At 68.5% G+C, this 57,671-nt stretch carries 53 protein-coding genes and 1 tRNA gene (1 of these 54 running past the window's edge); 33 read left to right on the top strand and 21 right to left on the bottom strand.

What is annotated here, in order from left to right; all coding sequences use genetic code 11:
- A protein-coding gene (locus ACIBHX_RS49750) for an inositol-3-phosphate synthase (RefSeq protein WP_397075715.1) crosses the window boundary here: on the top strand, positions 1–1,006 show its 3' portion. Its footprint begins 74 nt before the window's first position; 1,006 of the gene's 1,080 nt are visible here — the last part of the coding sequence; its start codon lies beyond the left edge, outside the window; the stop codon is at positions 1,004–1,006.
- 219 nt (positions 1,007–1,225) lie between these two features.
- On the opposite strand, the gene idi is transcribed toward ACIBHX_RS49750, so the two are convergent.
- Positions 1,226–1,810, bottom strand: coding sequence for an isopentenyl-diphosphate Delta-isomerase (gene idi / locus ACIBHX_RS49745; RefSeq protein ID WP_397075713.1), 585 nt, complete (start codon positions 1,808–1,810; stop codon positions 1,226–1,228).
- A 192-nt stretch (positions 1,811–2,002) separates the two neighbouring features.
- On the opposite strand from idi, the gene ACIBHX_RS49740 reads away from it, so the two are divergent.
- On the top strand, positions 2,003–3,205 hold the full coding sequence (locus ACIBHX_RS49740) for an MFS transporter (RefSeq protein ID WP_397075712.1): 1,203 nt from the start codon (positions 2,003–2,005) through the stop codon (positions 3,203–3,205).
- Here ACIBHX_RS49740 and ACIBHX_RS49735 read toward each other — a convergent pair.
- Complete coding sequence (locus ACIBHX_RS49735; RefSeq protein ID WP_397075762.1) at positions 3,150–4,556, bottom strand: CCA tRNA nucleotidyltransferase; 1,407 nt, start codon at positions 4,554–4,556, stop codon at positions 3,150–3,152. The two genes, ACIBHX_RS49740 and ACIBHX_RS49735, sit on opposite strands and share 56 nt — an antisense overlap.
- Before the next feature lie 231 nt (positions 4,557–4,787).
- Here ACIBHX_RS49735 and ACIBHX_RS49730 point away from each other — a divergent pair, with 231 nt between their 5' ends.
- The 8 genes from ACIBHX_RS49730 (at position 4,788) to trxA (ending at position 13,511) form a co-directional block, all read left to right on the top strand.
- The gene (locus ACIBHX_RS49730; protein WP_397075760.1) at positions 4,788–5,231 is read left to right on the top strand and encodes a YbaK/EbsC family protein; all 444 of its coding nucleotides are present in this window, start codon (positions 4,788–4,790) and stop codon (positions 5,229–5,231) included.
- Between the two features lie 47 nt (positions 5,232–5,278).
- A complete protein-coding gene (locus tag ACIBHX_RS49725; RefSeq protein ID WP_397075710.1) occupies positions 5,279–7,366 on the top strand; it encodes a DUF6049 family protein in 2,088 nt (695 codons plus the stop codon).
- Positions 7,363–8,979 carry a murein biosynthesis integral membrane protein MurJ gene (murJ, locus tag ACIBHX_RS49720; protein WP_397075708.1) on the top strand — a complete coding sequence of 539 codons (1,617 nt, stop codon included), beginning with the start codon at positions 7,363–7,365 and terminating at the stop codon, positions 8,977–8,979. The genes ACIBHX_RS49725 and murJ overlap by 4 nt, the downstream gene beginning before the upstream one ends.
- A 147-nt stretch (positions 8,980–9,126) precedes the next feature.
- Positions 9,127–10,617 (top strand): protein kinase family protein, encoded by a 1,491-nt coding sequence (locus ACIBHX_RS49715; RefSeq protein ID WP_397075706.1) that lies wholly within the window; start codon positions 9,127–9,129, stop codon positions 10,615–10,617.
- A 15-nt stretch (positions 10,618–10,632) separates the two neighbouring features.
- Entirely contained in the window at positions 10,633–11,268 is a 636-nt protein-coding gene (gene sigM / locus ACIBHX_RS49710; protein WP_397075704.1) for an RNA polymerase sigma factor SigM, read from the top strand.
- Entirely contained in the window at positions 11,258–12,124 is an 867-nt protein-coding gene (locus ACIBHX_RS49705; RefSeq protein WP_397075702.1) for an anti-sigma factor family protein, read from the top strand. Before sigM ends, ACIBHX_RS49705 begins: the two co-directional genes overlap by 11 nt.
- A 129-nt stretch (positions 12,125–12,253) precedes the next feature.
- Entirely contained in the window at positions 12,254–13,186 is a 933-nt protein-coding gene (gene trxB, locus ACIBHX_RS49700) for a thioredoxin-disulfide reductase (RefSeq protein ID WP_397075701.1), read from the top strand.
- A 10-nt stretch (positions 13,187–13,196) separates the two neighbouring features.
- Entirely contained in the window at positions 13,197–13,511 is a 315-nt protein-coding gene (gene trxA, locus ACIBHX_RS49695) for a thioredoxin (RefSeq protein WP_397075699.1), read from the top strand.
- A 613-nt stretch (positions 13,512–14,124) separates the two neighbouring features.
- Here the strand turns inward: trxA and ACIBHX_RS49690 are convergent.
- Positions 14,125–14,742: a GNAT family N-acetyltransferase gene (locus ACIBHX_RS49690; RefSeq protein WP_214319085.1), complete on the bottom strand. Its 618-nt coding sequence runs from the start codon at positions 14,740–14,742 to the stop codon at positions 14,125–14,127.
- A gap of 247 nt (positions 14,743–14,989) precedes the next feature.
- Between ACIBHX_RS49690 and ACIBHX_RS49685 the strand changes: the two genes are divergently transcribed.
- From ACIBHX_RS49685 to ACIBHX_RS49675, 3 genes are all read left to right on the top strand, one after another.
- Positions 14,990–16,222: a PLP-dependent aminotransferase family protein gene (locus tag ACIBHX_RS49685; protein WP_397075758.1), complete on the top strand. Its 1,233-nt coding sequence runs from the start codon at positions 14,990–14,992 to the stop codon at positions 16,220–16,222.
- A 587-nt stretch (positions 16,223–16,809) separates the two neighbouring features.
- Entirely contained in the window at positions 16,810–17,766 is a 957-nt protein-coding gene (locus ACIBHX_RS49680; RefSeq protein ID WP_397075697.1) for a D-alanine--D-alanine ligase, read from the top strand.
- Positions 17,767–18,571: 805 nt separating this feature from the next.
- The gene (locus ACIBHX_RS49675; protein ID WP_397075695.1) at positions 18,572–19,618 is read left to right on the top strand and encodes a threonine aldolase family protein; all 1,047 of its coding nucleotides are present in this window, start codon (positions 18,572–18,574) and stop codon (positions 19,616–19,618) included.
- A gap of 978 nt (positions 19,619–20,596) precedes the next feature.
- Here ACIBHX_RS49675 and ACIBHX_RS49670 read toward each other — a convergent pair.
- The 8 genes from ACIBHX_RS49670 to rpmH all read right to left on the bottom strand — a co-directional run bounded on the left by ACIBHX_RS49670 (position 20,597) and on the right by rpmH (position 27,559).
- Positions 20,597–21,556: a ParB/RepB/Spo0J family partition protein gene (locus ACIBHX_RS49670; protein ID WP_397075694.1), complete on the bottom strand. Its 960-nt coding sequence runs from the start codon at positions 21,554–21,556 to the stop codon at positions 20,597–20,599.
- 1,578 nt (positions 21,557–23,134) lie between these two features.
- On the bottom strand, positions 23,135–23,983 hold the full coding sequence (locus ACIBHX_RS49665) for a ParA family protein (RefSeq protein ID WP_397075756.1): 849 nt from the start codon (positions 23,981–23,983) through the stop codon (positions 23,135–23,137).
- 245 nt (positions 23,984–24,228) lie between these two features.
- Positions 24,229–24,900 carry a 16S rRNA (guanine(527)-N(7))-methyltransferase RsmG gene (gene rsmG, locus ACIBHX_RS49660; RefSeq protein WP_397075692.1) on the bottom strand — a complete coding sequence of 224 codons (672 nt, stop codon included), beginning with the start codon at positions 24,898–24,900 and terminating at the stop codon, positions 24,229–24,231.
- 378 nt (positions 24,901–25,278) lie between these two features.
- The gene (locus tag ACIBHX_RS49655) at positions 25,279–25,767 is read right to left on the bottom strand and encodes a protein jag (protein WP_397075690.1); all 489 of its coding nucleotides are present in this window, start codon (positions 25,765–25,767) and stop codon (positions 25,279–25,281) included.
- 20 nt (positions 25,768–25,787) lie between these two features.
- Complete coding sequence (yidC, locus tag ACIBHX_RS49650) at positions 25,788–26,711, bottom strand: membrane protein insertase YidC (protein ID WP_397075689.1); 924 nt, start codon at positions 26,709–26,711, stop codon at positions 25,788–25,790.
- Positions 26,712–26,715: 4 nt separating this feature from the next.
- Complete coding sequence (gene yidD, locus ACIBHX_RS49645) at positions 26,716–26,994, bottom strand: membrane protein insertion efficiency factor YidD (protein WP_214319103.1); 279 nt, start codon at positions 26,992–26,994, stop codon at positions 26,716–26,718.
- Positions 26,995–27,008: 14 nt separating this feature from the next.
- Entirely contained in the window at positions 27,009–27,353 is a 345-nt protein-coding gene (rnpA, locus tag ACIBHX_RS49640) for a ribonuclease P protein component (RefSeq protein ID WP_397075688.1), read from the bottom strand.
- A gap of 68 nt (positions 27,354–27,421) precedes the next feature.
- Positions 27,422–27,559, bottom strand: a complete 138-nt coding sequence (rpmH, locus tag ACIBHX_RS49635) for a 50S ribosomal protein L34 (protein WP_043614899.1) — start codon at positions 27,557–27,559, stop codon at positions 27,422–27,424.
- A 445-nt stretch (positions 27,560–28,004) separates the two neighbouring features.
- Between rpmH and dnaA the strand changes: the two genes are divergently transcribed.
- The 9 genes from dnaA (at position 28,005) to ACIBHX_RS49590 (ending at position 39,529) form a co-directional block, all read left to right on the top strand.
- Positions 28,005–29,561 (top strand): chromosomal replication initiator protein DnaA, encoded by a 1,557-nt coding sequence (dnaA, locus tag ACIBHX_RS49630; protein WP_397075686.1) that lies wholly within the window; start codon positions 28,005–28,007, stop codon positions 29,559–29,561.
- A gap of 522 nt (positions 29,562–30,083) precedes the next feature.
- Entirely contained in the window at positions 30,084–31,223 is a 1,140-nt protein-coding gene (gene dnaN / locus ACIBHX_RS49625) for a DNA polymerase III subunit beta (protein ID WP_397075753.1), read from the top strand.
- A gap of 58 nt (positions 31,224–31,281) precedes the next feature.
- Positions 31,282–32,205 (top strand): phosphogluconate dehydrogenase (NAD(+)-dependent, decarboxylating), encoded by a 924-nt coding sequence (gnd, locus tag ACIBHX_RS49620; RefSeq protein ID WP_397075684.1) that lies wholly within the window; start codon positions 31,282–31,284, stop codon positions 32,203–32,205.
- 20 nt (positions 32,206–32,225) lie between these two features.
- Entirely contained in the window at positions 32,226–33,458 is a 1,233-nt protein-coding gene (recF, locus tag ACIBHX_RS49615; protein WP_397075683.1) for a DNA replication/repair protein RecF, read from the top strand.
- Positions 33,448–33,948 (top strand): DUF721 domain-containing protein, encoded by a 501-nt coding sequence (locus ACIBHX_RS49610; RefSeq protein ID WP_397075681.1) that lies wholly within the window; start codon positions 33,448–33,450, stop codon positions 33,946–33,948. Before recF ends, ACIBHX_RS49610 begins: the two co-directional genes overlap by 11 nt.
- 303 nt (positions 33,949–34,251) lie before the next feature.
- Entirely contained in the window at positions 34,252–36,195 is a 1,944-nt protein-coding gene (gene gyrB, locus ACIBHX_RS49605) for a DNA topoisomerase (ATP-hydrolyzing) subunit B (RefSeq protein WP_397075679.1), read from the top strand.
- A 30-nt stretch (positions 36,196–36,225) separates the two neighbouring features.
- Positions 36,226–38,727, top strand: a complete 2,502-nt coding sequence (gene gyrA / locus ACIBHX_RS49600) for a DNA gyrase subunit A (RefSeq protein ID WP_397075677.1) — start codon at positions 36,226–36,228, stop codon at positions 38,725–38,727.
- A gap of 3 nt (positions 38,728–38,730) precedes the next feature.
- Complete coding sequence (locus ACIBHX_RS49595; protein ID WP_397075675.1) at positions 38,731–39,342, top strand: DUF3566 domain-containing protein; 612 nt, start codon at positions 38,731–38,733, stop codon at positions 39,340–39,342.
- Positions 39,343–39,455: 113 nt separating this feature from the next.
- Positions 39,456–39,529: transfer RNA gene (locus ACIBHX_RS49590), tRNA-Ile, on the top strand.
- A 352-nt stretch (positions 39,530–39,881) separates the two neighbouring features.
- Here ACIBHX_RS49590 and ACIBHX_RS49585 read toward each other — a convergent pair.
- A complete protein-coding gene (locus tag ACIBHX_RS49585) occupies positions 39,882–40,430 on the bottom strand; it encodes an NADPH-dependent F420 reductase (protein WP_397075673.1) in 549 nt (182 codons plus the stop codon).
- Positions 40,431–40,451: 21 nt separating this feature from the next.
- Between ACIBHX_RS49585 and ACIBHX_RS49580 the strand changes: the two genes are divergently transcribed.
- The 5 genes from ACIBHX_RS49580 (at position 40,452) to ACIBHX_RS49560 (ending at position 45,210) form a co-directional block, all read left to right on the top strand.
- A complete protein-coding gene (locus ACIBHX_RS49580; protein WP_397075672.1) occupies positions 40,452–40,913 on the top strand; it encodes a hypothetical protein in 462 nt (153 codons plus the stop codon).
- An 86-nt stretch (positions 40,914–40,999) separates the two neighbouring features.
- Positions 41,000–41,269: a hypothetical protein gene (locus ACIBHX_RS49575; RefSeq protein WP_397075670.1), complete on the top strand. Its 270-nt coding sequence runs from the start codon at positions 41,000–41,002 to the stop codon at positions 41,267–41,269.
- Between the two features lie 76 nt (positions 41,270–41,345).
- Entirely contained in the window at positions 41,346–43,538 is a 2,193-nt protein-coding gene (locus ACIBHX_RS49570) for an ATP-binding protein (protein WP_397075668.1), read from the top strand.
- A 103-nt stretch (positions 43,539–43,641) separates the two neighbouring features.
- Positions 43,642–44,319 (top strand): alpha/beta fold hydrolase, encoded by a 678-nt coding sequence (locus ACIBHX_RS49565; protein WP_397075667.1) that lies wholly within the window; start codon positions 43,642–43,644, stop codon positions 44,317–44,319.
- Between the two features lie 69 nt (positions 44,320–44,388).
- Positions 44,389–45,210: an alpha/beta fold hydrolase gene (locus tag ACIBHX_RS49560; RefSeq protein WP_397075665.1), complete on the top strand. Its 822-nt coding sequence runs from the start codon at positions 44,389–44,391 to the stop codon at positions 45,208–45,210.
- 270 nt (positions 45,211–45,480) lie between these two features.
- Here the strand turns inward: ACIBHX_RS49560 and ACIBHX_RS49555 are convergent, their stop codons facing one another.
- Positions 45,481–47,700, bottom strand: coding sequence for a helix-turn-helix domain-containing protein (locus ACIBHX_RS49555; RefSeq protein WP_397075663.1), 2,220 nt, complete (start codon positions 47,698–47,700; stop codon positions 45,481–45,483).
- Between the two features lie 142 nt (positions 47,701–47,842).
- Complete coding sequence (locus ACIBHX_RS49550) at positions 47,843–48,469, bottom strand: alpha/beta fold hydrolase (RefSeq protein ID WP_397075662.1); 627 nt, start codon at positions 48,467–48,469, stop codon at positions 47,843–47,845.
- Positions 48,470–48,563: 94 nt separating this feature from the next.
- On the opposite strand from ACIBHX_RS49550, the gene ACIBHX_RS49545 reads away from it, so the two are divergent.
- Complete coding sequence (locus ACIBHX_RS49545) at positions 48,564–49,424, top strand: helix-turn-helix transcriptional regulator (protein ID WP_397075660.1); 861 nt, start codon at positions 48,564–48,566, stop codon at positions 49,422–49,424.
- A gap of 184 nt (positions 49,425–49,608) precedes the next feature.
- On the opposite strand, the gene ACIBHX_RS49540 is transcribed toward ACIBHX_RS49545, so the two are convergent.
- A complete protein-coding gene (locus tag ACIBHX_RS49540) occupies positions 49,609–49,992 on the bottom strand; it encodes a PPOX class F420-dependent oxidoreductase (protein WP_397075658.1) in 384 nt (127 codons plus the stop codon).
- Between the two features lie 59 nt (positions 49,993–50,051).
- Between ACIBHX_RS49540 and ACIBHX_RS49535 the strand changes: the two genes are divergently transcribed.
- Positions 50,052–50,504, top strand: coding sequence for a MarR family winged helix-turn-helix transcriptional regulator (locus ACIBHX_RS49535; RefSeq protein WP_397075656.1), 453 nt, complete (start codon positions 50,052–50,054; stop codon positions 50,502–50,504).
- Between the two features lie 236 nt (positions 50,505–50,740).
- Positions 50,741–51,193, top strand: a complete 453-nt coding sequence (locus ACIBHX_RS49530; protein WP_397075654.1) for an iron chaperone — start codon at positions 50,741–50,743, stop codon at positions 51,191–51,193.
- A 27-nt stretch (positions 51,194–51,220) separates the two neighbouring features.
- Here the strand turns inward: ACIBHX_RS49530 and ACIBHX_RS49525 are convergent, their stop codons facing one another.
- The gene (locus ACIBHX_RS49525) at positions 51,221–51,676 is read right to left on the bottom strand and encodes an Lrp/AsnC family transcriptional regulator (protein ID WP_397075653.1); all 456 of its coding nucleotides are present in this window, start codon (positions 51,674–51,676) and stop codon (positions 51,221–51,223) included.
- A 93-nt stretch (positions 51,677–51,769) separates the two neighbouring features.
- Here ACIBHX_RS49525 and ACIBHX_RS49520 point away from each other — a divergent pair, with 93 nt between their 5' ends.
- Together ACIBHX_RS49520 and ACIBHX_RS49515 are read left to right on the top strand one after the other, a co-directional pair.
- The gene (locus tag ACIBHX_RS49520; protein WP_397075652.1) at positions 51,770–52,624 is read left to right on the top strand and encodes an LLM class flavin-dependent oxidoreductase; all 855 of its coding nucleotides are present in this window, start codon (positions 51,770–51,772) and stop codon (positions 52,622–52,624) included.
- A complete protein-coding gene (locus tag ACIBHX_RS49515; RefSeq protein ID WP_397075650.1) occupies positions 52,621–53,046 on the top strand; it encodes a nucleoside deaminase in 426 nt (141 codons plus the stop codon). The genes ACIBHX_RS49520 and ACIBHX_RS49515 overlap by 4 nt, the downstream gene beginning before the upstream one ends.
- 93 nt (positions 53,047–53,139) lie before the next feature.
- On the opposite strand, the gene ACIBHX_RS49510 is transcribed toward ACIBHX_RS49515, so the two are convergent.
- The 5 genes from ACIBHX_RS49510 to ACIBHX_RS49490 form a co-directional block, all read right to left on the bottom strand.
- Positions 53,140–53,541 carry a DUF4240 domain-containing protein gene (locus ACIBHX_RS49510; RefSeq protein WP_397075751.1) on the bottom strand — a complete coding sequence of 134 codons (402 nt, stop codon included), beginning with the start codon at positions 53,539–53,541 and terminating at the stop codon, positions 53,140–53,142.
- A gap of 86 nt (positions 53,542–53,627) precedes the next feature.
- Positions 53,628–55,100 carry an MFS transporter gene (locus tag ACIBHX_RS49505; protein ID WP_397075648.1) on the bottom strand — a complete coding sequence of 491 codons (1,473 nt, stop codon included), beginning with the start codon at positions 55,098–55,100 and terminating at the stop codon, positions 53,628–53,630.
- A 215-nt stretch (positions 55,101–55,315) separates the two neighbouring features.
- On the bottom strand, positions 55,316–55,882 hold the full coding sequence (locus tag ACIBHX_RS49500) for a transposase (RefSeq protein ID WP_397075749.1): 567 nt from the start codon (positions 55,880–55,882) through the stop codon (positions 55,316–55,318).
- Between the two features lie 267 nt (positions 55,883–56,149).
- Positions 56,150–56,791 carry a zf-HC2 domain-containing protein gene (locus tag ACIBHX_RS49495; RefSeq protein ID WP_397075646.1) on the bottom strand — a complete coding sequence of 214 codons (642 nt, stop codon included), beginning with the start codon at positions 56,789–56,791 and terminating at the stop codon, positions 56,150–56,152.
- Positions 56,784–57,293 (bottom strand): sigma-70 family RNA polymerase sigma factor, encoded by a 510-nt coding sequence (locus tag ACIBHX_RS49490; RefSeq protein WP_397075644.1) that lies wholly within the window; start codon positions 57,291–57,293, stop codon positions 56,784–56,786. The genes ACIBHX_RS49495 and ACIBHX_RS49490 overlap by 8 nt, the downstream gene beginning before the upstream one ends.
- Positions 57,294–57,440: 147 nt before the next feature.
- Between ACIBHX_RS49490 and ACIBHX_RS49485 the strand changes: the two genes are divergently transcribed.
- On the top strand, positions 57,441–57,671 hold a 231-nt coding region (locus ACIBHX_RS49485), incomplete at its 3' end, for a hypothetical protein (protein ID WP_397075642.1).

Here is a 57,671-nt window from a genome sequence, read left to right as displayed (position 1 = left end):
CAAGGACGCCGATCCGGACACACGAGTGCCGGGCCTGATGCACGTGAAGTTCGGCGACTACCACGTCGGCGACGTCGAGATCGTCGCCGCCTTCGACGTCGACGCCAAGAAGGTCGGCCATGACGTCTCAGAGGCGATCTTCGCCAGCGAGAACAACACGATCAAGTTCGCCGACGTGCCGCCCACGGGCGTGATCGTGCACCGCGGCCACACCTTCGACGGCCTTGGCGAGTACTACAGGGAGATCGTCGAGGAGTCCGACGAGACCCCGGTCGACGTGGTCAAGGTGCTCAAGGACGCCCAGGTCGACGTGCTGGTCTCCTACCTGCCTGTCGGGTCCGAGGAGGCCGACCGCTTCTACGCGCAGTGCGCGATCGACGCCAAGGTCGCCTTCGTGAACGCGCTTCCGGTCTTCATCGCCTCCGACCCCGAGTGGGCCGAGAAGTTCACCGAGGCCGGTGTGCCGATCGTGGGTGACGACATCAAGTCCCAGGTCGGCGCCACCATCACGCACCGCGTGCTGGCCAAGCTGTTCGAGGACCGCGGGGTGGAGCTGCTGCGCACGTACCAGCTCAACTTCGGCGGCAACATGGACTTCATGAACATGCTGGAGCGCAAGCGCCTCCAGTCCAAGAAGATCTCCAAGACGCAGTCGGTCACCTCGCAGATCCCGCACGAGATGCGCAAGGCCGACGTGCACATCGGCCCGTCCGACCACGTGCCGTGGCTCGACGACCGCAAGTGGGCCTACATCCGCCTGGAGGGCCGCTCCTTCGGCGACACCCCGCTGAACCTGGAGTACAAGCTCGAGGTCTGGGACTCGCCCAACTCGGCCGGCATCATCATCGACGCCGTGCGCGCCGCCAAGATCGCCCTCGACCGCGGCATCGCCGGCCCGATCCTGAGCGCGTCCAGCTACTTCATGAAGTCCCCGCCCGTCCAGCACTCCGACGACGACGCGCGCGAGTACGTCGAGAAGTTCATCCGCGGAGAGGTCGAGCGTTAAGACCTCGAGGTCGTACGGCGAAGCCGCCGCCACGGCGCACGGGATCCGCCTCCCCCGGGAAGCGGATCCCGTTCGCGTTACGGCGGGTACGTGGCTCCGAGCCACGTGGATCCCGGGCGCCGTGGCGGCGGGCAACCGGCCCCGACTCGCCGGAAGCGCCGCTCGCGGGCCATCAGCCGAAGTGCGATGGGCGGCCGAGAGCGGCGGCCTCGCCGTACATCAGAGACGAGCAGCGGCGGGAAGCTCAGCCGAAGGGGCGGGCGTCCAGGAGGCCGGATCAGCGCCGAGGTCGTCCAGGTGCGGGACCTGTTCGCGGCACCAGGGAGAGATGGCCAGCAGGCCGTTCCTGACGCCCTCGGTGAACTCCTTCCACGGCATCCACACGACCTCGGCCACCTCGTCCGGATTGGGGATCGCGGGCCCGCTGACCTGGACGCGGTAGACCGGGCAGAGCTCGTGCTCGACGACGCCGTTGCCCATCACCGCGCGATAGGCGAAGTTCGGCAGCATCAGGTCGACGCGGGCCGCCTCCAGGCCCAGCTCGTAGGACAGGCGGCGGGCGACGGCATGGTCGAGGGGCTCGCCGGGCAGCGGGTGGCCGCAGCAGCTGTTGGTCCACACCCCCGGCCAGGTGATCTTGTGCTCCGCCCGCCTGGTCAGCAGCACCCTGCCGTCCTGGTCGAAGACATAGCTGGAAAACGCCAGGTGGCGCGGCGTATCTGCGCCGTGCACCGACGATTTGGGTGCGGTGCCGATCGCGTTTCCCTCGCCGTCGACGAGCACCACGTGCTCCTCTGTCGTCACGCTATGAAGCGTACCGTGATCATGTGCGCTATTCGGACTCGATTCCACTCTGCGGCACCAACCCGCCGGGGCTACTCTGACAGCGTGTCATTCGTCGCCGATCTAAGCGTTGTCCTGCGGGGTCGGGATTTCCGGCGGCTTTTCGGTACCCGCCTGGTATCCCAGTTCTCTGATGGGATCTTCCAGTTCGGCGTGACCGGATTCGCCTTCTTCAACCCCGAGACGCAGACCACAGCACTGCAGGTGGCCGCGGGCCTCGCGGTGCTCTTCCTGCCGTACAGCATCCTGGGGCCGTTCGTCGGCGTCTTCATCGACCGGTGGTCGCGGCGGCAGATCCTGGTGATCGCGCCGTTCGTCCGCGGCGTGCTGCTGCTGGGAGCCGCCGCCCTGGTAGCCACGGAAGCCCCCGACGCCGCCTTCTACGCGGCCGCGCTGGGCGTGCTCGCGGTCAACCGGTTCTTCCTGGCGGCGCTGGGCGCCTCGCTGCCGCACGTCGTGCCCGCCGACCGGCTGCTGGCCGCCAACGCGGTCACCCCCACCTCCGGCACTGTCGCCACCTTCCTCGGCGTGGGCGTGGGCTTCCTGCTGCGCGAGATCTTCGGCGCCGGCCCGGGCGGCGTGGCCCTGCTGCTGGTCACCTCGGGCGTGGTGTTCGGGCTGAGCGCGCTCATCGCCCGCACCATGGAGCGCTCCCTGCTCGGCCCCTCCTACGACTCCGAGCGCTCGCAGGCCCGCCAGGAGGTCCGCAACGTGCTCGTCGGCCTGATCGAAGGCGCCAGGCACCTGGCGCAGCACCGGGTCGCCGCCGCCACGATGGGCGCGATGGCCGCGCACAGGTTCCTGTACGGCATGGCCACGGCGCTGGGCATCATCCTGTACCGCTACTACTTCACCAACGGCGACGCGGAAGCGGCGCTGAAGGGGATCGGCGTGGTGGTGGCGACCTCCGGCGTCGGCTACTTCCTGGCCGTCTTCCTGACCCCGTGGGCCACGGCCCGCTTCACGCTCGAGCGGTGGGTGCCGATGGCCCTGGCCGCGGCGGGCGTGCTCGCCGGGGTGCTGGTCACGCCGTTCCAGGTGTGGGGGCTGCCGGTGGCCGGCTTCGTGCTGGGCATCGCCGGCCAGAGCGTGAAGATCTGCGCCGACACCACGGTCCAGCGCGACGTGGAGGACGTCTACCTGGGCCGCGCCTTCTCCATCTACGACATGCTGTTCAACGGCATGTACGTGCTGGCCGCGGGCCTGTCGGCGGCGATCCTGCCCGCCAACGGCAAGTCCTACCTGGCGGTGGCGATCATCGCGGTCGGCTACCTGGTCAGCGCGCTGATCTACCGGCTGGTCACTCGCCGTCTCGCGGTAGGTTCTCCTCCGCCCACTTCAGCAGCGCCTCGCTAGCCGCCTCCTCGCCGATCACGCCGCTGTCCAGGCGCAGCTCCAGCAGGAACTTGTAGGCCCTGCCGACGACCGGCCCCGGCCCCACGCCCAGGATGCGCTGGATCTGGTTGCCGTCGAGCTCAGGGCGGATCTTGGCCAGCTCCTCCTCCTCGGCCAGCCGCGCGATGCGCTCCTCCAGGTGGTCGTAGGTGCGCGAGAGCGCCTGCGCCTTGCGCTTGTTGCGCGTGGTGCAGTCGGCCCTGGTCAGCTTGTGCAGCCGGTCGAGCAGGTGGCCGGCGTCGCGCACGTAGCGGCGCACCGCGCTGTCGGTCCACTCCCCCGTGCCGTAGCCGTGGAAGCGCAGGTGCAGTTCCACCAGGTGGGACACGTCGTTGACCACGTCCTTGGGGAACCTGAGCTCGGTCATGCGCTTCTTGGTCAGCTGCGCGCCGACGACCTCGTGGTGGTGGAAGGACACCCGGCCGCCCTGCTCGTGGCGGCGCGTCTTGGGCTTGCCGATGTCGTGCAGGAGCGCGGCCCAGCGCAGGATCCGGTCGGGCTTGCCGTCCTCCTCCTGGGCGATGGCCTGGTCGAGGACGGTCAGCGTGTGCTCGTAGACGTCCTTGTGCCGGTGGTGCTCGTCGATCTCCAGGCGCAGCTTGGGCAGCTCGGGCAGGACGTGGGCGGCCAGACCGGTCTCGACCAGCAGGCGCAGTCCCTCCCGCGGATGGGCGCCGCAGATCAGCTTGTCCAGCTCCTCGCGGATGCGCTCGGCCGAGACGATCTCGATCCGCTCGGCCATCGCGGTCATCGCGCGCACCGTGGCCTCCTCGACCGTGAAGCCGAGCTGGGAGGCGAAGCGGGCGGCCCGGAGCATGCGCAGCGGGTCGTCGCCGAAGGACTGCTCGGGGGTGCCGGGAGTGCGCAGCAGCTTGGCCGCCAGGTCGGCCAGCCCGCCGAAGGGGTCGACGAACTCGTGGCCGGGCAGCCGCACCGCCATCGCGTTGACCGCGAAGTCGCGCCGTTCCAGGTCGGCCTCGAGAGTCTCGCCGTACATCACCTCGGGCTTGCGGGACTTCGGGTCGTAGGACTCGCTGCGGTAGGTGGTGATCTCGATCTGCCACCCGCCCTTGCGCAGCCCGACCGTGCCGAAGTCGATCCCGATCGTCCAGACCGAGTCGGCCCAAGGTCTGACGAGCTCCAGCACGCGCTCGGGGCGGGCGTCGGTGGTCAGGTCGAGGTCGTTGCCGCTGCGGCCGAGCAGGATGTCGCGCACGGGGCCGCCGACCAGGGCCAGCTCGTGCCCGTGCGTGGCGAAGAGGTGGCCGAGGTCATCGGCCACGGGAGCGATCTTGCGGAACAGGTCGCCCATGGCGCGCTGCTGGCTGTCGGTCAGATTTGAGGGTGACAAGCTGGGTAGGTCCTTCTCGCATTCCGGAACATATCCCCCGAGCCACATGGGGTCCGGGTTACCTTTCGGTCAAAGGACCGTCGGGGGCCATGGAACGAGGCAAGGAGCGTATACATGAAGGACGCCCTCGCGATCCACCGCTGGCTCCTTGCACACCAGGTCCATCATGAGATCGTACGCCTTCCGCGCCCCATGACATGCGTGGAAGAACTGCCCGAGGCGGTCTCCACGGCCCCCGAGCGCTGCGTGGCGGTCACGGTGTTCGAGGTCACCACCCGGTTGGGCCGCGAGGCGGTCGCCATCGTCTCCACCGTCGCGGCCCCGCCGAAGCCCGGCGTGGTCGGCGGGCTGCTCGGTGTCCGCAAGGTACGGCCCGCCGCCGCCTTCCTGGTCAACTCCGCCACCGACTACGCCGCCGGACTGGTATGCCCACTGCTGCTACCACGGTCGCTGCCCGTGCTGATCGACGACCGGCTGAGGCCCGACACAGAACCGATCTTCACCGCCACCGGTGAACGTCACACCGCCCTCACACTTCGCGCTCTTGACCTGCTGACTCTCCTGTCCGGAAAGCCGGTCGACCTACGCGTTCCGCACCCCAGAGGATCACGTCAGGCGGTCGCGTCGCGACACTGAGCCCGTACCATTGCGGGCGTGCGCCGTACTCCAGCAGGGGTGGACGCGTGATCCGTAAGGCCGCGCTGATCGCCTCCCTTTCCGCCGCGTTGCTCGCCCCCATGGTGGCGGCCGCGCCGAGTGCGGCTGCCGGGAAGCAGTCCGTCGAGCTGACCCTGGGCTCGGTGACGCCCGACTACACCACGGACCTGAACACCGAGATCAAGTTCTCGGGCACGGTGTCCAACACGACCTCCACCGCGCTTTCCGGGCTGACGATCCGGCTGCGTTACAACTCGCAGAGGTTCACCGATCGGGCCTTGATGCGGGCCTTCCTGGCGGGATCGACGACGCCGCAGTTGACCCCGTCGTCGACCTCCCAGCTGTCCAACCAGGCGGTGGCCGCCAACGGATCGCTTTCGTGGGAGATCACCCGGACCCCCGTCCAGCTCGGGCTGCGGCAGTACGGCGTCTATCCCGTGTCCGTCGAAGTGGTGCAGTTCGGATACCAGGTGATCGCCGAGCAGCGCTCGGTCATCACCTACACCCCCACCACGCCCGGACAGAAGCAGCAGAAGGCCAGGCTGGCCGTCGCGCTGCCGGTGATCGACCAGCCGCACCGCTCCGACGACGCCCACTTCGTCGACGACAAACTGGTCACCGCGCTCGGCCAGAAGGGCACGCTCACCAACCTCGCCAAGATCGCCAAGACGGCGCCCAAGAGCGTCACCTGGTTCGTCGATCCCGGCCTGCTCGACGATCTCAACCAGATGAGCTCCCCCTACACGGTCAGGATGACCAAGAAGGGCGACCAGTCCAAGCCCGCCAGCCAGGAAGCCAAGCTGTGGCTCGACACGATGCGCGCCGAGCTGGCCAAGTCGCCGATCGCGGCCCTGCCGTACGCGGATCCCGACGTGGCGGCGCTGGCCCACCAGGGGCTTGACACGCAGACGGGCAAGGCGCTCACGCTCGGCGGTCAGAAGGCCAGGCAGCTGTTCAAGCGCGACGACATCCAGACCGCGATGAACTGGCCGGTCGACGGCGCCCTCGACGCCGACGCGCTGGACCTGCTGTCGGTCGGCGGCGTCAAGAGCGTGCTGCTCAACTCCGCCAACGTGCCCACCCAGCAGCAGGTCACCTCCACCCCCGACGCCGCCGCCACGCTCGACACCGTCGGCGGGCCGGTCACCGCGCTGCTCGCCGATCCAGACCTGGGCCACACGTTCGAGTTCGAACCGGGCGGCCAGGCCTCCACCACGCTCAACAAGCTGCGCTTCATCGCCGAGACCGCGATGATCGCCGGCGAGCCCGGCCAGACCACGCCCCGTTCGATCGTCGTGGCGCCCTCGCGCCGCTGGAATCCGAACCCCACTCTGGTCAAAACCCTGCTCAAGACCGCGGACAAGCTGCCGTGGCTGCAGCTCACCCCGCTCGCCTCGATCAAGCCGGGCAAGACGCAGGTGCCGCGGGCCGGGCTGACCTACACCGAGCAGAACCGCAAGGACGAGCTCGGATCCAAGTACCTCACCCCGATCAAGGAACTTGCCGCCGACGCGGCACTCACCTCGCAGATCACCGTGACCAAGGGCGACTCGGCGTTCGACGCGGCGGTGCTGCGCGCCGCCTCCTCGGCCTGGCGCAACACCACCAGGGCGGGACGCGCCGTGACCAAGCAGGTCCAGGCCACGGTCACGGACACGCTGGGCCGCATCCAGATCACCGGCGCCGATCGGCCCCGCTCGCTGGCGGGCAGCGATGGCCAGGTGCCCATCAGCGTCCGTAACTCCGGCACCCAGAAGATCTCCCTCTTCATCGAGGTGAAGTCCAACGACCGCGACATGCTGGCCGTCGACTTCAAGCAGCTGGAGCCCCTGACGATCCTGCCGGGGCAGAGCGGCGGCGTGCAGGTGACGATGACGGCCAAGTCGAGCGGCGACGCCACGGTCATGGTCCAGCTGCGCACCTCCGACCACCAGCCGTACGGCAAGCCGGTCAAGCTGACCATCCGCACCACCGGCTACACCGGCATCGCGCTGGTCATCGTGGGCGCCGCGCTGGCGGTCATGCTGGCCGCCGTGGTGACACGGATCCTCCGGCGCAGGTCGCTCAAGAAGCCCCCGCGCGCCCCCCAGACGCGAGAGAGTGAGTCGGTATGAGTCGCCTGCTACGTGCCAGCGCCGTCATGGCCGCCGGCACGATGGTCTCCCGGGTCACCGGCTTCGTCAGGACGATGGTCCTGGCCGCCGCGATCGGCACCGCCACCATGGGCGACGCCTACAACGCCGCCTACGCCATCCCCTACAGCATCCTCGACCTGCTGCTGCTCGGCGTGCTGAGCAGCGTCGTGGTGCCGATGATCGTCAAGGCCCAGCAGCACGACCCCGACGGCGGGCGCGCCTACGAGCAACGCCTGATGACGCTGGCCACGGTGGCGCTCGCCATCGTCGCGGTCCTGGCCGTGCTCGCCGCTCCCGTGCTGATCGACCTCTACACCACCAACTGGAACGCCGACAGCCACAAGTTCCAGGTCGCGGTACGGCTGGCGCAGTTCATCCTGCCGCAGCTGGCCTTCTTCGGCATCGGCGCCGTGGCGGGCGCGATCCTCAACACCCGTGACCGCTTCGCCGCCCCCATGTGGGCGCCGGTGCTCAACAACATCGTGGTCATCGGTGTGCTGATGGTCTTCCTGCTGACCACGCCCGCCTCGTCCCGCACCGACGTCGACCAGATCTCCAACGGCGACCTGGCGCTGATCGGCCTGGGCACCACGGCGGGCATCGTGGCGCAGGCGATCATCCTGATCGTGGCGCTCAAGCGGGTCGGATTCTCCTTCATGCCGCGCTTCGACGTGCGCAACGCCCGGCTCGGCGAGATCGGCAAGGCCGGCGCCTGGACCATCGGCTACACGGTGATCACCCAGCTGGGCTTCATGCTGACCACGAACCTGTCCAGCGCCGCCGGCGACGCGGTGCCCGGGCACGGCATCTCGCCCTACACCTACGCCTTCCAACTGTTCCAGCTGCCCTACGGCGTCATCGGGGTGTCGGTGATCACGGCCATGCTGCCGCGGATGAGCCGGGCGGTGGGCGAGCTCCGCTACGACGACGTGCGGGCGGAGTTCGGCTCCAGCGTGCGGCTGATCAGCTCGGTCATGGTGCCCGTCTCCCTGATGATCATGGTGCTCGGTCCCGCCATCACGGTCCCGATCTACGCGCACGGGGCGACGCCGACCGCGGACGCCGTCTACATCGGCAATGTGCTGCAGGTCTACGGGCTCGCGCTGGTGCCGTTCGCGATCTTCCAGCTGCTACTGCGGGTGTTCTACAGCTTCGGCGACACCCGCACCCCGGTGTTCGTCGGCGCGGGCACGGTCGCGGTCAACGCCGTGCTCATGCTGGCCTTCAACGCCGTGCTCTCCCCGGAGTATGCCGTCATGGGACTCGCCCTCGCCTACGCGATCTCCTACGCCGTGGGCGCGTTGGGCGCCTGGATCCTGGCCTCCAGGCGCGTCCAGGGCCTGGGCGGTTGGCAGATCGGCGCGGCGATGACCAGGATGTACATGGCGGCGCTGCCCACGGCCGTCCTGGCGCTGGGTTCGGTCTGGCTGGTCCAGCAGATGTTCGGCGGGCTCAACTTCGTCAACTCGCTGATCATCCTGGCCGTCGGGGGCGGGGTCGGCGGGCTGGTCTACCTGGCGGTGGCACACAGGATGCGCATCCCGGAAGTCAGTTCGATCGTTGGGATGGTCGCTGGACGGGTAGGCCGGTAAAGAACGCGGACGCGATCGAAGCGCCACTACCATGGTGCCCGACACGCGCGAATGGAAGCAGGAGGGGCGTGGGCGGATCCACCCGGCATAGCGTGCCTACGTGGGACACCTCCACGCGGGCGGTACAGCCATGAGCGGAGTGAACCTGTGAGCACGTCTGCGGTGGAGCCCGGCACCCGCCTCGCCGAGCGCTTCCGGCTCGAGGACCGCGTGAGCGAGTCCGACGGGGCCACGTTGTGGAAGGCCATCGACGAGATCCTGGCGCGCCCGGTCGCCGTGCTCACCTTCGCCCCCGACTTCCCCCGCGTCCACGAGGTCGTCACCGCGGCCAGGGCCGCGAGCCGGCTCACCGATCCCCGGTTGACCCAGGTGTTCGACGCGGCCGAGGACGACGATTACTCCTACGTGGTCAGCGAGTGGGTCACCGGCGAGACCCTGTCCGACCTGCTGGCCGCCGGCCCGCTGGAGCCGGAGCGGGCGGCCGGGCTGGTGGCCGAGGCGGCCGAGGCCCTGACGCACGCCCACGAGGCCGACCTGTACCACCTGTGCCTGCGTCCCTCCCACCTGGTGTGGACGACGGGCAACACGGTCAAGGTGCTGGGCGTGGCGGTCGACGCCGCCCTGTCCGGGCTCACCACCGACCAGCCCGCGCTGGACGACGCCGAGGGCCTGGGCCGCCTGCTGTACGCCGGGCTGACCGGGCACTGGCCGGGTGACGAGGAGGAGGGCGGCCTGCCCGCCGCCCCCATGAACGACGGCCACTTCTGCACGCCGCGGCAGGTGACCGCGGGCGTGCCCAGCTACCTCGACATCGTCACGGTCAGGGCCGCCCTGCCCGAGTCGCGCAAGGGGCAGAGCGTGCTGGCAAGCCCGGCCGAGGTCGCCGAGTCGCTGGCCGGTGTGGCCAGGCCGATGCCGATCCCGATCTCCTACACCACGCCGCCGGCTGTCACCGCTGCCTCGCGCTCCGAGGGGCTGGAGACGCGTGAGCGTCCGGCGCGCGTCCCGCTGCCGCCCCCGCCGCGCCGCTCCTCCAGCGTCGTCAGCCGGGTGCTCATGACCATCGTGGTGCTGCTGGTCATCGCCGCCGTCGGCGTCGGCGCCTGGACCGTCGGCCGCAGCCTGGGCAGCCCGGGCACGCCCTCGGCCCAGCAGTCGCCGAGCACCTCCACCTCGGTCTCGGCGCCGCCGCAGGTCGTCAAACCGGCCAAGGCCAGCGGGTTCGACCCGCTCGGCGACGGCGACGAGAAGTCCGAGATCGCGGACCTGACGATCGACGGCAAGCCCAGCACGTTCTGGAAGACCGACGCCTACAACAGCGCCGAGCTCGGCAACCTCAAGCCGGGTGTCGGGCTGCTGCTCGACATGGGCAAGTCCGTGCAGGTCAGCGATGTCGTGGCGACGCTGGGCGGGGCGTCGGGCGGTGCGGTGGAGCTCAAGGTCGGCGACAGGCCGGAGCTCAACGCGCTCAAGACGGTCGCCACGAACAAGGACGCCTCAGGGAAGATCACCCTGACCCCGAGCCAACCCGCAAGCGGTCAGTACGTTTTGATCTGGTTTACGCGTCTTCCGGCGGATGCAGGCAAGTTTCATGGCACCATCTATGAAGTAGTGGTGCATTCTCCAGGATCGGCATAATCAGGAATCCCTCTTGTGAACTCCCCACCTGACACACCTTCCAGCGCGGATCGGCCGGCGGTCACCGACGCCGAGCTGCTGTCCGCGCACATCAACGGGGATCCACACGCGTTCAGCGAGATAGTCAAGAGGCACCGGGACCGCATGTGGGCGGTCGCCCTGCGGACGCTCGGCGACCCCGACGAGGCGGCAGATGCCGTACAGGATGCCTTCGTGTCCGCCTATCGGAAGGCGAGCACCTTCCGCGGTGAGGCCGCGGTCACCACCTGGCTCCACCGCATCGTCGTCAACGCGTGCCTCGACCGGATGCGCAGGAAATCCGTCCGGCCGGTGGCCGACGACGAGCTCATCGAAGCCGCCGAGCGCGACACCCCGATGCCAGATCAGACCGTCGAGCGCGAGGTCTCGATGGAGGTTTCGGCCGCACTGAAAATGCTGCCCGCGGACCAGCGAGCCGCGCTCGTCCTCGTCGACATGATGGGCTATTCCGTCGAAGACGCAGCTCAGGTGCTTGAAGTGCCCAGCGGCACCGTGAAGAGCCGGTGCGCACGAGGCCGCGCGAAACTTGCCCCAATTCTTTCGCATCTGCGGAACCGATCTGACCTCACTCGCGTCTCATCCGCGAAGGGAGCAGAACTTCGTGACGGGTGATACGCACTACGATCTGGAGATCCTGGCCGAGTTGGCCGAGGGGCTCCTGGACGCCGGTACGGCCCGCCAGGTCCGCGAGCATCTCGCGGTATGCGACCCCTGTGGGGAGCTCCTGGCAGACCTGGCGGCGGTTCGCGAGGTGCTCGCGGCGACTCCTACGCCGGCCATGCCGATGGGGGTGGCGCTGCGCATCGACAAGGCGCTGGCCGCCGAGGCAGGAGCCGCGCGCGGGGGGGTCGGCCTCGTAACAGCACCCGACTGGGACGATCTCATGCGCGACGCGCCATGGGAGAGCACTCCAGTCGAGGAGCCGGTACGGCTCGGGGTGGTCAACAACGACGGCACGGTGGTCCCGGCCAGAAGCCGGAGTTCGCGGCGACGCCGCTGGGCGATGCCCGCGGTGGCGGCAGCGGCCGCGGTGGCGGTGGTCGGCACGGCGGCGGTCTCGACCGGACTGCTCGCCTCAGGAGGCGGGAGCAACCCGGGCGGGCCACAGGTGGCTGCGCAGCCCGCGTCCCCGCCCAAGGACCACACCAAGGCCAAGCGGTTCACGCTGACCGACAGCGGCCACAACTACAGCGACAGCGAGCTGCGCCAGCCATTGGAGGGCTTCCTGGCACCGGCGCCCATCGTCGGAGGAGCCTCGGCCGACGCCGACAAGGTCGCCAAGTGCGTCAACCGGATCGACGACCGGAGCAACCTCAAGGCCTTCGCCGTCGACCAGGGCCAGTACAACGGCCAGGACGCGTTCGTCATCACCTCATGGAAGGACAAGGCGGCCAAGCGGGTCCGCGTCGACATCGTCGACCCGTACAACTGCAAGCCGCTGCGCAAGGCGCTCCTCGGACACTGGTAATCCACTCAAGCCACGCGCAAGAGCCCACTTCGGTGGGCTCTTCTGCGTTGTGGGTAGGGGGTGGGAATGCCGGCGGCCTAGGATCTGTTGAGGCCAGCAGCAACAGCAGACGAGGAAGGCGTGAGAGCGTTGAGCGACGTTCGTAACGTGATCATCATCGGGTCCGGCCCGGCTGGATACACCGCGGCCGTCTACTCCGCACGCGCCGAACTCAAGCCGCTGGTCTTCGAGGGCTCCGTCACCGCGGGCGGCGCGCTCATGAACACCACCGACGTGGAGAACTTCCCCGGGTTCCCCGACGGCATCATGGGCCCCGACCTGATGGACAACCTGCGCAAGCAGGCCGAGCGCTTCGGCGCCGAACTGGTCGCCGACGACGTGATCGAGGTGGACCTCGAGGCCAACCCCAAGGTGGTCAAGACCTACACCGACACCTACTACGCCAAGTCGGTCATCTTGTCCATGGGCTCCGGCTACCGCGAGCTCGGCCTGGAGAACGAGAAGCGCCTGTCCGGCCGCGGCGTGTCCTGGTGTGCCACCTGTGACGGTTTCTTCTTCCGCAACAAGGACATCGTGGTCGTCGGTGGTGGTGACACCGCGATGGAGGAGGCCACGTTCCTGACCCGCTTCGGCCGGATGGTCACCGTCGTCCACCGTCGCGGCGAGCTGCGCGCCAGCAAGATCATGCAGGACCGGGCGTTCGCCAACGACAAGATCCGCTTCGTCTGGGACACCGAGGTCGTCGACGTGCTCGGCGACACCAAGGTCGAGGCCGTGAAGCTGCGCAACGTCAAGACCGGCGAGGAGACCGAGCTGGCCACCGACGCGCTGTTCCTGGCCATCGGCCACGACCCGCGCACTGACCTGGTCAAGGGCCAGATCGACCTCGACGAGAACGGCTACATCAAGGTGGCCGCCCCCACGACCGAGACCAACATCGACGGCGTGTTCGCCGCCGGCGACGTGGTCGACCACATCTACCGCCAGGCCATCACCGCGGCCGGCACCGGCTGTTCGGCCTCGCTCGACTCCGAGCGCTGGCTGGCCACCAACGAGAAGTAGGGAGCGCACCGTGAAGGCAGTTACCGACGCCACCTTCGAGGCCGAGGTCCTCAAGAGCGACAAGCCCGTCCTGGTCGACTTCTGGGCGGAGTGGTGCGGGCCGTGCCGTCAGGTTTCGCCCATCCTGGAGGAGATCGCCAGGGAGCACGGTGACAAGCTGGAGATCGTCAAGCTGAACATCGACGAGAACCCGCAGGTGCCGCGCGACTACGGGGTGCTGCAGATCCCGACGATGAACGTCTACAAGGACGGCGAGGTCGTCAAGCAGATCATCGGCGCCAAGCCGAAGGCGCTCCTGCTCCGCGACCTCGAGGGGATCATCTAACTCTCTCTTCTCGCTCGTACGGCGAAGCCGCCGCCACCGACCGCCCTCCGCACTTCGGCTGAGGGCCCGCGAGCGGCGCTTCTGGCGAGTCGGGGACACCCACTCGCCATCACGGCGCAAGGGATCCACTTCCCCCGGGAAGCGGGTCCCTTGCCACGTTCCGACCAAGCTTTCCCCGGCGCGCCCCAGCAGGTCCTTCCCGGCGCGCCCCAGCAGGTTCTTCCCCGGCGCGCCGCGGCGGGCTTTTCCAGGCGCCGGGTCGGCGGGAAGGGGTACGGCGAAAGTCGGCGCCCTGTACGGCGGGAAGCGGGACCGAGGAACGTGGATCCCTGGCGCCGTGACGGTGGGTAAGCGGCACCGACTCGCCGGAAGCGCCGGTCGCGGGTCCTCAGCACACGGCGGTGGGCGGCCGGTAGCGGCGGCCTGCCGTACAAGAGCCCTAAAAGCGACCCGTCAGGCCCCAGGAAGCGCCCCGCACAGAGCCCTGGAAGCCACCCGCACAGAGCCCTGGAAGCGACCGGTCAGGCCCCTGAAGGCGACCCGCACAAGAACCCTGGAAGCCACCCGCACAAGAGCCTGGAAGCGATGCGACCCGAAAAGCCCCTGAAGTGGCTCAGACGGGGCGGAGGGCGCGTTCTGGGGTCATGGAGCCGAGGAGGCGTTCCAGGGCGACCTCGACGTCCTCGCGCCACGACACGGCCGTCTTGAGTTCCAGCCGGAGGCGCGGGAAGCGCAGATGCGGGCGTACCGTCTTGAAGCCCACCGAAAGCAGGTAGTCGGCGGGCACCACGCAGCTCGGCTCCTCCCACTTCAGATCGCCGAACGCCTCGATGGCCTTGACGCCGCGGCGGGTGAGATCTTTTGCGACGCCCTGGATGAGCATGCGCCCCAACCCACCGCCGGAGAATTCGGGCACGATGTGGGCCGTCATCAGCAGCACCGCGTCCGCGCTGACGGGCGAGGTCGGAAAGGCCACCGAGCGCGGGCTGTACAAAGGCGGGCTATAGAGGACGAAACCGGCAGGCACTCCATCGACATAGGCAATTTTGCCGCAACTACCCCACTCGAGAAGCGTGGCGGAGATCCACGCCTCCTTCTCCAGCGCAGGATCGCCGGACTCCACCGCGCGTTCGCCGCTGACCGGGTCGAGCTCCCAGAACACGCACCGCCGGCAGCGACGCGGCAGATCGTCCAGATTATCCAGGGTGATGTTGACCAGCCGACGCGACAACTACGGCCCCAATCTATGCACGGAAAAGCGCGCGAAAACCGCGTCCGATGCTGGCATCGTAGCCCAGTGACGGCGAGGGGAGCGGGTGCACGCCACCCGTGGCCCGTCACGTACTCTGGTTTCTCAGGTCAAATTGACACCTAGGAGGTGGACCGTGACAGAAGAGCAGGATCACGGTCGGACACCCGCGACCCAAGGGTCGCGCATCGATGCCTACGTCGATCGGTACGCCGCACGAGCTACCGGGATGGTCGCCTCCGAGATCCGAGCTCTTTTCGCCGTCGCATCGAGACCCGAGGTGGTCTCGCTCGCCGGCGGCATGCCGTACGTCACGGCCCTCCCCCTCGACATGGTCGGCGAACTGGTCTCCGACCTGGTCACCAGGCGTGGCCCCGTCGCCCTCCAGTACGGCTCCGGCCAGGGCGATCCGCACCTGCGCGAGCAGATCTGCGAGGTCATGCGGCTGGAGGGGATCGAGGCCGGAGCGGACGACGTGGTCGTCACCGTGGGCTCCCAACAGGCGCTCGACCTGATCACCCGGATCTTCATCGACCCGGGTGACGTGGTTCTGGCCGAGGGTCCCTCCTACGTGGGGGCCCTGGGGACATTTGCGGCATATCAGGCTCGCGTGGTGCATATCGCCATGGACGATCAGGGCATCGTCCCCGAATCGCTCGCCCAGACCATCCACGCGCTGCAGGTCACGGGCACGCGGATCAAGTTCCTCTACACGATTCCGACCTACCACAACCCCGGCGGCGTCACGATGAACGTCGCTCGGCGGCAGCAGGTGCTCGACATCTGCCACCGGGCCGGGATCCTGATCGTCGAGGACAACCCGTACGGCCTGCTCGGCTTCGACGGCGAGCCCATGCGGGCGCTGCGGGCCGACAACCCCGACGGAGTGGTGTACCTGGGGTCGTTCTCGAAGACGCTCGCCCCCGGGTTCCGCGTCGGGTGGGCCCTGGCGCCGCACGCCATCCGCGACAAGCTCGTGCTGGCCATGGAGTCGGCCGTGCTGTCGCACTCGTCGTTCACGCAGCTGGCCGTCGGGCAGTACCTGGCCACACAGCCGTGGCGGGAGCAGATCAAGACCTTCAGGGAGCTCTACCGGGAGCGGCGTGACGCGCTGCTCGACGCCCTGGGCGCGCTGATGCCTCCTGGCGTCACGTGGACCAAGCCGGCCGGCGGGTTCTTCGTCTGGGCCACGCTGCCGGAAGGCCTGGACTCCAAGGCTCTCCTGCCTCGCGCCGTCGCGGAGCGGGTCGCCTTCGTACCCGGCACCGGGTTCTTCTCGGACGGCAGCGGCTCACGGCAGATGCGCCTGTCGTTCTGCTATCCGCAGCCGGACCGCATCCGCGAAGGCGTCCGTCGGCTCGCCGGAGTCATCGAGCAGGAGCTCCGCCTCCGCGACACCTTCGGCACCAACCCCGCCCCCGGCCACCCCGGCGTCGACACCCCCGGCCCCGACCTGGCCTGACGCTCCTGTCTCCAGGGGTACGGCTCCCACCCCAACCAGCCGTACCCCTCCTCCCCCCAGCACGCTCCTTCCGGCGCATGCTCCTTCCGAGGCACGCTCCTTCCGGGGCGGGCTCCTTCCCCACCCGGTTTTCCCTGCACCTACCCGGTTCCAGGCAACTCCGCTCCCCAATCCCGCCGCCCGGCATCCGTCCCGTGCGCCCCCACGGTCCCTCTCAGGCGAGACCTGCTACCTTCCCGGGGCCGCGGGCTCCCAAGGGGCGCCTTGCTCGCCTTTCACGTGCGCGCAGGCTCTCCCAGGGGCGCCCTGCTCGCCGTTCACATGCGCGTCGGCTCGCTGACCACCCTCGGCGCCCGGCTTTCTCGGCCACCGTGCTTGCCGCCCCGTCCTCACCAATCGCGACTCACTCCGCACGGTGGATCCCCGCGTCGCCGTACACGCCGCCCGCGCCTGCCGCCCTCTACCTCGGGTCGCGGTGGTCTGGGAGGGGGTTGGGGGAATCGTGGAGTGTGCAGGGGGCCGGCCGTACATCATGGGGGTCTGACGCCGGTACCTTTGGACAGCGGGCGATCAGCGGAGGAGATGTGATGAGCGATCTGGGCCACGTGCTGGTGCTGGCCGGCGGTCTCTCCTACGAGCGGGAGGTGTCGCTGCGCTCCGGTCGCCGAGTCAGCGAGGTGCTGCGGGCGTCCGGCATCGACGTCGAGGCCCGCGACACGGACGCGTCGCTCGTGCCCTCGATCCTGGCCGACCCGCCGGACGCGGTGTTCGTCACGCTGCACGGCGGGGCGGGCGAGGACGGCGCGATCCGGTCGGTGCTCGAGCTTCTCAACGTGCCGTACGTGGGCGCCGACCCCGACGCCTGCCGCGTTGCGTTCGACAAGCCGACGGCCAAGGCGGTCATCCGGTCCGTGGGCCTGCGCACACCGGAGTCGATCACGCTGCCCAAGGAGACGTTCCACGATCTGGGGGCGTCGATGGTGCTGGCCAGGATCGTCGACCAGCTCGGCCTGCCACTCTTCGTCAAGCCTGCCCGCGGCGGTTCGGCGCTGGGCGCCTCGATCGTCCGCACCGCCGAGGAGCTCCCAGCCGCGATGGTGGGCTGCTTCGCCTATGGCGACACGGCCCTCATCGAGCGCTACATCGACGGCGTCGAGGTCGCCGTCTCCGTCGTCGATCTGGGCGAGGGTCCGATCGCTCTCCCGGCTGTGGAAATCGTCCCCGACGAAGGCGTCTACGACTACGCCGCCCGCTACACCGCCGGTCACACGGAGTTCTTCGCCCCCGCCCGCCTTTCCGACGAAGCCGCAGCCGCCTGCGCCGAGGCCGCAGTAACGGCCCACACGGCACTCGGCCTCCGCGACATCTCCCGCACGGACCTCATCGTCGACGCCGACGGCCAGCCCCACTTCCTGGAGGTCAACGTCGCCCCCGGCATGACGGAAACCTCCCTCCTCCCCATGGCCGTCGAAGCCGCCGGAAGAGATCTGGGCGACCTCTGCCGCACCCTCCTCCAATCCGCCGCCCACCGCGCCCGCCCCTAACCCGCTCCCACCCCTACGGCCGGCCGCGCCCCCTCACCACCGCCACACCCCGCACGCCACGCCGTTCGCCACCCACGAGGCGACGCCACCACGCCTCCTCACCCACGCGGACGCGTCTGATCCACGCGGATCTCCTCCCTCACCACCGTTCGCCTTTCAAACCCGCGCACCCATTCCCACACCACGCGCGCCCCCACGCAATCGCAACCCACACCCGAATCCTGCGCGCCACTCCTCCCGATCCACGCGCCATCACGCACTCGCCGTCGGCGCCACCTCTCGCCCCCGCCTACCCCACCACTCCCAGCGGACCACGGCTCCGCCCGGGCCCGCCCTAGGGCACACCGCATCCCCCGTGCGCCGTGACATGCGGCATCCCATCGCGCCGTGACACGCGCAACGCTCACTCACGGCACGCCCCCACGACACGCCACACCCGCTCGACTCGCGGCAGGCCCGCACACTCGTCCTACGGCACGGCCATCACTCGCCCCGCGGCACGTCTCGACTCTCGCTCATGAGTGACGTCCCCGCAGCATCTCGGGTGCGGCACTCAACCCGCGTCGGTAGAGGGGACTCGTCGATTGATGGATCAGGCGGTTCTTTCTTCGCTACCACCGCACCAAGGAGAGCGCGATCACGTCGAGCGCCAGCGATGGGGCGAGCCCTCAAGTCGCCCCCAGCGAGACGTGGCGCTGTGTCGGGCGAATGACCCACGACATCGAAGTACGGCCCGGCCGCGCGGGACCCGAGCGCGGGCGTAGCGCCCTTCTGGGGGCGGTGGGGGTGAAAGTAGCCTGGCTGTGTGCTGATCGATTCGACCTACCCCAAGAGCTTCGCCAGTGACAACCATGCCGGCGTCCACCCCACGATCCTCGAAGCCATGGCCGCCGCGAACGAAGGCGACGCGCCCGCGTACGGCGACGATCGCTGGACGGCCGCGTTCCAGGGACGAGTGAAGGACGTGTTCGGCTCCGGCGCTGAAGGCTTCCCGGTGCTGAATGGTGCCGGCGCCAACATGGTCGGGCTGGCCCTGATGCTCGGCCGCTACGACGGCATCATCTGCGCCGACAGCGCGCACATCGCCACGCACGAGGCGGGCGCCGCCGAGCGGCTGCTGGGCGTGAAGCTCATCACCGTCCCCACCGAGGACGGCAAGCTCCGCCCGGACGACATCACGAGCCGCCTCGGCGGCATCGGCAACCCCCACGAATCGCAGCCGACCGTCGTCTCCATCTCCCAGGTGACCGAGCTTGGCACCTGCTATTCCCCCGCCGAGATTGCCGCCCTCGCAGAGACGGCGCACGCATCGGGACTACGGCTCCACGTGGATGGCGCCCGGCTGGCCAACGCCGGCGCGTACCTCGACTGCGACCTGAGCGCCATCACCACGGACGCGGGCGTCGACGTCTTCAGCTTCGGCGGCACCAAGAACGGCGCCCTGGCCGCCGAGGCCGTCGTCGTCCTCGACGCGTCCCTCGCGCACGCGGTCCCGTTCCTGAGGCGCCAGTCGCTACAGCTCGCCTCCAAGATGCGCTTCATCTCGGCTCAGCTCTCGGCACTCCTCGCAGACGAGCTCTGGCGCCAGAACGCCGAACACGCCAACGCCATGGCCAAGCGTCTCGCGGACGGGCTCGCCGACGTCCCCGGCGTCTCGATTGCTTTCCCGGTCCAGTCGAACGCGGTCTTCGCCGCCATCCCCCACGACGCCGGCGCGGCCCTCCTGGAGCGCTACCTGTTCCACTACTGGGACGAGGCGACAGGCGTCGTCCGATGGATGACCGCCTTCGACACCACCGAGCAACACGTCGACGACTTCCTGGACGACATCCGCAAGGCGATCCCCGCATAGCGCGCACCAATCATGGATTCTCCGGCCCCTTCGAGGAGTCTCCGGTTTCACGTGAAACATGCCGCGTACTGGATCGCTCGTTGCCCAGCACCCGGCCTCTTGGCCCACCGCCGGAGTCCCATGACGGTTTCACGTGAAACCACGAGCAAGGAGTCGTCGCGGGTTTCACGTGAAACCTACGACGCCTCTTGCTGCCCCCTACGTGCCCCAAGCAATCAGAGACGGCCTGACGCACAGGGAGGCGGCGTTTCACGTGAAACCGCAAACCCGCAAGAGCAGCCGACCTCGGCCATGTTTCACGTGAAACGCCTTACTCCTGGGATCAAGAGCTCACTCCGCGCCCCGCAGGCCGAACGCCGGGAACCCCGTCGGGCGGGGAGCTCACCACGCGGCCGGCAGGACGGACCGCCAGGAATCGTGGGGTCGGGAGTTCACCATCGCGCCCCGCAGCACGGACCCCCAGGAATCGTGGGGTCGGGAGCTCGCCACGCGCCCCGCAGGACGGATCCCGGGAATCGTGGGATCGATCGCTCGGGCGCGAAGGGTTCGGAACCGCGTCCGAGGAGCTCTGCCTAGGTCGACGGAATCTATCGACCATTGCCCCCGCGACACGTAGTGGGACGCAATCCGGCCCCAGGGGCGCCTGCTCCCACGGCATCCCGGGGACTTGTGGTGATCCGGCGCCCGAGGATCAACGGGCGGACCACCGAGAGCGGAGCGGGACTACCACGAGGCAGCGAGGATGACCGCCCTCAGGGGTCGCGGCGACCCACCTCGAGGGGTCGCGGCGAACTGCCATTGGGGTGCGATGGGCCGGCACTCACACAGCTTGCAGCGGTCCGGTGTCCAGCGAGCTTGCGGCGGCCCAGTGTCCAGCGAGCTTGCGGTGATCCCGCGCGCAAGGGATCTGTGGTGATCCGATACCGAGGGGCCTGCGGCGATCTGGCGCCGATGGACGTGGACCTCGCGGAGGGGCGGCTACTCGTCGAGGTTGCGGAGGGCGCGGGCGGCTTCGGGGGCCATGGTGCCGATGATGCGCTCAAGGTCGTCGATCGTGGCGAACTCGACGACGATGCGGCCCTTCCGGCGGCCCAGGTCCACCTTCACCTTGGTCTCGAAGTGGTCCGAGAGGCGGTCGGCGAGGTGGGTGAGGCCGGGCGCGGTAGGCCGGTTGGCCTGGCGCTCGCGGGGCGCGTTCTTGGCGGCCTTGGCGCTGCCCATGGAGACGATCTCCTCCACGGCCCGAACCGAGAGGAGCTCCGCCACGATGCGCTTGGCGAGCTGGACCTGCTCTACCGGACTCTCCAGGCCGAGCAGGGCACGCGCGTGACCCGCGCTGATCGTGCCGGCGGCGACGCGGAGCTGGACCTCGGGCGGGAGGTTGAGGAGGCGGAGCGTGTTGGTGATGTGCGAGCGTGACCGTCCGACCTTCTGAGCCAGCTGCTCATGCGTGGCTTGGAAGTCGTCCAGCAACTGTTGGTAGGCGGCCGCCTCTTCCAGGGCGTTCAGCTGCTCGCGCTGGAGGTTCTCGATGAGGGCGTCCAGGAGAAGCGCGTCGTCCTGCGTGTTGCGGACGATCGCGGGGACCTGCTCGAGCCCCGCGAGCTGGCAGGCGCGCCACCGGCGCTCCCCCATGATCAGCTCGTACTGGCCCCCTCCCACCGGGCGCACCACGATCGGCTGGAGCAGCCCGACCTCTTTGATGGAGGCGGCCAGCTCCTGGAGACGCTCCTCGTCGAACACCTCACGCGGCTGGCGTGGGTTGGGGACGATGGCGGTGAGGCTGACTTCCTTGAAGTACGCCCCGGCGATCGGCTTCGGACCGCTGTCGGCCGCCGAACCGTTCGTGGGGGCGACAGTCCCGGTGCCGTCAACGATAGGACCGGTCGGGATGAGCGCCCCGAGACCCTTGCCCAATCCCCGCCGCTGCTGACTCACTGCGTCTCCTCATCCACCCGGCCGATTCCGGTCACTCTTGGAGAGGTTACCGTCGCCAGCCCAACCCGGTGCCCCCTCACCACACCCGGTTCCACCGGATTTACCCACCCGCCCTCCGGCTGTCCACAGAACCCACCCCTCCCGACCCCAGACTCCCCCTCCCCGATCCTCATCGTGCGCTCCCAAGCCCCGCCTCCCGATCCCCGGTGGTCACTCCGAAGCTCTCCGCCTCTCGGTCCCGGTGGGCACTCCACTTCATGCTCCTGTCAGGCGCTCCCGAAGCCCCGCCTCCGCGCTCCTGTCGAGCGCTCCCAAGCTCCGCCTCCCGATCCCCGTTGGGCACTCCACTTCATGCTCCTGTGAGGCGCTCATGGGGTCCCGCCTCCGCGCTCCTGTCGAGCGCTCCCGAAGCTCCCCCTCCCTGCTCCCATCGGGGCGCTCCCGGAGCCCCGCCTTCCGGCTCTCATCGTGCGCTCCGGAGCTCCACCGCCCCGCTCCCATCAGGCGCTCCCGAAGCTCTGCTCCCCGCTCCCGTCCGGGCGCTCCCGGAGCTCCACCGCTCCCGTCGGGCGCTCCGGAAACCCCGCGAACGTCTCCGAGAGAGCGACGCGACTCGCCGCGGTGATGGCCAAGAGCGATACTCGCTGGCCGCCGCCCATCTGCCGGGCCACGTGCCGTCTGCGGCCGACAAGGGCCACGCCTCCGTGCGTGTGCGCTCCGATGCGCTCCGGCCCGCTAGGCCGTACTGGCACGACGAGGTGACCTGGTCGCGATGAATGCGGTGAGGCGTGAAGCGGAAGGGAGGACCTCAGCGAGACGGAAAGAGAGCGTGTGGCAGATGGAGGCAGGAGGGAGAGGGCGGGGATGCAAGCGCGGATGACAGGAGGGTCGGACACGCACGGGACAGCACGCACGGTGCGAGACGCACCGGGCGACACGCACCGGGCGAGACTCACCGGCGACACGCAGGGGACGACACGCACGGCTCGGGACCCACGGCGCTGGACCCACGGCGCGGGGACGCACCCGGGCGGCTCGCGCCGGAGCGAGGCACGCCGGGGCGGCTCGCGCTGGGCAGCACGCACCTGTGGCGCTGGTGGCAGGTCGTAGTGCCGTCGGGGGGTGGGTTGGGCGACAGCACGCGATGAGATGTGGGCGTACTGAAGCGTGAGCGGGAGATAGCGCTGCGCTGAGAGGGCGCGGTGGAACGTAGACGGGAGTCAGGGGGTGAGCTGCAACTAGTCGGAGTGCGCTGAATGTGAGTGGGAGGAGCAGTGCTGAGGACTGGATGGGAAGCGGAGCGCGCTGAAGCGGAGCGCGCTGAAGCGGAGCGCGCTGAAGCGGGGATGGGGACACCGAGGGCTGAAACTTCGGACTGGGGTGTGTGGGGGCCGGGCCGCGCGTCGGGTTGGGGGGTGGGGCGGAGGGCAGCTAGGCGGGGGTGGCACGCACGACGCGACATGCACGGGGCGGCACGCACTAGGGCAGCACGTGTGGCGACGCGGTGGCAGGTCGTAGTGCTGTCCGGGATGGGTTGGGCGAGAGCACGCGCTGAGACGTGGTTGGGGGGGAGGGGAGTTAGGCGGGGGTGGAGCGGAAGGCGATTTCGCGGGCGGCGTCGAGGTAGGCCATGGCGCCGCTGGAGCCGGGGTCGTACGTCATGACCGACTGACCGTAGCTGGGCGCCTCCGAGAGGCGGACGCTGCGCGGGATCACCGTGTTGAGGACCGTGTCACCGAAGTGGGCCCGGACTTCGTCGGCGACCTGAGAGGCGAGCCGCGTCCGCCCGTCGTACATCGTCAGGACGATCGTCGACAGGCTCAGCGTCGGATTGAGGTGAGCCTTGATGAGGTCCACATTGCGCAGCAGCTGCCCGAGCCCCTCAAGCGCGTAGTACTCGCACTGGATGGGGATCATGACCTCGTCCGCCGCGACGAGCGCGTTGACCGTCAGCAGGCCGAGCGAGGGCGGGCAGTCAATGATGATGAAGTCCAGATCCACCGCGCCGTAGGCCGTGAGAGCACGACGCAGGCGCGCCTCCCTGGCCACCAGCGACACGAGCTCAATCTCGGCGCCGGCGAGGTCGATCGTGGCGGGCGCACAGTAGAGGCCCGGCATGTCCGGTACCTCCTTGACGATGTCCGCCATCGGAAGATCGTCCACGAGCACCTGGTACACATCTGGAATGTCACCGCGGTGCTCGGTCGCCAAGGCCGTCGAGGCATTCCCCTGCGGGTCCAGGTCCACCACGAGCACGCGCTGGCCGTTCATCGACAGGGCCGCGGCGATGTTGACCGACGTGGTGGTCTTGCCGACGCCCCCCTTCTGGTTGGCCACGGCGATCACACGGGTTCTACCCGGATGCGGCCAGGGTCCGCCGGAAGAACCCCCGGTCTGGACACCTGAGTCAATGGCCTCGCCAGGCATGGGGGCCGTCTGGGTCGCGGATGTTTCACGTGAAACCACTGAGCTAAGCGCCTCTCGTACCAACGGCGAATCACCGGGGTTCAGGGGGGTCTGGGTCACGATTGCCATCCTTTCAACCAGAGGCATGCTGGTGCCGGGAATTCGCTCTCGCGACACGCCCATTTCGGGCCATCCAACCCCGGTTGGACTCTCGGATGGAGGGCTGTCCGGCCAGCCGAGCCCGCACGATGCGACTGGCACGACCGTCACCTCCTTCGTCGCCGCCTCCCACGCTCCGGCGCGCGACCCGCCACCACCCGGACCAATGTCGCAGGCGGCTCGACCTTACCGCGCCCGACGGTCACAAGCTCAGCGGATCGGACTCCGCTGCTCTTCAACTGAGCCTCCGCCTCGGCAAGCTCGCCCGCCGCGCGCTCTCCCTTCATGGCAATGAGCTCGCCGCCTTCGCCCAGCAGCGGCATCGCCCACTTCAGCAGCCGGTCAAGCGGCGCGACCGCCCGGGCGCATGCGACGTCGAACTCGCGCTTGCCCACCAGCTCCTCCGCCCGCCCGCGCAGCACTTCCACGTTGTCGAGCTTGAGCGTGTCGACGCACTCCTGGAGGAACACCGTACGGCGGAGCAAGGGCTCGAGCAGCGTCACGGACAGATCGGGACGCACGATGGCCAGCACGAGGCCGGGCAGCCCGGCGCCGGAGCCGATGTCGACCAGGCGGACGCCCTCGGAGATCGCCTCCTCGACCACGGCGCAGTTGAGCAGGTGCCGGTCCCAGATGCGCGGCACCTCGCGAGGCCCCAGCAGTCCTCGCACGACGCCCGGACCCGCCAGCAGTTCGGCGAAAGCGTTGGCCCGTTCCCAGGCTTCGCCGACGAAGACCTCCCGCGCGATGTCCGGCGGCGGAAGTAGCTCATCGCTCACTGGTTGCTGGCCCTTTCTGAGGTCCGGTTCGGCGGCATTCGCCCTCTCGCAAGGGTATAGATGCTCGCCCCCGCCTGACACATCGACGGCACAGTCAAGGGCAGCCAGTACGGCGAGCCGAACGGAAACTACGGCTGGCGCGCGAGGGCGGAAGAACCAGGGACGCGGCCGTGGCGCACGCAGCGGACGTAGGACCCTGAATCGGCAGGGAGCAGAGGGCAGGGGCTGGGCGCGCCGTACCCTCGAAGCCAGGGCCTGCCGTACGCGACACATAGCGCGCGCCGGACGCAAAGCTCGCCGTACCGGGAGGAAGCCGGACAAACCAACGGCCGCCGGCCCAGGAACCCCTGGGCCGACGGCCGATCAGAAGCGAACGCGTCAGGCCGGAAGGATGACGACGTAACGGTTGGGCTCCTCGCCCTCGGACTCGCTACGGAGCCCGGCCGCCGCCACCGCATCGTGGACGATCTTGCGCTCGAACGGCGTCATCGGGTCGAGCGACTGCGGCTCCCCCTGCTCCTTCACCTGGGAGGCGATCTGCGTGCCGAGCTTGGTCAGATCCGCCCGCCGCCTCTCCCGGTAGCCGGAGACGTCGAGCATCAGCCGCGACCGCTCCCCCGTCTGCCGGTGCACAGCCAGCCGGGTGAGCTCCTGGAGTGCCTCGAGGATCTCGCCCTCGCGCCCCACCAGATCGGTGCCCTTGACGCCGACGACGGAGACGAGCGCGCGGTCGCCCTCGACGTCCATGTCGATGTCGCCGTCGATGTCGGCGATGTCCAGCAAGCCCTCGACGTAGTCGGCCGCGATCTCGCCCTCCTGCTCGAGCGCACCCAGGTCAGGAGCCTTCTCCTGCTCGGCCTCGGTCATGGCCGGCCTCTCCTTCGTGTTCAAGACTTCTTGCTGCCCGTGCGCTTGCTGCGCGTCTGGCGCTGAGGCTGCTGCCTGATGATCTTAGGCTCCGGCGAGGCCTCAGGTGCCGGCTCTTCGGGAGTGTTCTTGTGGATCTTGGCGATGAGGCTGGGCTTGGGCTCGACGGGAATGGCGTTGCCCTTGGCGTCGAACTGCGGCATCGGGTGCCGGCTGTAGAACCAGTGCTGCTGACCGAGCGTCCATAGGTTGGTGGTCACCCAGTACATGATCAGACCGAGAGGGAAGTTCAGGCTGAAGAAGGCGAACAGCGGAGAGATGTACATCAGGATCTTCTGCTGCTGCGCCATCGGGTTGTCGGGCATCTGCGCCATGGAACGCTGGACGCTCTGCCTGACCGTCAGGAACGTCGTCAGCGAGCTGACCGCGACGAAGAGGCCGATGACGATCTTCTGGGAGATCTCAGTGGCGCCCCAGAACGTCTCGGGCAGGTAGGCGCCGAAGATCGAGGCGTGCTTGGCGCTGTCGACCAGCTCCTGGGACATGCCGAACTTCGCCTGGTCCGCCGCGATCGCACGGAGCACGGTGAACATCGAGATGAAGATCGGGAACTGCGCGACGACGGGGAGGCAGCCACCCAGGGGGTTGGCGCCCGCACCCTGGTACAGCGCCATGACCTCCTGGTTCATGCGCTGCTTGTCGTTCTTGTGGCGCTTGCGGATCTCCTGGACCTTCGGCGCCAGCTCCTGCATCTTCCGCGATGAACGCATCTGCTTGAGGAACAGCGGGAAGATGAGGATCCTCATGCAGATGGTCAGCGTGACGATGGTCAGCGCCCACGTCAGCCCGCTGTTCGGATCCAGGACCGTGCTGTAGCCGGTATGGATCCAGGTGATGACTTGGGCGACGGCTGTATACAGCCAATTGAGCCAGGACAGCTCCACCGAGCTAGCTCCCTTGCGTTTCGTGGGACCGAACCGGGCGTGGGGGCACCGGGTCTATACCTCCGGGATGGAATGGGTGGCACCGCCCGATGCGCCGGACAGTCAGCCATGTGCCGCGCAATGCGCCATGTACGGCTATCGCCTCGAGTCCGTAGGCACTGCACGATGGATAGAAGCGGCAGCGTGGACCGAGCATCGGGCTGATGAAGGCCCGATAGAACCGAATCGGGATGATCAAGATCCGAGCGGGTAGGCTCGGCACCCCTTGCGGCTGCTCCGTCATCTGTTGCACATCCATCAGGACTCGCGCCGCCTAAGTAAACGATCCAGCGCGACGTCGAGTTCGGCGGCAAGCTGCTCGTGTCGCGCAGACGCGGCCTGTGGATTGGCCCGTACCACCAGCAGGCTACCTCTCGGAAGCCGGTGGAGTCGGTCTCGCATCAGGTGTCGGAGGCGTCGCTTGACCTTGTTGCGCACTACGGCGCCGCCCACGGCCCGGCCTACCACGAAGCCGACCAATGGGGCCCCTTCCCCGCAAACGTGAAGATGCACCACCAAAGTGGGCCGGCCGACCCGCTTTCCGCGCTTGACCGCGGTCGCGAAGTCTTCCCCGCGCCGCATGCGGGACTGTCGTGCTAGCACAGAAGACGCCTATCGCCCGCCGGCGAGGTTCACCGGCGGGCGGACGAGGTGGATCCGGCTCGGGGCGATCAGGCCGACAGCTTCTCGCGGCCCTTACGGCGACGAGCAGCCAGGATGGCACGACCGGCCCGAGTGCGCATGCGCAGCCGGAAACCGTGGGTCTTCGCGCGGCGGCGGTTGTTCGGCTGGAAAGTACGCTTGCTCACGGGTGGGCTCCAGGCTTGACGCTTAAACACAGGAATGACCTGTCACGGGCCCATTGGGCATGCGAAATAGCCGTCGCGTGACAAGCCGACCGTCGTACGTTACGGGTCGAGCATGCTCCAGGTCAAACTGAAGGATCCGGCGCAGACGGTTATCCACGTTTCCACATGTGAGTTTTCCACCGCCGGGCTCACGTCCACAGTATGTGCATCAAGGTGCCACTAGGCTGTGGACAACGTCTTGAACACAGGTGTGCACATCGATACTGTCGGCCCTTCTGGACCCGCTCTACCTCTGTGCACAGCTTGTGGATCTCCTGTGGAGACCTTGGGGATCACGCGCGGACGCCGCGCTGTGGACGGAAAGCCTGGGAGCCCGAGTGGGCAGCCGCCATGTGTGGATAAACGATCGCGGGGGGCCGCGAGAGGAAGGAGGGGGAACCACAGCATGAACGGTGGTGACCTCGGCGCGGTCTGGGCGCGAGCCCTGGGAAACTTCCTCAACGACAGCGTCCCCATCCAGCAGCGCACATGGCTGGCCATGGTGCGCCCGATCGCGCTGGCTGACGACACGATCGTGCTCGGCGTCCCCAACGACTTCCTCAAGGACCTGATCGAGGGCAAGCTGCGCCCGCTGGTGGCGCATGCGCTGTCGCAGGAGCTCGGCAGGAACATGCGGCTGGCTGTGATGATCGACACCACGGCCCCCGACCAGCCTGCGCCGGACTCGTATCCCCAGGCTGTGACTCAGAGTTATCCCCAATCCCCAGAGCCGCAGCCGCGTTTTGCACAGCCCTCGCAATCCCCGCCCTACCAGGCCTCGGAGCCTCCGCAGTTCTACAGCCCACAGCCCGAGCCGCCGCAGATGTCCACTGAATATCCACAGCCGCAGTTCGGTTTTGAACAGCCGCAGGTCGACAAGCCCGAGCCGAATCGCTGGGAAGCGAAGAGCAACAAGCCCAGCGAACCGGCCAGACTCAACCAGAAGTACACATTCGAGACATTCGTCATCGGGGCCAGCAACCGTTTCGCGCACGCGGCCGCGGTCGCGGTGGCCGAGTCGCCGGCCAAGGCGTACAACCCGCTGTTCATCTACGGCGATTCAGGGCTGGGGAAAACCCACCTGCTGCACGCGATCGGCCATTACGCGCAGTCTCTCTATGACGGCGCGCGGGTGAGGTACGTGAGCTCGGAGGAGTTCACCAACGACTTCATCAACAGCATCCGCGACCACAAGGCCGACGGTTTCCGCAGCCGCTATCGCGCGATCGACATCCTGCTTGTGGACGACATCCAGTTCCTGGAGGGCAAGGAACAGACGCAGGAGGAGTTCTTCCACACCTTCAACACCCTGCACAACGCCAACAAGCAGATCGTCATCTCCAGCGACCGCGCGCCCAAGCAGCTGATCACGCTGGAGGACCGGCTGCGCAACCGGTTCGAGTGGGGTCTGATCACCGACGTCCAGCCGCCCGAGCTGGAGACCCGCATCGCGATCCTCAGGAAGAAGGCCATCCAGGAGGGGCTCGCCGCGCCACCGGAAGTACTCGAATACATCGCGAGCCGGATCTCCACCAACATCCGCGAGCTGGAGGGTGCCCTGATCAGGGTGACCGCCTTCGCCAGCCTCAACAGGCAGGGTGTGGATCTCCAGCTGGCCGAGGTGGTGCTGAAGGATCTGATCACCTCCGAGTCGGGTCCCGAGATCACGATCGCCAAGATCATGGACATGACAGCCGAGTACTTCGGCATCAGCATCGACGACCTGTGCGGAACCTCCCGCAGCCGCGCTCTGGTGAACGCCCGCCAGATCGCCATGTACCTGGCTCGCGAGCTCACCGACCTGTCGCTGCCCAAGATCGGTCAGCAGTTCGGCGGCCGCGACCACACCACGGTCATGCACGCCGAGCGCAAGATCCGCTCGCTCATCGCGGAGCGCCGGTCCATGTACAACCAGGTCAACGAGCTGACGATGCGCATCAAGCAGAACTCTCGCGGATCCTGAGCTCCATGCACACCCTGTGGAAAACGCTGTGGATCAGCGGAAACGCCGGAGACGGCGGGCCATCGGGTGGCATTCGTCCAAAATTCTCCTGCACAGCGGCTGGGGATAAGGGTGGGGACACCTTGGGGAGAACCTGGGGACTACTCGTGGACGACTTGTGGACGCCCTGTGCACACTCTTCTGAGCGGTCGCAGCTGTCCCTTTTACCCCGTGGACAACCGGTGGAAACATGGTGGATAGCCAGTGGATGAACACCCCAAGATCTGGGGACGGCCTGTGTGGATCGGATCGTCATCCCCAGCCGTCACAGTTCTCCCCAGGCGTCACCCACATGTGTAGTGGATGAAAATCCGGCCGCTGACCAGCGAAAACGATGGCTGTCCACAGTATCCACCGCCCCTAATGTGAAGACCACACATCTCTCTTACTAAGAAACTCAAGACCCATAGAGGGGTTCTCCCGGAACTCAGGTGCGGGAGAGTGAACACTTGAGTCAACGACGAACACAGGAGGCTGATGACCGTGATGTTCCGAATCGAGCGAGACGTCCTCGCTGAGGCGGTGGCATGGACGGCCCGCAGCCTCCCGGCGCGCCCGTCGGTGCCTGTTCTGGCGGGGATGCGTCTGGAGGTCACCGAGGGAGGGCAGCTGAAGCTGTCCGGCTTCGACTACGAGGTCTCCGCCGAGGTGACGCTCGAGCCGCAGACCGGCGAACCGGGGGTCGTCCTGGTCTCGGGCAAGCTGCTGGCCGAGATCACCCGCGCGCTTCCCGCACAGCCTGTGGATTTCGTGATCGACGGCGCCAAGGCGGTCGTCACGTGTGGCAGCGCCCGCTTCACCCTGCTGACCATGCCTGTGGAGGACTACCCCTCCCTGCCGGCGATGCCGCCGGCGGCCGGACGGGTGGGCAGTGACGTGTTCGCCTCCGCGGTGGGCCAGGTCGCCGTGGCCGCGGGCCGCGACGACACGCTGCCGATGCTCACCGGCGTCCGCATGGAGATCGAGGGCGACACCGTGACCCTCGCCGCTACGGACCGCTACCGGCTCGCCGTACGGGAGCTGAAGTGGCAGCCTGGGCAGCCCGACCTGTCGACCGTCGCGATGATCCCGGGCAAGACGCTGGCAGACACGGCCAAGGCGCTCGGCGCCACCGGCGCCGAGGTGGAGATCGCGCTCAGCTCCGCCGGCGGCACGGGCGAGGGCATGATCGGCTTCTCCAGCGCGGGCCGCAGGACCACCACCCGCCTGCTCGACCCAGAATTCCCCAAGTACCGCTCGCTGCTGCCCACCGAGTTCTCCGCGCGCGCCGACTTGTCCACAGGCCCGTTCGTGGAGGCCGTCAAGCGCGTCGCGCTGGTCGCCGAGCGCAACACCCCCGTACGGCTGGCCTTCAAGAGCGGCGAGGTCGTCCTGGAGGCGGGAAGCGGCGACGAGGCGCAGGCCGTCGAGGTGCTGCCTGTGGATTACGAGGGCGACGAGATGAACATCGCCTTCAACCACCAGTTCCTGCTCGAGGGCCTGGGCGCGATCGACTCCGACGTCGCGCGACTGCAGATGACCACCTCGACCAAGCCCGCCATCCTCACCGGTGGCAAGCCTGTGGACGACGACGGCGCTCCCGACTACCGTTACCTGATCATGCCCATCCGTCTGTCGAGCTGACCCGTGACAGGATCCCCTGAGCGGGTAGGGGATGATTGATCCATAGGGGGAGATGCAGATGCAGATTGGCATGATCGGGCTCGGCAGGATGGGCGGCAACATGGCCGAGCGGCTGCGCCGCGGTGGCCATGACGTGGTCGGATACGACCGCGATCCGTCGGTGAGCGACGTCGGCAGCCTGAAGGAGCTCGTGGAGCGGCTCGAGCCGCCGCGCGTGGTCTGGGTGATGGTCCCGGCCGGCGCGCCGACCCAGGACACCATCGACGCGCTCGGTGACCTGCTGAGCGAGGGCGACATGGTCGTCGACGGCGGAAATTCACACTATGTGGATGACCAGAAGCACGCCGCCGAGCTGGCCCCCAAGGGCGTCGGTTTCGTCGACTGCGGCGTGAGCGGCGGCGTCTGGGGTCTGCAGAACGGCTATGCCCTGATGGTCGGTGGCACCAACGCGCACATCCAGCAGGTCATGCCGATCTTCGAGACGCTCAAGCCCGAGGGCGAGGACGGCTTCGTGCACGCCGGTGACGTCGGCGCCGGCCACTTCGCCAAGATGGTCCACAACGGCATCGAGTACGGCATGATGCAGGCCTTCGCCGAGGGCTGGGAGCTGCTCGAGGCCTCCGACATCGTCAAGGACGTCACCGGCTCCTTCAGCAGTTGGCGCACCGGCACCGTCATCCGCTCCTGGCTGCTCGACCTGCTCGTGCGGGCGCTCAAGGACGACCCGGAGCTGTCGAGGCTGAAGGGTTATGCACAGGACTCCGGCGAGGGCCGGTGGACGGTGCAGGCGGCTGTGGACCACGCGGTCCCGCTGCCCGTCATCACCGCCGCGCTGTACGCCCGCTTCGCCTCCCGCCAGGACGACTCGCCGGCCATGAAGGTGGTGGCGGCGCTGCGCAACCAGTTCGGCGGCCACGCCGTCGAGGAGACCAAGGGCGCGGACTCGCCCGGTGCCGACGTCACGCCACCCAAGCTGCGCTGAGGCCCACTACCCTTCTCAGGGTGTACGTCGCCCACCTCTCCCTGACCGACTTCCGGTCCTACGCGTCCGTGGAGCTCGGCCTGGAGCCGGGCGTCACGGCCTTCGTGGGACCCAACGGCCAGGGCAAGACCAACCTGGTCGAGGCGCTCGGCTACGTGGCGACGCACTCCAGCCACCGGGTGGCCAACGACGCGCCGCTGGTACGCCAGGGCGCCGCCAGGGCGATCGTGCGCTGCGCCATCCACAAGGACGACCGGCGGGCGCTGATCGAGCTGGAGATCAACCCCGGCAAGGCCAACCGCGCCCGGCTCAACCGCTCCCCCGTGTCCCGCCCGCGCGACGTCGTCGGGCTGTTGCGTACAGTGCTGTTCGCCCCTGAAGACCTCGCCCTCGTCAAGGGCGACCCGTCCGAGCGGCGCCGGTTCATGGACGACCTGCTGGTCGCGCGCAGCCCGCGCTTCGCCGGCGTCAGGGCCGACTACGACCGCGTGCTCAAGCAGCGCGGCGCCCTGCTGCGTACGGCGGCGCAGGCGCGGCGTGGCAGCCGCGGCACCCGCAGGGTGGAGGCCGACAGCGCCTTCGCCGCGGCCGGCGCCGGCGACGTGCTCAGCACGCTGGAGGTGTGGGACGCCCACCTCGCCAGGCACGGCGCGGAACTGCTTCAGGCCCGGCTGGACCTGATCGAGGCACTGCGTCCGCTGGTCGCCGGAAACTACGCCGCGCTGGCCCCCTCGAGCGCCCCCGCGACACTCGCCTACCGCAGCACGTTGTCCACAGGCGGGGACGACGCGGAGGACGAAGACGCCGGTACACCTGGATCTTCCGATGCACAGACGTTATCCACAGACTTGGGGAAAACCCTTGAAGAGCGCTTGCGAGAGCGGCTATTGGAGGTGCGCCAGGCCGAGCTCGAACGCGGCGTGACGCTCGTCGGCCCGCACCGCGACGACCTGATCCTGGGACTGGGCGATCTGCCCGCGCGCGGCTACGCCAGCCACGGCGAATCCTGGTCGTTCGCGCTGGCGCTGCGCCTGGCCGCCTTCGACCTACTGCGCGCAGACGGCGGCGACCCCGTGCTCATCCTTGACGACGTCTTCGCCGAGCTCGACAGCCAGCGCAGGCGCCGCCTGGCCGAGATCGTCGCGCCCGCCGAGCAGGTCCTCATCACCGCGGCTGTGGACGACGACATCCCGTCCGAGCTGGTCGGTGCCCGATTCGACGTCGCCGAGGGGGGCGTGAGCCGTGTCCGTTGACGACAACCCGGCGGCCAGAGGCGCCGCCATGGCCAGGGAGAAGCTCGCCCAGGCCAAGGCCGACGCGGCCAAGCGCGGCCAGCTCCCCCGGCGCGAGCCGCGGCGCAAGGCCGCCGGGCCGCGCCGGGAGGCCGGCGATCCCCAGCTGTTCGGCCGGGCGATCATGGATCTGCTGGCCGACCGAGGCTGGGAGCAGTCGGCGGCCGTCGGCGGCGTGTTCGGCCGCTGGGCCGACATCGTCGGCTCCGACCTGGCCGCCCACACCAAGCCGGAGACCTTCGAGGACGGCGAGGTGCTCGTCCTGGCCGACTCCACCGCGTGGGCCACCCAGGTGCGGCTGCTCGCCCGCACGCTCGTGCGCAGGCTCAACGAGGAGCTCGGCGACGGAACCGTGACGAAGGTCAAGGTCAGAGGACCCCAGAATGCGCCCCGCCCGACCGGAGGCCTCCGCGTGACCGGAAGTCGGGGCCCCGGGGACACGTACGGCTGAGAAAACCGATCAGATTGCCGCAGAGGCGATGACCCCCCAACCCGTGGGGGGATGCTTTGCCCGGGGGGAAAACGGGCGACAGGCCGTTACAGGCGCGTTCAATGCCACCTTGGGCGCTCAGAGCCGGTAGAATGAAACCGGATTCCGGACACGTCCGCTTGCGTGTCACCCCCGGCACGCAAAGCTGCCGAATCCCCCGGGTGACCAACGCATCGGGGCACTCACGACGGTGACGGGCACGGCAGGGGCAGCAAGCATGTATCGCCTCCCCCGCCGCGTGTCCGCGGCAGGAGGATTTCGCACTTGTCCTACGACGCTAGCTCAATCACCGTACTCGAGGGGCTTGAGGCGGTTCGCAAGCGCCCGGGTATGTATATCGGTTCGACCGGCGAGCGCGGTCTCCACCACCTGGTCTACGAGATCGTGGACAACGCGGTGGACGAGGCCCTCGCCGGCTACGCCACCCATATCGACATCACGCTCATGGCCGACAACGGCGTGCGCGTCATCGACAACGGCCGCGGTATCCCCACCGGCATCCACCCTGTGGAAAAGATCTCGGCGGTCGAGCTGGTGCTGACCACGCTGCACGCGGGCGGCAAGTTCGACGGCAAGTCGTACGCCGTCTCCGGCGGCCTGCACGGCGTCGGCTCCGCGGTGGTCAACGCGCTGTCGACCGCCATGGAGGTCGAGGTCAAGCAGAACGGCCACGTCTGGCGCCAGCGCTACGACCACTCCAAGCCCGTCGCGCCGCTGTCGAAGGACGAGGAGACCGACGAGTCCGGCACCACGATCACGTTCTGGGCCGATCCCGACATCTTCGAGACCACCACCTGGAACTTCGAGACGCTCTCGCGCCGCTTCCAGGAGATGGGCTTCCTCAACAAGGGCCTGACGATCACGCTCACCGACGAGCGGCCCGACCACGTCAACGGCGAGCCCGTCAGAGTCGAGTACTACTACGAGGGCGGCCTGGCCGACTTCGTCCAGCACCTCAACTCCAAGAAGGAGCCCGCCCACACCTCGATCATCGACTTCGAGGAGCACGGCGAGGGCATCTCCGTCGAGATCGCCATGCAGTGGAACAACTCCTACTCCGAGTCGGTCTACACCTTCGCCAACACGATCAACACGGCCGAGGGCGGCACCCACGAGGAGGGCTTCCGCGCGGCGCTGACGACGATCGTCAACCGCTACGCGCGCGAGCAGAAGTTCCTCAAGGAGGGCAAGGACGACAACCTCTCCGGTGAGGACGTCCGCGAGGGTCTGACCGCGATCGTGTCGATCAAGCTGGCCGACCCGCAGTTCGAGGGCCAGACCAAGACCAAGCTGGGCAACACCGAGGCCAAGTCGTTCGTGCAGAAGGCCTGCAACGACCACCTGCGCGACTGGTTCGAGCGCAACCCCGGCGAGGCCAAGGACATCATCAACAAGTCGCTGCAGGCCGCCAGGGCGCGTATCGCCGCCCGCCAGGCGCGCGACCTGACCCGGCGCAAGTCGCTGCTGGAGTCCGGCAGCGGCCTGCCCGGCAAGCTGGCCGACTGCCAGTGGAACGACCCCGCCAAGTGCGAGCTGTTCATCGTCGAGGGAAACTCGGCCGGCGGCTCCGCCAAGGGTGGTCGCGACTCGCGCTTCCAGGCGATCCTGCCCATCCGCGGCAAGATCCTGAACGTCGAGAAGGCCCGCGTCGACAAGGTCCTGCAGAACACCGAGGTCCAGTCGCTGATCACCGCGATGGGCACCGGCGTGCACGACGAGTTCGACATCGGCAAGCTGCGCTACAACAAGCTGATCCTGATGGCCGACGCCGACGTCGACGGCCAGCACATCACCACGCTGCTGCTGACGCTGCTGTTCAGGTTCATGCGGCCGCTGATCGAGGGTGGCCACGTGTTCATGGCGCAGCCGCCGCTGTACAAGATCAAGTGGGACAGGCGCGGCGACGACGCCTCCTACGCCTACTCCGACCGCGAACGTGACGCGATCATCGAGGAGGGCATCGCCAACGGCCGCCGCGACCCGCGTTCCCACGACGGCGTCCAGCGGTTCAAGGGTCTGGGCGAGATGAACGCCCAGCAGCTGTGGGAGACCACGATGGACCCGGCCACCCGCCTGCTGCGCCAGGCCACGCTCGACGACGCCGCCCAGGCCGACGAGATGTTCAGCGTGCTGATGGGTGAAGACGTCGAAGCCCGCCGGGCATTCATCATCCGCAACGCACGAGACGTCCGCTTCCTGGATGTGTAGCGCCCGCCGTACTGAAAAGGAAACCTCACTGTGACGGAAGTCACTAATCCGCCTCCCGCCGACCGCATCGAGCCGGTCGACCTCCAGACCGAGATGCAGCGTAGTTACCTCGACTACGCCATGTCGGTCATCGTCTCCCGCGCGCTGCCCGACGTGCGAGACGGGCTCAAGCCCGTGCACCGCCGCGTGCTGTACGCGATGTACGACGGCGGTTACCGGCCCGACCGCGGCTACTTCAAGTGCTCGCGCGTCGTCGGTGACGTCATGGGTTCCTACCACCCCCACGGCGACACCTCGATCTACGACGCGCTGGTACGGCTGGCGCAGACATGGTCGATGCGGCACCCGCTGGTCGACGGGCAGGGCAACTTCGGCTCGCCGGGCAACGACGCGCCGGCGGCCATGCGCTACACCGAGTGCAAGCTCGCGCCCATCGCCATGGAGATGCTGCGCGACATCGACAAGGACACCGTCGACTTCCAGCCCAACTACGACGGGCGCTCGTCGGAGCCGATGGTCCTGCCGGCGCGCTTCCCGAACCTGCTGGTCAACGGCTCGGGCGGCATCGCGGTCGGCATGGCGACCAACATCCCCTCGCACAACCTGCGTGAGGTGTCCGCGGCCGTCAAGTGGGCACTTGCCAACCCGGAGGCCAGCGACGAGGAGTTGCTCGAGGCCGCCATGGCCCGCGTGAAGGGTCCCGACTTCCCCACCGGCGCGCTCATCGTGGGCCGCAGGGGCATCGAGGACGCCTACCGCACCGGGCGCGGCTCGATCACCATGCGGGCCGTCGTCGAGGTGGAGGAGGACAACAAGGGCCGCCACGCCCTCGTCGTCACCGAACTCCCCTACCAGGTCAACCCCGACAACCTCGCCCTCAAGATCGCCGAGCTGGTCAAGCAGGGCAGGATCACCGGCATCGCGGACGTGCGCGACGAGTCGTCCTCGCGCGTCGGCCAGCGCCTGGTCATCGTGCTCAAGCGCGATGCCGTGGCCAAGGTCGTGCTGAACAACCTGTACAAGCACACCCAGCTGCAGGACACCTTCGGCGCCAACATGCTGGCCCTGGTCGACGGGGTGCCGCGCACGCTGCGGCTCGACCAGTTCATCACGCACTACGTGGCCCACCAGATCGAGGTCATCGTCCGCAGGACCCGCTACCTGCTGCGCAAGGCCGAAGAGCGGGCCCACATCCTGCGCGCGCTGCTCAAGGCGCTCGACCGGCTCGACGAGGTCATCGCCCTGATCCGGCGCTCGCCCTCGGCGTCCGAGGCGCAGGTCGGCTTGATGTCGCTGCTGGAGATCGACGAGATCCAGGCGCAGGCCATCCTGGACATGCAGCTGCGCAAGCTGGCAGCCCTGGAACGGCAGGCCATCCAGGACGAGTACGATCAGCTGATGGCGGCCATCGCCGACTACCAGGACATCCTGGGCTCGGAGAGCCGCCAGCGGCAGATCGTCAGCGACGAGCTCGACGAGGTCGTCAACCGCTTCGGCGACGACCGGCGCACCGAGATCGTGGCCTACGACGGCGACATGTCGGTCGAGGACCTCATCGCCGAGGAAGACATCGTCGTCACGATCACCCGCGGCGGCTATACCAAGCGCACCAAGACCGACCTGTACCGGGCGCAGAAGCGCGGCGGCAAGGGCGTCAGGGGCGCGCAGCTGCGCCAGGACGACATCGTCGACCACTTCTTCGTCACGACAACCCACCACTGGCTGCTGTTCTTCACCAACAAGGGCCGTGTCTACCGGGTCAAGGCCTACGAGCTGCCCGACTCGGGGCGTGACGCCCGGGGTATGCATCTGGCGAACCTTCTGGCCATGCAGCCCGACGAAACAGTCATGGAGGTTCTGGACCTACGTGACTACGGCGTCGCTCCCTACCTGGTGCTGGCCACCAGGAGCGGCCTGGTGAAGAAGACCCGCCTGGAGGAGTACGACTCCCCCAGGTCCGGCGGCCTGATCGCGATCAACCTGCGCGAGGACGACGAGGTCATCGGGGCACGGCTGGTGTCCGAGGAGGACGACCTGCTGCTCGTCTCCAAGGGGGCGCAGTCGATCCGGTTCACTGCCTCCGACGACGCGCTGCGGCCCATGGGGCGTGCCACCTCGGGCGTCATCGGGATGCGATTCCTTGAAGGTGACGAACTTCTCGCCATGAATCGGATGGCCGATGGCCAAGATGTGCTTATTGCCACCGAAGGCGGGTACGCAAAACGGACCCCGGTAGAGCAGTATCCAGTTCAAGGCCGTGGCGGTAGGGGTGTGCTAACGGCGAAAATCGTCAGCGCTCGTGGCAAGCTGGTCGGAGCCGTCATGGTCAACCCGGAGGACGAGGTCTTCGCGATCACGTCGGTAGGCGGGGTGATCCGGACGAGTGCCGGCGAGATCAAGCAATCCGGCCGCCAGACCATGGGAGTGCGTTTGATGAATCTCGCCGACGGAGACAGCGTGGTAGCCCTCGCCCGGAACGCCGAGTCGTTGGAGACTTCGGTGGAGAGTGAGGAAGACGGGGGAGGAGAGTAGTACATGAGCGCCCAGGGTGGCAGCAGCGCCAAGACCAAGGCGGCTCGCGAGAACGGGCAGCAGCCCAAGAAGACGACCGAGACCGAGACGTTCGACGCGGTCGAGGAGTCTTCTGAGGAGACGGCGAACGAGACGGTTCACATCCGGCCTTCGCTCACGTCCGAGGCTCCCCCGCAGCAGCCGCCGTTGGTCGAGCTGCCCAAGAAGAAGGGCTCCAGCACCGCCGGAGCCAGGCTCCCCCGCAAGGCCCACCTGGTCCTGCGCCGCATCGAGCCGTGGTCGGCCATGAAGTTCAGCTTCGTGGTCTCCCTGGTCTGCTTCGTGGTGCTCTTCGTGGCAGTCGCCGTCCTGTACGGCGTGCTGTCGGCCCTGGGCGTCTTCGACTCGCTGGTGGACCTGGTCAACCAGCTCGGCAAGGGTGAGAACGGGCAGAACTCGATCCCGATCGACATCGCCTCGTGGTTCGAGCCGGTCCGCATCCTCGGCTACACGGCCCTCATCGGCGCTGTGAACGTCGTTCTCATCACTGCCCTGTCGACGCTGGGGGCGGTCATCTACAACATCGCCTCCGACCTCGTGGGCGGCGTAGAGGTCACCTTCAGCGAAGCCGAGTAGTTCCGCTTCACCCCGTCCGCGGCGCGAGCAGCATCGCGGACGGGGTAAGCTTTTCCTCGTTCGAACTACTGGTTCGCGTCCCCCACGGGGATGCGATACGGTTCGGTGTGCGCGGGGCTATAGCTCAGACGGTTAGAGCGCTTCCCTGATAAGGAAGAGGTCCCAGGTTCAAGTCCTGGTAGCCCCACAGAGTTTGACCAGGTAGAAGGCCAGTTCCCAAGATTTTGGGGCTGGCCTTTTGATCGTCTGCCATCAATTTGCCATCAAGATCGTCCGGCGCCAGGTGACAGAGATCGAGTTCTTATTGAACCGCCGACCACGCCGCGCTGACCAGCGCGATCTTCGCCCTCACAGGCATCCGGATCCGGCGGCTTCCCATCAAGAGGACATCAAGATCACCTAAAGATTCCATGCGTGATCAGCGACCCGAGCGGAACTGAGTCATTGAGGGCTGCGGAGGAAGGTCTCTACATCGGCGGAGACCCCAACGCGCACGCCGAGTCGGGGCGCCGATGACAACGGGTCCCAGCCGCGCATGCTCAGAAGCCGCCTGCGGTTCCGTACCGGTAGAAGTGGGGGCCGATCTGACTGGCGATGGCCCGTGTCAGCGCGGAGCTGTCCTCCAGCAGACGGGCGGCCTGGTCGAGGTCCCCGGCGAAGACCGGGTCGAAGCCCGCGTCTGTGATCAACTGCTCGGTCACCTCGCGGGCACCGGGGTCGGCGGCGTACAGGTTGCTGGGCCTGACTCGCTGCCTCGCGATGTCATCGTAAAGGGCGGCGAAATTGGTGGAGAACGACTTGGCAGTCGGTCCCCCGATGATGGACTTGACCTCGTGGGCCAACGACGGGTGCGCGCTCGTCCGCGGGACGTAGATGTTCGTGGCGTCGATCGTCACCTGCCTGTTAAGCCCCTTGACCCGGGCCAGGGCATCGGCGACGGCCTGCCCGGGTACCGCTATGACGACGACGTCGCTCTCCTCAGCCTGACCGCCCTCGCGGCCGAGTGCGGTGACCTGATGTCCGGCGCTCTGCCACAGGCGGCCCAGCCCGCTCCCGATCCGTCCTCGTCCGATCACCGTGATGTTCATCGCCGCTCCCTGATCATGCGCATGAGAAGTCGCCCTGGCGGACCTGAGTCTGTCCTGTTCGTGGTCATCGCCGTGCTGTGGATCTCCAACCACCGCGTGCTCGGCATGGTCGAGGTGCTGGACCGCTGGACGCTCCAGATCGATCTGGCGCTGCTCGCGGTGATCGCCGCCCTGCCGTTCCCGACCAAGCTCCTCAGCCGTTACAACGACAGCGCCGTAGCCGTATCGATCTACGGCGGGACGATCGCTGTGTGCGGTCTGTTGTTCCTCACCCTGTCAATCCACCTGCTTCGGCGACCAGAGCTCCGCAAGCCGGACATCTCCCGCGGCCGGATCGCGCAGTCGATGTGGCAGTCCGTGGCGATCGCGGCGGTGTTCGCCACTTCGGTGCCGTTGACGCTGATCTCGCCCAGCGTGGCCGAGTACTGGTGGATCGTGAGCGTTCCCCTCCGATTTCTGATCGCGCGTCACTACCGTGACTGACCGTACAGGTGGCGGTGGAGGAACTCGGTGATCACGTTCATCGTGGTCGTGGTGGTCCAGGGCAGGCCGAGGAAGGCGATGTCCCCGTGGCTGGCACCGTCGACGACGTAGCGGGAGCAGCCGTCGGTGACGGGAGGTATCTGGTGAAGTCCAAGCGCACCGAGGCAGAGCTCAAGGACGCCGCGCGGCGGCTCCTGACGCGCAAGAGCTACGCCGAAATCAAGATCACCGATATCACCGCGGAGGCGGGAAAGGCGGTCGGTTCGTGCTACCACCGCCTCGCGGAGAGCCCGGGAGGCGACGACGAGGCCATCGAAACCTTGACCCAGCTGATCGCCCGAGGGCTGATGGGGTGACCACGGTTAGGATTTCACCCGTTTCCCCCAGCGGAGAAGGAGTTGCGCCATCGCCGCCTCACCCAGCTTCGCGGAGTTGCTGCGTCGCCACCGGCATATCGCACGCCTGACTCTGGAGCAGCTCGCCGAGGCCTCCGGGGTGAGTGCCCGGACGCTGTCGGACATGGAGCGCGGACGCAGTAAGGGACCCCAGCAGCGAACGGTCACCGCGCTGGCGGACGCGCTCGCGCTGGACGAGGACGCCCGTAAACAGCTCGTCGAGCTGGCGCGGGAGGGCCGTCTGAAGGATCACTGGGCTCGCCCGACCGGGCTGTGCGAGCTGCCCAGATCGGTCGAGGACTTCACCGGCCGGGCCGCCGAGGTGGCGTGGACGGAGGAGGTCCTGCGGGGCGCCGGGGTGGGGCTCATCTCCGGCCCTGCCGGTCTGGGGAAGAGCACGCTCGCCGTACGAGCCGCTCATGTGCTGCGGCCGAGCTTCCCTGACGGGGTGTTCTTCCTCGACCTGTTCGGCATGTCGCCGCAACCCTTGCCGATCGAGGAGGCCCTGGCCATGCTGCTCAGGGCGCTGGGCGTGGCGGATCAGCAGATTCCGCACGACATCCCCGGGCGTGCTTCCCTTTACCGGTCGCTGCTGCGCGACAGGCGCGTGCTGGTCGTGCTCGACAACGCCGCGTCGGAGGAGCAGGTCCGCCCGCTGCTGCCGGGCGGCGGCGCGACCAGCGCTCTGGTGACCAGTCGCCGCTCGCTGGCCGGGCTGGAGGGGGTGCGCAGGCTGAGCCTGGGCCCGTTGCCTGTCCTCGACGCCGCCGAGCTGCTGAACGGGATTCTGGGCGATCGTCCCGCTTCCGAGCCGGAGCTCGCCCAGCTCGCCGCGCTGTGCGGCGGCCTGCCCCTCGCGTTGCGGATCATCGGGAACCGGCTGGTCAGCCGCCCCGAATGGAATCCGGCCGAGCTCGTCACCCGGATGACGGACGAGGAGCGCCGCCTCAACCAGCTCAAGGCCGGTGACCTCGAGGTCGCCACCGCGTTCGGAATGTCCTACGAACAGCTCGGGACCTCCACCCGCCGGGTCTTCCGCCGCCTGGCCCTGGTACCCGGCAGGGACTTCGACGCCAGCCTCGCCGCAATCCTCGGAGGGACCTCGATCGAGGACGCCTGGGACGCCTTGGACGAGCTCGTCGACCTCGGCCTGCTGCAGGACAGCGCGTCGGGCCGCTACCGCTTCCATGACCTGGTCCGGCTGTTCGCCCGCGACCGGCTGCACGCGGAGGACACCGGAGCCGAGCGCGATGCGATCACCGAGACGATGACGTCGTGGCTGCTGCGCATGGCCACCACCGCCGGACGGTGGTTCGAACCCGCATACGGTCGTCCGGACCGGCCTGAGACCGACCTGTCCTCGCAGGAGGAGGCCGACCGCTGGATCCGCGTGAACGTGGACAACTGGCTGGGCGCCTTGCGGCACGCGGCGAGCAGCGGCGGGCATGCCGCGGTCCTGGACTGCGCGGAGTCGATGCACTGGTTCACCGTCCGCTGGCTGCACGCGCCACACCTGGAGGAGGTCTTCACCCTCGGCGCCGAGGCCGCCGAGGCCCTGGGCGACCAGGTCCAGCAGGCAACTCAGCTCAACTACCTGGCGTGGGTCCATCTGGTGCCGCCCCCCGACCCGGAGACCACGCTGCGGTACACGGCCCAGGCGATGGAGCTGGCCACCCGCAGCGGCGCCACGGCACAGATCGCATGGGCCCACAGCCATGCGGGAGCCGCGCTTCGACGGCTTCGACGGCTCGACGAGGCCGTCGAGTCGTTCACCCTGTCGGCGCAGATGTTCAAGGCCGTCGGCGACCTCGACGCCTACAGCCAGTGCCTGAGCGGCCTCGGTGACTGCCTCTACGACCAGGGTCGCCACGAGCAGGCGCTGGCGCAGTACCTCGACCTCTGGGCCCTGGTGAATGACGACCAGTCGGGCATGACGTCGAGCGTCATGGAGCTCGCCCGGCCGCACACGAAGTTCCGGCTCGGCATGTGCCTGCGGGCGCTCGGCCGCCGAGCGGAAGCGGTCACCGCGCTCACTGAGGCGGTGACTCTCATGGACCGGCTCCAGCTGGCCGACTATCTCCATGCTCTCGCCCTGGAGAACCTCGCGGCCCTGCTGGCCGAGGAGGGACAGACCGAGGAGAGCCGGCGAGCCTACGCGCGCGCCGCCGAGGTGTACGAGGCCATCGGCGACAGTGAGGCGGCCAACCGCAGCCGACCTGACACGCAGTAGCCAGTTCTGCGTCCTGTTCTGCATGGTCCGGCTCGTCGGGCGCGACTTGGATGGAGCTCACAGGGACAGGCGTCGGGCCTGTCCATCCAGGTCAGGAGCGACCATGACCATCAAGAACATCGTGCTCGTGCACGGTGGCTTCGTGGACGGATCCGGCTGGCAGGGCGTCTACGACGAACTCACCAGGGACGGCTTCCGCGTCCACATCGTGCAGAACCCGACGCTGTCGCTGGAGGACGACGCCGCCGTGACCCGCCGGGTCCTGGACTCGCTCGACGGCCCGGCCGTACTCGTCGGCCACTCCTACGGCGGGGTCGTCATCAGCGAGGCAGGAACGCACCCCAACGTCGCCTCGCTGGCGTACATCGCCGCGTTCGCCGCCGACAAGGGCGAATCGGTCAACACCCTCATCGCCGACCCGCCGCCCGGCGCACCGGTGCCGCCGATCCTGCCGCCCGTGGAGGGTTTCCTCTTCCTCGACCGTGACAAGTTCGCCGCCTCCTTCGCGGCCGACCTGCCCGACCAGGTGGCGGCGTTCATGGCCGACTCCCAGGTGCCCTGGGGCGTGAACGCACTCGGCGGTACGGTCACCGAACCTGCCTGGCGGCACAAGCCCGCCTGGTACCTGGTGGCCACCGAGGACCACATGATCCCGCCGCCGGCGCAGCGTGCCATGGCAGAGCGGGCCGGGGCGAAGGTGGTCGAGGCGATCGGCAGCCACGCCGTCTACGTCTCCCAGCCGGCCGCGGTCGCCGACCTCATCCGCCAGGCCGCCGCCTGACGACGACGCGCATCACGCCACCCGGTCCCGGGTGGCGTGCCGTCATCTTCCACTTTGGAGACACAAGCTATGAACCGTTTGAACATGCTCCCGCGCCGCATCGTGCTCACGGCCGCCGCCGCAGGACTGGCCGCCGCGGTGCTCGCCGTACCGTCCGCATCGGCCGCGACCACGACGGCCAAGCCCACGATCGTCCTGGTGCACGGCGGCTTCGCCGACGCCTCCGGCTGGAACGCCGTGATCGACCGGCTCCAGCAGGAGGGGTACAAGACGATCGCCCCGGCCAACCCGCTGCGCGGGCTGCCGACCGACGCGCCGTACATCAACAGCGTCCTGAAGTCGATCGACGGCCCGATCGTGCTGGTCGCCCATTCGTACGGCGGCGCCGTGATCACCAACGCCGCGGTCGGCGTCGCCAACGTCAAGGCGCTGGTCTACATCGCCGCCATGGTGCCCGACGAGGGCGAGAAGCTGGTCGATCTGTTCGGGAAGTTCCCCGGCAGCCAGATCCCCGACTCCGTCCGTGAGGTGCCCTACACCAACGCCGACGGCAGCGAGGGCGTCGACCTGTACCTCAAGCCGGACAAGTTCCGCGGCGCGTTCGCCGCCGATCTGCCCGTGTCCACCACGCGTCTCATGCAGGCGACCCAGCGCCCGTTCGCCGCCTCGTCCTACACCGACGTGACCACCGGCGCCGCCTGGCACACCATTCCCTCCTGGGCGCTGGTGGCCACCGAGGACAAGGCCATCCCGCCCGCCCTGGAGCGCTTCTTCTACAAGCGCGCCAAGTCCCACGTCTACGAGGCCAAGGGCGCCTCGCACGTGCCGATGATCAGCCAGCCCGGCCTGGTGACCCGCGTCATCCAGGACGCGGCTCGTGCCGTCGACTGACCTGGAGACCGTCCGCGGCAGGGTGCGGGTGGATGAGCTGAAGAGGGTCCTGATGCACGAGCACGTGTTCGTGACCACGCCAGAGATCCAGCTCAACTACCCGCACCTGTGGCGGGAGGACGGGAACAGGTCGCACCGAACTGGCACCACACCCACATCCACGACCCACCCCACCGGCCTGGCCGGCCTGCCGTGGTGGGAGAGGTCGGTTAGGTGCATGTCCTCCAGCGTTCCGGTGGGTGAGCACGCGGTAGAGGACCACAACCGCGATCAGGGCGTGAAGTTTCCTGCCAGATCGTGGCAGCGGGTGCTCGATTCGGCGTCCCCGATTGCCGCGTACACCTCGGCGGCTCGCGCATAAGCATGGCCGCTCTCGACTGCCCGGCCCTCCTCGGCCAGCAGAGCCGCCAAGGTATCCAGGGAGCGGGCCTGCGGGGCGAGCAGTTGAGCCTGTTCCATGAGGTCGATCGCTTCGGTGAGCTTGATGATCGCTTCGGTCCGGTGGCCGAGCGATCCCAGGCACTCACCTATGCGGGCCAGCGCGATCGGCCGGGTGAACGCCGCGATGCTCGGCGTCATCCCCGACTGGTCGTCGTCCACCAGGGCCAGCAGGTCGAGGTACTGCTCCAGTGCCTCGCTGTAGCGCCCGGCGTCGCGAAGGCAGCTGCCGAGGGCGCCGAGGCATTGGCCGTACGAATCGATGTCGCCGACGGCCCTGAACAGGTCCGCCGCTTGGGTTTCCGCCGCGGTGGCTTCCTTGAGCCGTCCGAGCTTTCGAAGCGCGCCACCGGCGGCGTGATGGGACGAGGCGATCTGCGCCGTGTCGCCCACCGGGGTGGCGAGGTCCAGCGCCTGGGCCGTGTATCGCAGCGCGGCCTCCGGGTCGTCTCGCGGGATCAGCTGGACCCAGGCCAGCAGGTTCACCTGCCCGGCCTGCCGGGCAGGATCGCCCAGGGCGGCGGCGGCCTCGGCGCCGAGGGTGAAGACCTCCTGCCAGTGCGGCGCGTGCATCCACCGGTCGGAGAACCAGTCCATCGCCTCGGCGCAGTCGAGGACGGCGGAATGCCGGCCACTGCTCGCCGCATGCCGCAATGCGGCCAGCCAGTTGTCCACGTTCACGCGCAGCCACGAGTCGGCCTGGTCTTCGTCGAGGGAGGACAGGCCGGCGTGGGCGGGTTCGAACCGCCATCCCGCCGTGGTGGCCATGTGCAGCAGCCACGACGTCGTCGTCGCGGTGAGCGCGTCACGCTCGTCCGGGGTTTCCTCCTGCTGAAGCCGGTCGCGGGCGAAGAGCCGGACCAGGTCGTGGAAGCGGTGGCGTCCCGACGCGGTGTCCTGCAGCAGGCCGAGATCGACGAGCTCGTCGAGGGCGTCCCAGGCCTCCTCGAGGGGGATACCGCCGGCGGCCGCGGCCAGGGCGGCGTCGAAGTCCCTGCCCGGCACCAGGGCGAGCCGGCGGAAGACCCGCCGCGTCGAGTCGGCGAGCTGCTCGTAGGACAGCCCGAACGCCGTGGCGACCTTGAGGTCGCCCGCGCTGAGCTGATCCAGGCGGCGCTCCTCGTTGGTCAGCCGGGCGGCGAGGTCGGCGGCGTCCCAGCCGGGCCGGCTGACCAGCCGGTTTCCGGCGATCCGCAGCGCGAGCGGCAGACCGCCGCACAGCTGCGCGAGCTGCCAGAGGGCCGATCCCTCGTCCGAGGTGTCGCGGTCCTTGAGGATTCCTGTCAGCAGTTCGGTGGCCTCCAGCAGAGGTAAGGGCCCGAGGCCGAGCCTACGGACTCCTTCCAGCCCGGCCAGCAGGCGGCGGCTGGTCACCAGGGCCTTGCTCGCGCCGCTGCCCGGCAGCAGCGGACGCACCTGCTCCTCGGAGGCGGCGTTGTCGAGGACGACCAGAACCCGCTTGTCGCGCAGCAGCGATCGATACAGCGAGGCGGCGTCTCCCGGGATCTGCTGATCGGCGCTGCCGAGCGCGCGAAGCAGCGGGCCCAGGGCCTCCTCGACGGGCAGCGGCCGCGCGGACATGCCGAACAGGTCGAGGAAGAACACCCCGTCGGGGAAGTCCGGCCGCAGGGTGTGGGCGGCGCGTACGGCCAGCGTGGTCTTGCCCAGCCCGGCCGATCCGGTGATGAGCGCGACGCCCGACGCGTCCCCGGCGTGCACCAGCTCGCGGGTCCAGGCCAGTTCCGCGGCTCGGCCGGTGAAGTCGTCGACGGCTTTGGGCAGCTCGCACAGCCCAGTCGGGCGGGTCCAATGATCACGCAGGCGGCCCTCGCGGGCCAGCTCGACGAGCTGCTCGCGGTCGGCCTCGGCCAAACCGAGAGCGTCGGCCAGCGCGGTGACGGTTCGGTGCCGGGGTCCCTTGCTGCGCCCGCGCTCCATGTCCGAAAGCGTCCTGGCGCTGACCCCGGAGGCCTCGGCGAGCTGCTCCAGGGTGAGGCGTGCCGTGTGCCGGTGGAGACGCAGCACCTGCCCGAAGCTGGCTGAGGCGGCCAACGGGTACCCCTCTCATCGGTGTTACGAACCGCGTAACACTTCCAAGTATCTGATCATTTCCGGTACGGCCAGCCGTACCGCCGCATCGTCGCCCGGACCGGGACCCGCGTCCGGGCGTGGGCAGGACGGCGGTGCGAAGCGATCAGCGGGCACTCGCCAGCAGGTCCTCCGGGAGTGTCCACAGGCGGCGGGCGTTGTCCGGGTCGACGGCGTAGCGGGCCACGCCGCGGATCCGGTTGGGGTGGGCGCGGAATCCCCGGGCGAGCTCCTCGACGGCGTCCCGGACGATCTCGTTGAGGTAGCGGCGGCTGAAGGCCATGAGCATCGAGAACCGCGGAAAGATCTCGGAATCCTCGCTCAGGTCTCGCCAGACCTTCAACGTGTTGCGCAGGTACTCGTCCTGCGTGTGCGCCAACCCCGACACCGGAATGAGCCTGCGCACCAGTTCCGGCCGGGTGGCCGCGAGCGACAGGACGACCACGGCGCCCAGGGAGAAGCCGACCAGGTCCACCGGCGCCTGCCCACAGTCCTCGATCACCGCGGCGAGCTGCCGCCCCGGCGCCTCCAGGGTCAGCGGTCCCCCGTCGTCCTCCGCCACGTCGCTGCCGCCGAGGTCGGGCAGGATCACGGTGTTGCGATCGGCGAAACGTTCGGCGATGCCGTCCCACATCACGGAGCCGGGGCCGGTGCCGTGCACCAGGACCAGCGCGGGTCCGCTGCCGAGGGTGCGGTGCTCCGTCAAGGTCAGGTTCTTCGTCAGGCCGTCCACCGTGCCAAGCCTGCCGGCCGTTGTGGAGCGGACCGGATCCCCTAGGACAAGCAGTCTTAGACTGCGACATTTCGGAATACTGCAGGATGGGGTCATGGATCGTGTGGAACTCGCCGACTTCCTTCGCCGCTCCAGGGAGCGGCTGCTGCCCGGGGAGGTGGGGCTGCCTTCCGGGCCGCGCCGCCGTACTCCTGGACTGCGGCGGGAGGAGGTGTCCCAGCTCGCGGGCATATCGGCCGACTACCTGATGCGGCTGGAGCAGGCGCGCAGCCCGCAGCCGTCGACGCAGCTGCTGGCCGCGCTGGCGCGGGCGCTGCGGCTGACGCGCGACGAGCGTGACCACCTCTACCTGCTGGCCGGGCACCGCCCCCCGGCCGGGCCGCGCGCGGGCGAGTACGTCAGGCCCGGCCTGCTGTACCTGATGGACCGGCTGGTGGAGACGCCCGCGCAGCTGATGACCGATCTGGGCGACGTGCTGGCGCAGAACGCAATGGCCGAGGCGCTGTTCGGCTGTCACTGCACGATCGAGGAGCCCGACCGCAACGTCGTCTGGCGCTGGTTCACCGACCCGTTCAGGCGCGAGGCCTATCCCGAGGAGGAGCACGCCGAGCGTTCCCGCCTGCACGTGGCCGACCTGCGCGCGGCCGTGGCCCGCCGCGGCAACGACCCGGTCGCGACGGCGCTGGTGGAGCGGCTGCGCGCGGCCAGCGAGGAGTTCACGCGGCTGTGGGAGCTGCACGAGGTGGCGGTACGGCGGGCCAGCCGGATGCGCCTGCGGCACCCCGCGATCGGGCCGATGGAGTTCGACTACGAGGCATTGCTCGCCCCCGCCGAGGACCAGCGGCTGCTCATCTTCACCCCGCCGCCGGGCTCGAAGACGTTCGAGGCGCTGGAACTGCTGCGAGTGGTCGGCCCGGAAACCGCCCACCGCAGCCACCGCATAGGCGCTCGATAACCCCCGCCACCAGGGCTCTGCACGTGGATCCAGACCGCGGCGGGAGACATCGCCGGACCAACCTATGACCTCGGATACGGCTGGTGGTGGGTCGAGTAGTGGTGCGTCGTCAACCATGCCGTCCGGGCATCCGTGGATCGGACTGCTCGGCTTCAAGGACGCTTTGGGTCACCGAGGGGCTGGGTCACTGGCTGGTGGTTTTGACTGGGCGGACCACGATGACTACCCGGCGTTCCTTGTCGCCGACGGGCGGGTCGTACGGCAGGTCGTAGCGCCTGGCCAGGACGTCGAAGAAGGTGCCCTCCGTGTCGGGCTCGATCGCCTCGACCAGGCCACGGATCTCCAGATAGCGGTACGGCTGGTCCGGGTCGTTGACCGAGATCGATACGTGGGGATCGGCGGTCACGTTGCGGCACTTCTGCCGGTCCGTGGTCGTGGTGAACCGCAGCACCTCACCGTCCCAGATCTGCCAGACGGGCTGTACGTGCGGGACGCCCTGGGGCCCGATCGTCGCCAAATGGACGAACAGTGGTCGGGTCAGCAGGTCCTCATGGCTCTCAGGAATCATGTGTCCTCCTCGCAGGTATCGCCGAAGTTATCAATGCTTTGATGATTATCGCAAATGCGATGATGGACAGTAAGCTGTACCCCATGGGCCCCGAGGAGCGGCTCGGCCTGGACATCAAGCGCGCCGAGCAGGAGTTGATGGCCGCGAAACATGCCGCGGTGAAGCCGACCGGCCTGACCGTGCCGCAGTACGCCGCGCTGTTCACCCTGGCCGGCAACTCAGGTATCAGCGCCGCGGCCCTGGCCCGAGCCTGTCTGGTCACCCCGCAGGCGATGAACGTCGTCCTGAAGAACCTCCAGGAACGCGGCCTGGTAGAACGCACCCCGCATCCCTGGCACGGGAACGTCCTGGAGACCACTCTTACCGAGGAAGGCAGGGCGGTCTTGGCCGCCGCCGATGCCCGCGCGGTCCAGATCGAGCGGGCGATCGCCGACGAACTCACCCCGGACGAGCGTGACACTCTGCGTGCCCTGCTGGAGCGCTGCATCAAGGCCGTCCGAAGCGCCACGTAGATCGCCCTTCGCACGCAGGTTGCGGCAGCGAGGTGACCAGCGACGCGGGCCCGGGTGAACCGCCAGGTAGGCGAGGAGTCGACCTGGACGAGCGGCGGGCCCAGGCGACTCCGGTCCTCTTGAGATGTCCACACCCTGTGGAGGAGCGAGCTCCCCCGGCGCGTTGGCCGCTGGTGAGCCGGATAAGCTCCCTGCTCACGAGCTCGCACATCAAGATCATCAAGGGGAAGTCCGCCATGAGCAGCACCGAAGGCAGCGCGTACGAGGGATTCACGGCCGAGGAGCGGGCCGCGATGAAGGACCACGCCAAGGAGATGAAGACGGCAGCGCGCCGCAACTCGCGCGCGGACAAGGCGGCGGAGGCGGAGCGGGACGTGCTCGCGAAGATCGCCGAGATGCAGGACTCGGACCGGATCATGGCTGAGCGCGTCCATGCCGTCATCACGGCCGCTGCCCCGGCCCTCGAGCCGAAGCTCTGGTATGGGATGCCCGCCTACGCCCTGGACGGCAAAATCGTCTGCCACTTCCAGAGCGCGGAGAAGTTCAAGTCGCGCTACGCGACGCTCGGGTTCAGCGACCAGGCGAAGCTGGACGAGGACCCGATGTGGGCGGTCGCTTTCGCGCTGACCGAGGTGACCGCCGAGGTGGAGGCGCAGATCGGTGCGCTCGTGAAGCGGGCGGTGAGCTGAGGCGCCTGCCGTACGGACCGTCGATCTTCAGGCGTACGGGGCTCGCTGCGGACCGCGGTACGGCAGCGTCTGGCTGTAAACGATGCTGGTCGTCGTGCTTCCGAACTCGGCGAGCTCGCCGACCAGCCGTTCCAGATCACGCATGGACGCCGCGGCGACCTTCAGCGTGTAGCAGTCGTCACCCGTGGTCCGCAGGCACTCCAGGATCTCCATCCGCTCGGTGAGCAGCCGGTGCAGCGGCTCGTGCCGGTTGCCGGGATACTTGAGGCGTACGACGGCGAGCACCGCGAATCCGACCTTCTCCAGGTTGACGTCGGCGCGGTAGCCGGTGATGACGCCCATCGATTCGAGGCGTCTCACCCGTTCGGTCGTCGCCGAGGAGCTGAGGTTCACCCGCCGTCCCAGCTCGGTGATCGGGACGCGGCCGTCCTGTTGAACCTCCACGAGGATCGCCCAGTCGGTCGCGTCAAGATTCTCGGCCATCCGGCAAACATACCGGCAAAACCACGGACATTTGACGCGTACGCCGGAAGGACTCTCTTAATCCCGGGGTGGCCACCTGGATAGCCTGAACCGGTGCGAATAGGTGTGAACGTTCCGAACTTCGGGCCCGGCACTGACCCCGCCGTCCTGCGCAGCTGGGCGCAGACGGTGGAGGGGCTGGGCTTCGATCTGCTGATGGTCTCCGACCATGTCGTGGTGACGCCCGATGTCGCCAAGCAGTATCCCGAGCCGTTCTATGAGCCGTTCACCACCCTCGCCTGGCTCGCCGGCTTCACCAGCCGGGTACGGCTCGGGACCACGGTGCTCATAGCGCCGTACCGGCACCCGCTCCTGACCGCTCGCATGGCCGCCAACCTCAACCAGCTCAGCGGCGGCCGGCTGGTCCTCGGGGTGGCGTCCGGGTGGGCGCGGCAGGAGTTCGCGGCGCTCGGCGTGCCGTTCGACCAGCGCGGGAAGCTCACCGACGAGGTCCTCCTTGCGCTACGGGCCGCCCGGGACGACGCCGAGGACCATCGCGCCAGACCGATACCGCTCTGGATCGGCGGCAACAGCGACGTCGGCATCCGCCGGGCGATCCGGCTCGGTGACGCGTGGCACCCGCTCAGGAACACCCTGCCCTGGCTGCGCGAGGCAGTCGACCGGATGAAGGCCATCTCGGGCGAGCGTCCGGTGCCTGCCTTCGCCCCGCGCATCATCCTGCGGATCACCGGCTCGCACGTCACCAGTCCCGACCGCCTCGCCGGCGAGGGCACCATTGACCAGGTCGTCGAGGACCTGGAGCAGCTACGGCTGCTCGGTGCCGAGACGGTCGTGCTCGACCCGTTCGACGGCGATCCGGACGAGACCCTCCACCCCGAGGCGAAATGGCAGATGCTCGCAGCCGTCGCCGCACATTGGGACCTTCACCCGCGAATGGAGCAACCGTGAAACAAGATGAGGAACGACTTCTGCGCCGCGCGATCGAGCTCGCCGCCGAGGCGCGGGCGGGCGGCAACCCGCCGTTCGGATCGCTGCTGGCAGGTCCGGACGGCCGCGTACTCGCCGAGGAGCAGAACACCACGCTCACCGACGCCGACATCAGCGCGCATCCAGAGCTGAAGCTGGCCTGCTGGGCGGCCCGCGAGCTCGATCCCGCCACCGCGGCCGCCACGACCATGTACACGAGCTGCCAGCCCTGCGGCATGTGCACGGGCGCGATCCAGCGGTCCGGGCTCGGCCGCGTCGTGTTCGCCCTCTCCGATGAGCAGCTGACCGGCCTCAAACCGGGTGGTGGCTGGCCGCAGGTGCCGCTGGAGGGCCCGGCCCTGTACGACGAGGCGCGCGTCCCGGTCGAGGGCTACTACCAGTGAGTCGCCGTGGGCGCGGCCCAGACCGCGCCCACAGTGTTCGCCTCGTGCCACACGATGGCATTCCGGAAGGCGAAGGAGACCGGACGGTGATGCCTAGATCCGCGGCGCGCGGCCGTACAGGGCGCGGATGTAGTGGTTGCAGCGGGGGAGTCTGCGCTCTGACTCCGCCCGGTCCTCCAGGTGCCATTGTTCGCCGCTGGGGCTCGGCGACGAGGAGAACTCTGGCATTCGAGCCTCGAGAGCGCGGTAGAAGAGGTCGCTGTCCTTGCCCGTCGCGCGCTCCCACGCTTTGACGGGCACGTAGTCGAGTGCTTCGAGGTCCGGAAGGTCCTCGTCGGTGCGAGGGATGCCGTCTCGCTGCATGGCGAGGAAACGCCGGACCTCGGGAACGTCCACGAGGGTGTCCGGGTCGTCCACGACCCGTTCGAAGGTCTCACGGCCCAGGCCGACCAGCCACATGTGGAAGTACCAGTGGCTGTCGTCGCCGCCGGTCAGGTACAGGGCGTGCGTCGGGGGGCGCTTTGCCGTACATGGGGGGAGGCCGCTGGTCCGAGGGTGGATCAGCGGCCTGGAGGGTGGGGTCAGGCGGCGGTGGGGATGTTCTCGGGCTCGGCAACCGGGGTGTTCTTGCGGTCGCGGATGAGTGCGAAGGCGAGGATGGCCGCCGCCAGGACGCCGAGGGCGCTGATGGTGAAGGCGGTGGACATGGCGGTGGCGAAGGCCTGGCGGGCGGCGTGGGCGAGGCCGGGGTCGGCGAGGGCGAGGGCGTCGCCGATGGAGCGCCTGGCCGACGAGGGAGCGGTGGCGGGCAGGGCGGCCGAGTAGCTGCCGGCCAGGAGGCTGCCCAGGACCGCGACGCCGAGGGCCGCGCCGGCCTGCTGGATCGTGTCGTTGAGGGCGGATCCGACGCCCGCGTGCTCGGCGGGGATGGTGCCCATCAGGGCGGCGATCGCGGCGGGCATGGCCAGGCCGCCGCCGGCGCCCAGGACGAACAGGGCGATCGAGGTGATCAGCGTGCCGGAGTCGGTGGACAGCGTGGCCAGCAGGCCGAATCCGGCGGCCATGACGGCCATCCCTGCGACGACCATCACCCGGTTGCCGAGCTTGGCGCCCAGGCCGGCGCCAAGGCCGTTGAAGACGAGCGAGGCCACGAACATCGGCAGGAACGCGAGCCCGGCCTGGGTGGGCGTGTAGCCGAGGACGAACTGCAGGTACTGGGTGAGGACGAGCAGCAGGCCGCCGTTGCCGACCTGGACCAGGGTGAGCGACAGGCTGCCGCCGGAGAAGTCGCGCTTGCGGAACAGGCTCAGCGGCACCATCGGGTACGGGGTACGGATCTCCCAGGCGACGAAGCCGGCCAGCGCGACCACGGCGACGACCAGGGAGGCGATGGGAAGGCCGTGCGGGGCCTCGATGATGGTCCACACCAGCGCGATCATGCCGACGATGGACAGCAGGGCGCCGATCGGGTCGGCCTTGGTCTGCGGGCCCTTGGACTCGGGCATCAGCACCAGCGCCGCGATGACGGCCACGACGGCGACAGGCACGTTGATCAGGAACACGGCGCCCCACCAGAACCAGGCGATCAGCGCGCCGCCCAGCACCGGGCCGCCGATCAGGCCGACCATGGCCACAGCACTCCAGGCGGCCATGGCCTTGCGCCGCTCCTCCTCGTCGAAGACGGTGATCAGGATCGACAGCGTGCTCGGCATGATCAGCGCGCCGCCGATGCCCATCACCGCCCTGCCGGCGATCAGCTGGACGGGATCGGCCGCGAAGCTCGCGGCCAGCGAGGCCGCCCCGAACAGCAGCAGACCGATGACCATGATCCTGCGGCGGCCGAAGCGGTCCGACAGGCTGCCGGCGGTCAGCAGCAGCCCGGCGAACACGAGGATGTAGGAATCCAGGATCCACTGCGTGTCTGACGCGTCGGCGCCGAGGTCCGCCGCCAGCGGCGGGATCGCGACCGTCAGCACCATGTTGTCGATCACCAGCACCAGCGTGCTGAGGCACATCACGACCAGGATCCACCAGCGACGTGGGTGACGTTGCATCGTTAAGCCCTTCCGAGTACGGCGTCCTCTCGATGCGAACACTGTACGCTCAGGGGTCGATGTACGCAAGCGCGCACGATGTACGCAGCTAGACCTCGTGGCTGCCGATCAGGACCTGGAGGGGGCGCCGGGCCAGATGACGATGTCGGCGTCCAGCCCAGGCTTGATCGCCTGGACGCGCCGACTAGATGATTGATTCCAAGGTGTGAGCTTGGTCAGTGGTCGTAGGCGATCAGGGATCGTTTCACTGGCTGGTTGGTGTGGTCGTTGTGCCAGATCACTGCGGTCAGTGCCAGGATTGGGACGATCACCCGGGCGATGACGCCCGTTGCGGTGCGGGCGCCGTGGCAGGTTGAGTTGGCCCTTGAGGGTCTGGTTGATCGACTCGATGGTCTGGCGTAATGGTTTGAACAGGGGTGTTCCGGCGTCTGGGGTTCGCCTTTGCGGGTTTTGCGGAGCAGCGCGAGATCGCGTTCGGCCAGGGCGGTTTCGACGTCGCGGTCGTAGTAGTGCATGTCGGCCAGGGCGGTCTGGTGCCGGTGGCGCATCAGCGGGTCGGGGTCGGTGTCGAGCATGTCGAGCAGGGTCAGTCGTTCGTCGGCGTTGGCGCCGGTGATGGCGAAGGCCGGGGGGAGGCCGCTCAGGGTGCGCAGCAGGTGGAGTCGAGGGCCCCAGAAGAAGCGGGTGTGGGAGGCGCTGTAGCCGTGCTCGGCCCATCCGGCCAGGGCGCTGCGCTGGGTGGTCTGGCGGGATCGTCCGCATTCCACGGGGGTGGAGTCGATAGGGGGCCAGGTCGGGGAAGGCGATCAGATGATCGTCGATCTTCACGTACGGTGCGGTGGCGAGGGTGTTCAGATCTTTCGTCACACATTGATCTTGGACACCCTCGCCCATGTCTGCAGACGATCAGCAAACCTCAGCCCTTGGAATCAATCATCTAGGTGAACCAGAAGCTCGGGGTCGGCCATCATCAAGCGCCGCGCTGGGGAGCTCCTGGTGATCGCGTAGGTGGGTGGCAACCCGGTTCGACAAACGCTCCGCGCGGGTCGTCAACGGCTGATCGGTGCGCGGAGCACGGCCGGGCCGCCGGGTACGGTGCTCAAGCCGAGCGCGACCGCCTCGTCATCCTGCACGGCCGCCGACAACTCCATGGTCAGCCCCATACCCCTCGCGGTGAAGCTCCCCGCCGGGATCCGGCTGCCATCGCGGTTTTCCAGCCAGACCAGATAGCGCTGGCCGGTGGTCAGGCCGCTGACCGACAGATCCACGGCCGTGCCCCACGGGCGTACGTCCAGCTCGGCTGAGACCCGCATACCGCCGGAACCGTACGCAACGATGGGCCTGTCCGTGTTGAACACCCCAGAAAGGCCGGAAAGCAGCGTCACCACCGCGATCGCGGCCGCCACGAGCCCCCCGGCCCAGGCCAGCCGGCGCCGTCGCCTGTGCGCGTGCCGGGTGCCGACGGCGGTCAGTACGCTCTCACGCAGCCAGGGCGGCGGCGCGGGTGGCGGGGAGACGCGGGCGGGGTCGGCGTGGCCGAGCGCGCCGGCCACCGCGCGCAGCCCGTCCAGCTCGGCCCGGCAGCCGTGGCAGCCGTCGGCGTGCGCGAACAGCGCGACGGTCTCGACTTCGGGCAGGCGGCCGAGCGCGTGCATCCCAAGAAGAGGCTGATAGTCGCGGCAGCTAATCACCGTCCCACCCCATCTCCTCCATGACCAAGCGAAGCGCCTTGAGCGCGTAGAACACCCTGCTTCGCACCGTACCTGGAGGAATACGCAGTTCGGCGGCGAGCTCAGCGGGCGCCCGGTCACGCAGATGGACCTCCACCAGGATGTGCCGCTGCTCCGGCGACAGGCGCCGCAGCGCCTCCTCGACCTGCATGCCGAGCAGCAGCCCCTCCAGGTCGTTGCCCGACGGCAGGTCCTCCCCTTGCTCGGCCGAGAGCTGCGGCCGCACGGACCGCGCCCGCATGAGATCGATCACCACATTCCTGCAGATCGCGAAGAGCCAGGTGCGCGGGGACGACTGCCGGTGGTCGTACCGAGCCGCGGTACGCCAGGCGCGGACGAAGGTCTCCTGCACCGCGTCCTCGGCCAGCCCAGGGTCGCCCAACGACCGCCTGGCGAAGGCGAACAGCTCGCCTCCGTGATCGTCGTAGACCGCCCGCAACGTGGCGTCGTCATCCAGCCGCACGCGTCCTCCTCTCATTCCCCGGGGCATACGGAACGGATCGCTGCGGCGTTCATCCATTTTCATTGAACTTTCACGTGAACGCGACGCGCGGTGGCTCCGTACCCCCTCCCGTCATCAGCGACATCAGCAACCGACGGAGGAGACGACATGCGTAGAGGTGTTTGGGCGGCGGCGCTCGGGGCGGCAGTCTCGATGACCATGGTGTCAGCGGTTCCCACGCTGGCGGACACCGCGTCCGGGTCCGAGCAGCCCGCCGACGTACGTATCCACTCGCCGCGGGCCGGCGCGTCGACCGGGGTGGAGGGAGCGGCCTGGACGATGGAGCTGTCCGTCCACTACCGCGACGGCCTCAAGGCTGCGGGGTGGAGCGGGCCCCAG

The sequence above is a fragment of the Nonomuraea sp. NPDC050536 genome, assembly GCF_044457685.1.
GTDB lineage: Bacteria > Actinomycetota > Actinomycetes > Streptosporangiales > Streptosporangiaceae > Nonomuraea.
This window is presented reverse-complemented; position numbering and strand designations above follow the sequence as displayed.

What these genes read in the sequence shown, in the direction of transcription:
- ACIBHX_RS49525 (WP_397075653.1), bottom strand. Translation starts at nt 51,676, where the DNA reads ATGGCCGAGAATCTTGACGCGACCGACTGGGCGATCCTCGTGGAGGTT.
- ACIBHX_RS49585 (WP_397075673.1), bottom strand. Translation starts at nt 40,430, where the DNA reads ATGAACATCACGGTGATCGGACGAGGACGGATCGGGAGCGGGCTGGGC.
- yidD (WP_214319103.1), bottom strand. Translation starts at nt 26,994, where the DNA reads ATGACGGAGCAGCCGCAAGGGGTGCCGAGCCTACCCGCTCGGATCTTG.
- ACIBHX_RS49505 (WP_397075648.1), bottom strand. Translation starts at nt 55,100, where the DNA reads ATGCAACGTCACCCACGTCGCTGGTGGATCCTGGTCGTGATGTGCCTC.
- dnaA (WP_397075686.1), top strand. Translation starts at nt 28,005, where the DNA reads ATGAACGGTGGTGACCTCGGCGCGGTCTGGGCGCGAGCCCTGGGAAAC.
- gnd (WP_397075684.1), top strand. Translation starts at nt 31,282, where the DNA reads ATGCAGATTGGCATGATCGGGCTCGGCAGGATGGGCGGCAACATGGCC.
- ACIBHX_RS49580 (WP_397075672.1), top strand. Translation starts at nt 40,452, where the DNA reads ATGAGAAGTCGCCCTGGCGGACCTGAGTCTGTCCTGTTCGTGGTCATC.
- ACIBHX_RS49685 (WP_397075758.1), top strand. Translation starts at nt 14,990, where the DNA reads ATGGTCGCCTCCGAGATCCGAGCTCTTTTCGCCGTCGCATCGAGACCC.
- ACIBHX_RS49560 (WP_397075665.1), top strand. Translation starts at nt 44,389, where the DNA reads ATGAACCGTTTGAACATGCTCCCGCGCCGCATCGTGCTCACGGCCGCC.
- ACIBHX_RS49540 (WP_397075658.1), bottom strand. Translation starts at nt 49,992, where the DNA reads ATGATTCCTGAGAGCCATGAGGACCTGCTGACCCGACCACTGTTCGTC.
- ACIBHX_RS49565 (WP_397075667.1), top strand. Translation starts at nt 43,642, where the DNA reads ATGACCATCAAGAACATCGTGCTCGTGCACGGTGGCTTCGTGGACGGA.
- ACIBHX_RS49595 (WP_397075675.1), top strand. Translation starts at nt 38,731, where the DNA reads ATGAGCGCCCAGGGTGGCAGCAGCGCCAAGACCAAGGCGGCTCGCGAG.
- murJ (WP_397075708.1), top strand. Translation starts at nt 7,363, where the DNA reads ATGAGTCGCCTGCTACGTGCCAGCGCCGTCATGGCCGCCGGCACGATG.
- ACIBHX_RS49735 (WP_397075762.1), bottom strand. Translation starts at nt 4,556, where the DNA reads ATGGGCGACCTGTTCCGCAAGATCGCTCCCGTGGCCGATGACCTCGGC.
- ACIBHX_RS49665 (WP_397075756.1), bottom strand. Translation starts at nt 23,983, where the DNA reads ATGCCTGGCGAGGCCATTGACTCAGGTGTCCAGACCGGGGGTTCTTCC.
- ACIBHX_RS49530 (WP_397075654.1), top strand. Translation starts at nt 50,741, where the DNA reads ATGAGCAGCACCGAAGGCAGCGCGTACGAGGGATTCACGGCCGAGGAG.
- ACIBHX_RS49655 (WP_397075690.1), bottom strand. Translation starts at nt 25,767, where the DNA reads ATGACCGAGGCCGAGCAGGAGAAGGCTCCTGACCTGGGTGCGCTCGAG.
- ACIBHX_RS49545 (WP_397075660.1), top strand. Translation starts at nt 48,564, where the DNA reads ATGGATCGTGTGGAACTCGCCGACTTCCTTCGCCGCTCCAGGGAGCGG.
- ACIBHX_RS49535 (WP_397075656.1), top strand. Translation starts at nt 50,052, where the DNA reads ATGATGGACAGTAAGCTGTACCCCATGGGCCCCGAGGAGCGGCTCGGC.
- ACIBHX_RS49730 (WP_397075760.1), top strand. Translation starts at nt 4,788, where the DNA reads ATGACATGCGTGGAAGAACTGCCCGAGGCGGTCTCCACGGCCCCCGAG.
- ACIBHX_RS49680 (WP_397075697.1), top strand. Translation starts at nt 16,810, where the DNA reads ATGAGCGATCTGGGCCACGTGCTGGTGCTGGCCGGCGGTCTCTCCTAC.